Source organism: Anaerolineales bacterium, from assembly GCA_016928575.1.
Lineage (GTDB): Bacteria > Chloroflexota > Anaerolineae > Anaerolineales > RBG-16-64-43 > JAFGKK01.
This window is the reverse complement of sequence record JAFGKK010000071.1, coordinates 1-53,282: the sequence shown is the minus strand read 5'-3', so window position 1 is coordinate 53,282 and position 53,282 is coordinate 1. Positions and strand designations below refer to the sequence as shown.

Annotated in this window: 36 protein-coding genes; 5 read left to right on the top strand and 31 right to left on the bottom strand. The window is 64.4% G+C overall.

From position 1 onward, the window contains the following. The 24 genes from JW929_09815 to JW929_09700 form a co-directional block, all read right to left on the bottom strand. On the bottom strand, positions 1 to 282 hold a 282-nt coding region (locus tag JW929_09815; GenBank protein ID MBN1439694.1), incomplete at its 3' end, for a hypothetical protein. A gap of 42 nt (positions 283 to 324) precedes the next feature. After that, positions 325 to 2,940, bottom strand: a complete 2,616-nt coding sequence (locus tag JW929_09810; GenBank protein MBN1439693.1) for a DUF4157 domain-containing protein — start codon at positions 2,938 to 2,940, stop codon at positions 325 to 327. 56 nt (positions 2,941 to 2,996) lie between these two features. After that, positions 2,997 to 5,597 (bottom strand): hypothetical protein, encoded by a 2,601-nt coding sequence (locus JW929_09805; GenBank protein ID MBN1439692.1) that lies wholly within the window; start codon positions 5,595 to 5,597, stop codon positions 2,997 to 2,999. 301 nt (positions 5,598 to 5,898) lie between these two features. Further along, complete coding sequence (locus JW929_09800; GenBank protein ID MBN1439691.1) at positions 5,899 to 8,019, bottom strand: ATP-binding protein; 2,121 nt, start codon at positions 8,017 to 8,019, stop codon at positions 5,899 to 5,901. Between the two features lie 7 nt (positions 8,020 to 8,026). Then, positions 8,027 to 9,907 carry a hypothetical protein gene (locus tag JW929_09795; protein ID MBN1439690.1) on the bottom strand — a complete coding sequence of 627 codons (1,881 nt, stop codon included), beginning with the start codon at positions 9,905 to 9,907 and terminating at the stop codon, positions 8,027 to 8,029. 40 nt (positions 9,908 to 9,947) lie between these two features. Continuing rightward, positions 9,948 to 12,458: a hypothetical protein gene (locus tag JW929_09790; GenBank protein ID MBN1439689.1), complete on the bottom strand. Its 2,511-nt coding sequence runs from the start codon at positions 12,456 to 12,458 to the stop codon at positions 9,948 to 9,950. A gap of 12 nt (positions 12,459 to 12,470) precedes the next feature. Beyond that, the gene (locus JW929_09785; GenBank protein ID MBN1439688.1) at positions 12,471 to 14,300 is read right to left on the bottom strand and encodes a hypothetical protein; all 1,830 of its coding nucleotides are present in this window, start codon (positions 14,298 to 14,300) and stop codon (positions 12,471 to 12,473) included. Positions 14,301 to 14,312: 12 nt separating this feature from the next. Further along, positions 14,313 to 16,826 carry a hypothetical protein gene (locus JW929_09780; protein ID MBN1439687.1) on the bottom strand — a complete coding sequence of 838 codons (2,514 nt, stop codon included), beginning with the start codon at positions 16,824 to 16,826 and terminating at the stop codon, positions 14,313 to 14,315. A 12-nt stretch (positions 16,827 to 16,838) separates the two neighbouring features. After that, positions 16,839 to 19,043 (bottom strand): hypothetical protein, encoded by a 2,205-nt coding sequence (locus JW929_09775; protein MBN1439686.1) that lies wholly within the window; start codon positions 19,041 to 19,043, stop codon positions 16,839 to 16,841. Beyond that, complete coding sequence (locus JW929_09770; protein MBN1439685.1) at positions 19,040 to 21,025, bottom strand: putative baseplate assembly protein; 1,986 nt, start codon at positions 21,023 to 21,025, stop codon at positions 19,040 to 19,042. The genes JW929_09775 and JW929_09770 overlap by 4 nt, the downstream gene beginning before the upstream one ends. Positions 21,026 to 21,027: 2 nt before the next feature. Next, positions 21,028 to 21,432: a GPW/gp25 family protein gene (locus JW929_09765; protein ID MBN1439684.1), complete on the bottom strand. Its 405-nt coding sequence runs from the start codon at positions 21,430 to 21,432 to the stop codon at positions 21,028 to 21,030. Positions 21,433 to 21,436: 4 nt separating this feature from the next. After that, positions 21,437 to 21,709, bottom strand: coding sequence for a hypothetical protein (locus tag JW929_09760; GenBank protein ID MBN1439683.1), 273 nt, complete (start codon positions 21,707 to 21,709; stop codon positions 21,437 to 21,439). Between the two features lie 19 nt (positions 21,710 to 21,728). After that, entirely contained in the window at positions 21,729 to 22,433 is a 705-nt protein-coding gene (locus JW929_09755) for a hypothetical protein (GenBank protein ID MBN1439682.1), read from the bottom strand. A gap of 3 nt (positions 22,434 to 22,436) precedes the next feature. After that, the gene (locus JW929_09750; GenBank protein MBN1439681.1) at positions 22,437 to 23,648 is read right to left on the bottom strand and encodes a phage late control D family protein; all 1,212 of its coding nucleotides are present in this window, start codon (positions 23,646 to 23,648) and stop codon (positions 22,437 to 22,439) included. Positions 23,649 to 23,675: 27 nt separating this feature from the next. Continuing rightward, positions 23,676 to 24,371, bottom strand: a complete 696-nt coding sequence (locus tag JW929_09745; protein ID MBN1439680.1) for a LysM peptidoglycan-binding domain-containing protein — start codon at positions 24,369 to 24,371, stop codon at positions 23,676 to 23,678. A 3-nt stretch (positions 24,372 to 24,374) separates the two neighbouring features. Then, positions 24,375 to 24,581 carry a hypothetical protein gene (locus JW929_09740; protein MBN1439679.1) on the bottom strand — a complete coding sequence of 69 codons (207 nt, stop codon included), beginning with the start codon at positions 24,579 to 24,581 and terminating at the stop codon, positions 24,375 to 24,377. Further along, entirely contained in the window at positions 24,578 to 25,147 is a 570-nt protein-coding gene (locus tag JW929_09735; GenBank protein ID MBN1439678.1) for a phage tail protein, read from the bottom strand. The genes JW929_09740 and JW929_09735 overlap by 4 nt, the downstream gene beginning before the upstream one ends. 2 nt (positions 25,148 to 25,149) lie before the next feature. Then, complete coding sequence (locus JW929_09730) at positions 25,150 to 27,147, bottom strand: phage tail sheath subtilisin-like domain-containing protein (protein ID MBN1439677.1); 1,998 nt, start codon at positions 27,145 to 27,147, stop codon at positions 25,150 to 25,152. Positions 27,148 to 27,163: 16 nt separating this feature from the next. Continuing rightward, positions 27,164 to 27,607, bottom strand: a complete 444-nt coding sequence (locus JW929_09725; GenBank protein MBN1439676.1) for a phage tail protein — start codon at positions 27,605 to 27,607, stop codon at positions 27,164 to 27,166. Between the two features lie 15 nt (positions 27,608 to 27,622). Then, the gene (locus JW929_09720; GenBank protein MBN1439675.1) at positions 27,623 to 31,033 is read right to left on the bottom strand and encodes a phage tail sheath subtilisin-like domain-containing protein; all 3,411 of its coding nucleotides are present in this window, start codon (positions 31,031 to 31,033) and stop codon (positions 27,623 to 27,625) included. A 66-nt stretch (positions 31,034 to 31,099) separates the two neighbouring features. Further along, entirely contained in the window at positions 31,100 to 32,263 is a 1,164-nt protein-coding gene (locus tag JW929_09715) for a hypothetical protein (GenBank protein ID MBN1439674.1), read from the bottom strand. Position 32,264: 1 nt separating this feature from the next. Next, the gene (locus JW929_09710; GenBank protein ID MBN1439673.1) at positions 32,265 to 32,882 is read right to left on the bottom strand and encodes a DUF4255 domain-containing protein; all 618 of its coding nucleotides are present in this window, start codon (positions 32,880 to 32,882) and stop codon (positions 32,265 to 32,267) included. A gap of 94 nt (positions 32,883 to 32,976) precedes the next feature. After that, positions 32,977 to 33,186, bottom strand: coding sequence for a hypothetical protein (locus JW929_09705; protein ID MBN1439672.1), 210 nt, complete (start codon positions 33,184 to 33,186; stop codon positions 32,977 to 32,979). 257 nt (positions 33,187 to 33,443) lie between these two features. After that, a complete protein-coding gene (locus JW929_09700) occupies positions 33,444 to 34,325 on the bottom strand; it encodes a winged helix-turn-helix domain-containing protein (protein ID MBN1439671.1) in 882 nt (293 codons plus the stop codon). A 784-nt stretch (positions 34,326 to 35,109) separates the two neighbouring features. On the opposite strand from JW929_09700, the gene JW929_09695 reads away from it, so the two are divergent. The 4 genes from JW929_09695 (at position 35,110) to JW929_09680 (ending at position 41,594) form a co-directional block, all read left to right on the top strand. Then, positions 35,110 to 36,525 carry an amidohydrolase family protein gene (locus JW929_09695; GenBank protein MBN1439670.1) on the top strand — a complete coding sequence of 472 codons (1,416 nt, stop codon included), beginning with the start codon at positions 35,110 to 35,112 and terminating at the stop codon, positions 36,523 to 36,525. A 285-nt stretch (positions 36,526 to 36,810) separates the two neighbouring features. Then, complete coding sequence (locus tag JW929_09690; protein MBN1439669.1) at positions 36,811 to 38,637, top strand: ABC transporter ATP-binding protein; 1,827 nt, start codon at positions 36,811 to 36,813, stop codon at positions 38,635 to 38,637. A 435-nt stretch (positions 38,638 to 39,072) separates the two neighbouring features. After that, positions 39,073 to 40,902 (top strand): ABC transporter ATP-binding protein, encoded by a 1,830-nt coding sequence (locus JW929_09685; GenBank protein MBN1439668.1) that lies wholly within the window; start codon positions 39,073 to 39,075, stop codon positions 40,900 to 40,902. Positions 40,903 to 40,973: 71 nt separating this feature from the next. Next, entirely contained in the window at positions 40,974 to 41,594 is a 621-nt protein-coding gene (locus JW929_09680; protein ID MBN1439667.1) for a LysE family transporter, read from the top strand. Between the two features lie 531 nt (positions 41,595 to 42,125). Here the strand turns inward: JW929_09680 and JW929_09675 are convergent. Continuing rightward, on the bottom strand, positions 42,126 to 42,977 hold the full coding sequence (locus JW929_09675; GenBank protein ID MBN1439666.1) for a YitT family protein: 852 nt from the start codon (positions 42,975 to 42,977) through the stop codon (positions 42,126 to 42,128). Positions 42,978 to 43,379: 402 nt separating this feature from the next. Between JW929_09675 and JW929_09670 the strand changes: the two genes are divergently transcribed. Then, positions 43,380 to 44,423, top strand: a complete 1,044-nt coding sequence (locus JW929_09670) for a low specificity L-threonine aldolase (protein ID MBN1439665.1) — start codon at positions 43,380 to 43,382, stop codon at positions 44,421 to 44,423. Positions 44,424 to 44,921: 498 nt separating this feature from the next. On the opposite strand, the gene JW929_09665 is transcribed toward JW929_09670, so the two are convergent. The 6 genes from JW929_09665 to JW929_09640 form a co-directional block, all read right to left on the bottom strand. Beyond that, entirely contained in the window at positions 44,922 to 45,965 is a 1,044-nt protein-coding gene (locus tag JW929_09665) for an ABC transporter permease (GenBank protein ID MBN1439664.1), read from the bottom strand. A 15-nt stretch (positions 45,966 to 45,980) separates the two neighbouring features. After that, positions 45,981 to 47,048, bottom strand: a complete 1,068-nt coding sequence (locus tag JW929_09660) for an ABC transporter permease (protein MBN1439663.1) — start codon at positions 47,046 to 47,048, stop codon at positions 45,981 to 45,983. Between the two features lie 110 nt (positions 47,049 to 47,158). Then, a complete protein-coding gene (locus JW929_09655) occupies positions 47,159 to 49,123 on the bottom strand; it encodes an ABC transporter substrate-binding protein (GenBank protein ID MBN1439662.1) in 1,965 nt (654 codons plus the stop codon). A gap of 144 nt (positions 49,124 to 49,267) precedes the next feature. Next, positions 49,268 to 50,287 (bottom strand): dipeptide ABC transporter ATP-binding protein, encoded by a 1,020-nt coding sequence (locus JW929_09650; protein MBN1439661.1) that lies wholly within the window; start codon positions 50,285 to 50,287, stop codon positions 49,268 to 49,270. Between the two features lie 2 nt (positions 50,288 to 50,289). Continuing rightward, positions 50,290 to 51,279: an ABC transporter ATP-binding protein gene (locus JW929_09645; protein ID MBN1439660.1), complete on the bottom strand. Its 990-nt coding sequence runs from the start codon at positions 51,277 to 51,279 to the stop codon at positions 50,290 to 50,292. 284 nt (positions 51,280 to 51,563) lie between these two features. Then, entirely contained in the window at positions 51,564 to 53,039 is a 1,476-nt protein-coding gene (locus tag JW929_09640; GenBank protein ID MBN1439659.1) for a hypothetical protein, read from the bottom strand. Positions 53,040 to 53,282 lie beyond the last annotated feature (243 nt).

Sequence of the window (53,282 nt, the reverse complement as noted above, 5' to 3'; positions counted from 1 at the left end):
ATGGAACGAAGGACCGATACAGTTATTGCATGGAATCCCGTTCGCGAGGCATTCGGCCGCCGCCTCCGCTTCCCGCTCCTGTGGATCGTTCGGCGAGCCGATTTCCAACTTCGGCAGGATGGCCCGCTCCTGGAGGAGGCGTTGGAAGGCTTGGTTGCCGGCGGCAGACAACGATGGCGTGATCGCCTGCCGACCTTCACGGCGGACGCCGGAGTGCGTTCGAAGGATGGAGGTGGTGTTTTTAGTTTCCAGCGCCGATGATGCTTTCGCGGTTTTATGCATGGTTTGGCAGTACCCCGTATCGGCGCGATCGGGCGGGCAGTCTCACCGCGGCTCCTCCCCGGCCGGAACCGTCAGCAGCGCCCACGGCGGCTGCGGCTCCAGGTCGGCGAGCCGCCCCGTGGTGCGGCCAGTGATCTGCCCACGCAGCTGGCCGGGGTGCAGGAACCCGTACGGAAGCGCGCGTTCCTCCGCGGCTTCCCCCTCCGTAATCCGCCTCCGGCGGCGTTCGAGCGGCGTCATCCTCCGGCGCAGCTCGCGGATGTCGTCCCGGATCGAACGCAGCAGCGTCCGCCGCGACGTCTGTTGAGTGCGGAGAGCTTCGATCTTCCCGAGCAACTCCCTCCTCCGGCGGCGCAATTCGTCGCGCTCCGGGCCGCGCGGCAGGTCCTGCATCCGGCGCCAGATGCCCCCGACTTCTCGTTGGAGGCGCAATATCTCCGGAGCAAGATCCAGCGTCCCGCGGAGGGTCTCCTGCGCCTCGAGCGCCGCGCGCAGCGGGCCGAGCACGGCGTCGATCTCCGCAATCTGGCGCTCGGATTCCGCCCGCTCTTCGTCGATGCGGGCCTGTTCCTCCGCATACCGCCCCTCGAGCTCGGCATCGAAGGTGGCGCCCATATTGCGTTCAAGGATTTCGGCGTTCGTTTCCCGGGCGTGCAGCCACTGGTTGAGCCGCACCAATGTCTCGAGGTCCTCCGCGGAGTTGATCTCCTCGAGCAATTCCTGTTGGCGTTCGGTGAGGTGGTCCGCCAGCGAAAGGATGCCGGCAAGATTCTGTTCCCGGAGCCATTGGCGCAGGAGACCGGGATTCACCGGTCTCCGAAGGCGGCGCTCCATGGATCGGAGGAACCGCTGGTTGGCTTCCGTCATCTGCCGAAGCCGTCGTGCCCCGGGATCCGGGAGCACGTCCAGGAGTGTGACCGCCGGCCGGGAATCCGAGCTGACGTGGGTGATGTGGGTGATCGGATAAATATCCTTGCCCGGTGAATCCCGGTCGCTCCGTGAATACCGGTCGCTCAGGCGGGCCGTGTGCTCCCGGCCGCCGGCGCCCGGGCTGCCCTGGCTGAAACAGACCGCCACCATGTACGGGACCCCCGCTTTGGAGGTCAGGACGTTATCAGACTCCCAATGCGAAAAGATCACGCTGTGCGAACCGCCGCCCGAAGCGTTGGCGTTGTAGTACCAGAGCCAGTCCCCCGGCCGGATCTCGCCGAATCGCTCGAGGGGGAAAGCCGGTCGGCGGTGCACGATGCGGCGCGCCGTCGGATCGGCTTCGATCCGTTCCAACTCGGCCGCTTCCGCGCGGGCGTGTCCGGTGCCTTCGGGGATCGGTCCCACGCCCCCCGGCGTCTCCGTATCGGGCAGGTCCGCGGCGTAGACGGGAGGCTCCTGGAAGTTGTCCGCCCGGCCGGAACCGATCATCGCCCGGCCGAACAGGTCGAAGCCGCCCATTACGCCCGTGCTGATCGGGCCTTCCGCCGGCGTCGCGCCGGCGTAATGATGGACGATCTGCGCCCAGTGGAAACACATCCGGGCGTGCACGCGCTGGTCGAAGGAGCCCGGACGGTAGGTGCCGACGGCCAGGATGTGCGCGGAGAGCAGGATGCGCTGCTGCGCGCCGGTCGCGCCGATCTCGTCGCCGTTGAACAATCCTTCCGGGATTCGCCGCGTGACGATGAAATCCATCAGCATGTCGCGCTGGGCCGATGTGAACAGATCAAAGAGCGGGTCCGGCGGCGCGGATTCAACGCCCTCGAGGGGGATGACGATCGGGGTTTCCGCCGCCATCCCGGAGGTTCCGCCGAAGACGTGGAGCACGGAAGCGAACTCGCGCCGGAACGCGGCGCCGAATTCCTCGCGGCCGGCCGGCTCTCCCGCGGTCAAAGGCGCCATCGCGCCTTCCATCTCCCGCAACGCGCCCAGGAGGTGCTGGCGGTCGGCGCTGTTTTCCGGATGGTCCGCCAGCCAGCGCCGGATCTCGAATATTTCATCCTCGATTTCTGCGTAGGAAAGCGACGCGGGATCGACCGATGCTCTCAGCGAGCGGGGCAGGAGCGCGATTCCCGGCCGGGCGGCGCCGCCGGCCGGGACGGGCCCGCCGCCGACGTGCGGCGGACGCATCGCACGGTCCGCCGCCTGTTCCATATCGGGCGAATCGGGCGCGGGTCCCTCCTCCCCGCCGGTCCGCTGCTGGACGACATGAGCCAGTTCGTGGGCGATCAACCGCCTCCCGCCGGGCGCGTACGGCCGGTAGCGCCCCGTGCCGAAGACGATGTCGCGGCCGACGGCGTAGGCTTCCGCGTCCAGCGCCCGTGCCGAATCCTCCGCGGCGCTACCCGTGTGCACGCGCACGGCGCCGAAGTCCGTCCCGAAGCGGGCTTCCATCATGTCGCGGGTGAAGGGTTCGAGCGGCTTGCCGCCGGAAGACGGCACGGGATTCACCACAAGGTCCGGCCGGGCATCATCGCCGGGATGGCCGATCCGTAAGTTCGGATCTTTCCCCGCCGAAAGGATCATGCGTTGAGTGTCCAGGTTGCCGATCGTAGAAGGTCCAACCGAGCCGTTGCGCTTTTGCCTTCCCCTCTCTAACGCGGCGGTATGCGAACGGGAAGACCGTTTCGATTTATCGTCCGTTTTTATTTCCAGGTTTCGATCCCGCATTATGGTTTCCCATTTTCATTGTGAACCGCACTGCGCCCGTCCGCCGCCGGACGCCGCTAGCGAACGGGAATCTCGTTCCCGTTCGGATCGAGAATCCGGACCTGGAGATTCCGCGGCAAGGTGAGAGGCCCGATCGCCTCCGACGGATCGCGTCCGGAGGGCGGGGGAGAATCGACGATGATCACCACGCCCGCTTCCACATCCCGGCCTTCCCTTCCCCATCCGGTGACGATGGTTTCGATCGTCGGGGCAACTTGGTCGACCCGCCCGACGCGGACTTCCAGCGTGACGAGGTTCGGCGCGGCGCGCAATCCGGTGACCCTGCGGCCCATGCCGCTGAGCGTGGCGGCCGATGTGCTGATCGCCCGCATCGCGCTTTGCATCGCCACGGGAACGGGCGGCGCGCCTCTTTCCACCGGGCGGGTTAGGAGGCGGGCGAGATCGGAGGAAAGCGGCTGACCGGAGGCGCTTTGGATCCAGGCGACGTACGCCGCCATGTCCCGGTCGGATGCCGGCGGAGCGGACGAGGGCTGCGCGTGAGGGAGGGAAAGGCCGGCCGTCGCCGGTCCGGCGGCTCCTAACGGGAACAGGAATTCCGGCGCCCTCCCGCCGAAATACGTGAACCGTTCGCCGGAAAGGATCTGGCTCGGTGTGAGCGGCGTGCCTCCCCCGCTTCGGGAAAGCGCCAACAGCCAATCGCGGCTGGCAAGAAATCCGCGCATGCCTTCCGGCGAAGTTCTCGCCAGTGCGGAAAGCGCGACCGGATCCATCGCCGGGTGAAAAGGCGATCCGGCGCCCGCTTGCAGGTTGAGCGGCGGCCGTGCGCCGCTGAACGCGGGATTGGGACGGATCTCGACCACGAACGGGCGCAGGTCGGCGGCCATCAACACCTGCTCCCATTCCAAATAGGGGACTCCTTCCAGCGCGGCCGGAGCCGGGCTACCGGCCGGAAAGTCGACATTGGCCTCCGCCCATGCCCGAAGCGCGGGAGGCAGATGTTCGTGCGGAGCGCCAAGCGTTTCGGGCCGGGTGACGCTGAGGTCCGTCGGCCGCATCGCAGACGGCAATCGCATTCCGTACCGGTTGGCCGTCAGCTCGGGTACATCGGCCGGGTTGAGGCCGCGCGACGCCGCCACCGTCCGGTTGATGTCGATCACTCCCTCGTCGAGGGGAATTTCGATCACGACGTAATAGGGGGAGCGTTGCGCGGCGCTGAATCCCTCGGGATTGGCGACCAGCATCGTTTCGGCGTCGGCGTAGGGGTACGCCGATTGCATCGGGCTTCCGGCGGAAGCCCGGCGGTGCGTCTCGGCGATGTCGAGAGTTGTGCGCGGTTGCTCGCCTTCGAACAATCGCGGCGATTCGCGCATGACCTTTGCGACCAAATCCCTTTCGGAGGTGATAAATCGGATGACGCGGACTCGTGGTGCGCCGGCAGGGACGGTGGGGAGCCCATACCGGGTTCCCAACAGACCGCTGCCGCCGTATGCGCCGACACCCCGGAAGGATATCGCTTCGCTGGCGGCCATGCGCAGCGCCGCCCGCCACGGCGCCGGATTGCCGGCCAAGCGGAACATTTGCGCGGCACGGCTCAATCCCGCCAAGCCTTGCCCGGCGCTTATCAATCCCCGCCCCGCGAAATAAATATCGAAGCCGGTCGCGCCGAACTGCTCGCTGGCGGTGGTGTAGTATTCGTTTTCAATCCCTTCCGAGTACCGGGTAAACCAATCCGAAGCCCCGTGCGAGACCGTTTGCCAGAGCCCCTGCTCGTCGATGCTCGTCATCAGGTTGGCCAAGCCGTCTTGCGCTTCGCTGATCCGGGTTTCGGATCCGTCGAAAAGGAATTGGCCCCAGGAATCCCACAAGCCCAAGCGAAGGAATCCTAAAAACGATCCGCCGGCGCCCATTACTCCGCCGCTGAACCCCCGGGCGAGCATTTCGCCTGTCCCGATCGGCGCAGGGAGTTCAGCCTCGAGGACCTCGATGGCGCTGGTGAAATCCGTCAGATCGCTGCGCAATTGCGGCAGCATCGGCTCGTCGGCCGGCGACGCCTGGATAAACGAGTCGGCTTGCGACCGAAATCCGCGCGCTTGTCCGAGGATGCGGTTGACGACGGGGCGGGTGAAGACGCGGTCGGAGAAAACGTACCACTCCGCTTGTTCCGCGCGCACCCGGCGGGCCACCTCCCGCACCACGTTTCCGATGGCTTCCATCCCGGAGGAAAAACCGGCTGCGCGCCGGTACCAATCCGCGTCGGCGGAGTACGTTTCCCCCGGTGCGGCATACCCTTCCACCCGGTAACTGCGGCCGCCCATCAGTGCCCGCGTCCCGCGTCCGGCTTCTTCCTCCAAATCCGCGCGCGAAGAAGGCGGGAGCCCGGCTTGGGAAAATTGCGCGCGGTGTATCGCTTCGTGGATGTGGATTGCCTCGGAAATCGGATGGGGCAAAACCGAAGCGTGGAAGGTCGTAATGCCGTCCCGTGTCGTAGCCGGCGGAGTGCCAAGCAGGGAAAGGGATCTGCCCGCTCGCGATAGGCGTTGCATCGCAAAATTCCCGGCCGGAAGCAAGCCGGGGCCGTCGGCGACGGGAAGGTTTATCCTCGCCGCATCGCGGTTGTCGGCTTCCCCGCTCCGGACGATTCCAGCCTTTTTTTCCATGCGAAATTCCGATACCTGTGGCGGCGATCGTACCGCGATCCTTCCGGCGGACGGAAGGCCGGCAGGATTCATTCCGCGCTTTCCCGATATGCGCATGGGATCCGGACTTCCCTTACGCCGGCTGTTGAAGACGGTCCGGCTTTCAGCCCGGCGTTTCCCTGCGGATCTGATCCGCCCGCATCTTCCGTGCAATCCGCCGACGGGCGGGAGGAGCTTTCCCCTGCGAACGGCAGAGAAGCCGGACGTGCCGCAAATCCCACCGGATCTCCCGGAAGGCGGAGCGGGAGCGTCCGCTTGTTTTCTACTCCCGCCCGACCAGCGCGTAATGCTGCTTGAACTCGGCCGCCGTGGGCAGCTTGCCCTGCTTGAGGGTTTCGCGCGCCATCGCCCGCACCAAATGCCGCATGCGGATGACGCGCCCGTCCCGCGCGGCCAGAAACGCCGCCTCCAGGCTGACGTTGCGGATTTCCCCTCCCGCAAGCTGGAATTGCCGCGCCAGGAACGCGAAGTCGACGTCCGCCCCGAGCGGAGCCCTCTGGGGGAACATCCCGCGCCACAGCCGCTCGCGCCGGGCTTCGTCGGGCATCGGGAACTCGACGACGTAGTTCATCCGGCGGGCGAAGGCGCCGTCGATGTTGTGGCTCATATTGGAAGCCAGGATCACCACGCCGCCGTATTCCTCTATCTTCTGCAGCAGGTAGGAGATCTCGATGTTGGCGTAGCGGTCGTGCGAGTCCTTCACTTCCGAGCGCCGGCCGAACAGGGCGTCGGCCTCGTCGAAGAAGAGGATCGCGTTCCCGCTTTCGGCGGATTGGAAGATCCGGTCCAGGTTCTTCTCCGTCTCGCCGATGTACTTGCTGACGATCCCCGACAGGTCGATGCGGTAGATGTCCAGCCCCAGTTCGCGGGCGATGATCGCGGCGGTCATCGTCTTGCCCGTCCCCGAGGCGCCGGAGAACAGCGCCTTCAGACCGCGGCCGGTGATGATCCGGCGCCGGAAATCCCATTCCTCGAACACGACGCTGTAGTTGCGGATGGCGTCGGACACCTCGCGCACCCTGGCCAGCGTGGCGGCGGGCAGGACCAGGTCGTTCCAATCATGGGCCGGCTCCAGCTTGATGGCCAGACGCCCGAGCTTCCGCCCGGAGGTTTCCCGGGCGGCCTCGAGCAGAGTCTCGAGGCTCGGTCCCTCGTCCCCGCCGCCCCGCAGGAGGTGGCGCGCGGCGGCCAGCGCCGCCGCCTGCGCGATCTGGCTTGGGGAGAGCATGAAGCGGCCGGCCAGGTCGGCCAGCTCCGAATCCGGAGGCGTGAAACCGCGATTGTGCAGTTGCCCGCGCCACTGCCGGAGGCGCCCCTCGTAGGATGGGGCGGGGAAGAAAAACGGCAGCGCCGGCCGATCCCGCAGCAGATCGTGCCAATCGAGCCCGGGTGGAATTCCCAGGATCAGCGGCCTTCCGGAAGCGGCGACGGTCCGCACGAAAGCCGCACTTTCCGGCAGCGGATTCCCTTCGCGGTCGAAGAGGCTTTCCGCGTTTTGGATGTAGATTCCGCATCGGTGCAGGCGGGCTTGCAGGGCCGCCACCGGTCCGCAGCGGGTCCAGGCTGAAGATGCCGAGGGATCCAGCCATAAAATGGAAAGCCCCGCTTCAGCGCAGACCGCGCCCGCCGCGCGTCGCCTTTCCGCGCCGGTGCGCCCGATAAACACCAAGGCTGGGGCAGCCTCGGAGGAAAATAATCCGCCCGCCCGCCGCAACTCGGCGAGCATTGTCGGCGGCAATTCGGTCCCTTCCCAGCCGGCGGCGGGATTTTCGACGCGGCAGAATTCCGCCAGGAGCGGATCGAGAATGGGCTTTTCCATTAAATAAGGAGCAAGGACCGGCGCCGCGCGCAATCCCGCCGCCGGCCATGAGGATCTTTCCGCCGCGGACGGAAACGTCTGCAACAATCCGGAGGCGAACAGCACGTTGTCGGGCGTCAGCGGTCCCTCGCCGCCGGAAAGCCGCCGGACGAGGTCGACCGTCGGCCAGCGCCGGGCGACGTCGTTATTAAGGTAGGCGTAGAGCGTTTCGTACTTGCCGTCGAACTCCGGCGCCAACGCGATCAACAGGGCTTCCCGCTCGGCGGGGCCGAGTTGGAACTCGCCCGCCACCCTCCGCCAGGGGATCTGCGGGTTGGAGGTGGAATCGATCCGGCCGCGCATCTCGGCCGCCCGGAGGGTGAGCTCCTCCGCGGCGGGCCGGCCGGGATCGGCTTCGGAGCCGCGCCGGACGAGCGCGTCCACCTGTTCGTCGGAGACGTACAGCCCGCGGAACTCGTCCAGCGACAGCTGGTACGAGGCCCTCAGGCGCAGGATTTCGCGGTGGATCAGCAGGTCGAGCCTGCGCAATTCCGCTTCCAGGTGTTCGCGGGACGAGGGAAACATCGATCCATTACTCCTGCGGATACAGTTCGAACGGCCGGGCGTCCGGTCCGCGCAGCCGGTGGGACGCGCGGTTGAGTCCGGCCATCGAGAGCACCAGGTCCAGCGGCGGCCGCCCCAGCCGGACGACCCGCCGCTCCGGGAATTCCTCGAGGGATGCGGTCAGATCCAAAAAATTCCGGTGGAGGTACGGCAGGCCGGAGCGGGCGAACCCCGGCAGCCGTTGGGCGAATGCGCGCAGCGCGTTCTGGGCCGCCGGAGCGAATATCCGCGCGGCGACGCCGGATTCCGCTTCGAGAAAATCGGCGTCCTCCGCGAAGCGCTCGAAAGTAGGAGCCGCATCCCCCGCGCGGATCCGGAATCCGGGCAGCGCCTCCGCGGCGGAGCTGCGGAGTGAATCCGCGCGGCAGTGGAGCGCGGCATCCGGCGGAAGCAGCGTTTCGATCCGCGCCAGCTCCCCGCGGTCCGTTCCTCCCCGCCAGCGCCAGACGCCCGATTCCGCATCGAGCAGAACGGCTTCGCCGCCGGGAAGCGGTTCGAGCGCGAACACCCCGCCGTCCTCCGGCCAGACGGCGGCCTGCCAGCGCGCCAGCTCCGGATGCCATCCGGCTGCCGATTGCGCCGCGACCGCGGATTCCCATGCGCGGGCTTCGGCGGGAGAAAGGGCCGGCGGGATCCGGAACAGGTCGCGCAGCAGCGGATCCCGGAAGGCGGCTTCGAACCGTTCCGCTCCGAAGCAGCGGACAAGAACCAGGAAGCGGAACGCGCTTTCCGGATCCGCCGCCTGGGGCGGCGGCAGATCCGTTGCGGCGGGCAGCGGCAGCGAATCGACGTACGGCAGCAACAGGAAAGCGCCGCCGAACCGCGTGAAACGCGCGGTCGCCGGAGTTATCTGCGCGTCCTCCAGGGGCGCCGGCTGCGCTCCGACGGCGCGCCCGATCCGCCAAATCGTCTCCGGCGCTACGCCCAGCAAGGCGCGCAGCGCCCCTGCGTCGGCCGCTCCGGCCACGACGTACAGCGTGGCGAGGTCGCCCCCGGCCAGCGCCGCAAGCAGCGCCCGGGCGGACGGCCCTTCCGCCTGGAGGCGGCGCGCCAGGCGGGTGAGCGCGACAGCGGCCTGCGCCAGCGCCATCGCCGCCGCGTCCGGCCGCTCCCGCGCGGCCGCCAGATAATGAAACAGCGCCTCGGCGGGTTCGGAGAGCGCCCGCCGCGGCGGGCTCCAGGTTCGCAGGAGCAACTCCGGCGCGTCCCGGAAGTCCGTTGCGGGTCGTGCCCCGGCGGCGGGTGGAATGTCCGGCCGCGACGTCGAAGCCGGCTGCGCCGGCGCCGCGGACGCGCGGCCGCCGAACGCGAGGAGAATGCGCCGCGCATCCGCGTCGCTCAACATCGAAAGCACTTTTTCCAGATCCGCGGCCGGCATGCGGACGAGCGCGGTTCCGCCGGCCTCCGTCTCCTCCTCGATCACGCTGCGCACGGCGGCCGAGGCGGGCAGGGCGGAGAAGCCGGAGAAGGGCTCGAAGAACCATTCCCGGGCCGGCGAACCGTCCGCGCACCGGACGAAATAGCTCGCCAGGTACGCGGCGCGGTCGGCGAAGAACAGCGCCCCGGAGCCGCCGTCCGAAGTCGCCGCGGAGAACGAGCGAGCGATCCCCTCCGCCCAGCGGAGGGAAATCTCGTTGTCGTCCCACGCGGTGTTGACGGCGAGGGCGACGTCGAGGCTGCGGATGAACCAAAATCCGCCGTCCGGAGGCTCCCCGCCGCCGAAGGCGCTTGCGAGCGCCGCGGGCAGTTTTTGCCGGACGATCTCATCCAGGCGTGACCGCAGCCGTTCCGGTTCGGGATCGTCCCGGCTGACGATGTAACGGGAGTTGCAGGATCCGATGGTCAGCATGGGTCGCCTTTCGCCGCAGGCTTTACGGACCGCTCGCGGCCTAGCGGTCCGGCGTTTTCTTCAGGCGCTGGATTTCCTCCCTGAGCTCCTCGATCTGCCGGCCCTGGTTTTGAACGAGGGCGGCGAGCGCCGCGCTTGGCGCGGTCGGAAGCCCGACGGCGACCAGCACACGGCGGATCTCCCCCGTTTTGGAGTTCTCCCAGGCCTGGCCGACGATCTGGCCGGCCTGCTGCGGGGTGAGTTTATCGGCGGGGACGGCTATTCCGATTCCGTCGTCCGCACCCGAGGGGACGATGCAATCCCCCGCCCGCACGGGACCGCACACTTTTACGTACACCTGACCGAGGAAAGCGACCTTCTCGAAGGTGCGCGGGTCGCCCGGCCGGGGCGAGTTGGCCAATACGACCGGATGGGCGCTGACGACGCCGACGTGGTGGGCTCCGGACGTGCGGCGGATCACCTTGCCGTCGACGACGCCGATCACGTCGCCGGGTTCGAAGGCCTCCGTTTCGTCCGCACGCGGGAGGCTTTCGGCGTAATCGGCCGCGTGGCTGGAAAAATAAATCGAACTGTGCGGGTACGGGCCGTAGGGCGGATCGCAATCGATTCCCCCGAGGGCTGTGCCTCCGTCGAAGCAGGTGAGGAAATTGTTGTTGATCCCGGGATTGACCACTCCGACTTTCAGAGCCAGCACGTCCGCGTTGTTGTCCGTGGCGGTGTTCTCGATCAGCGCCACGTGCGAAGTCTCGTCCGATTCCGCGCCCGACACGCTCTTGGTTACATGCAGCTTGCATTGCGGCGTATTGGTGCCCACGCCCACGCCGCCCTCGCTCCCGCCGGGGTTCAGGGTGATCGGGTTCGTTCCGCTGCGGATGTAGAGCGGGTGGGTGTCCGTCCACAGGTCCACCGCCGATCCGTCGGCGCGCAGGTCGAGCCGCTTCGTCCCGCCGGAGTCTCCCAGGCGGATCCGGCCGCCGACGACGTGAAGCTGCTGTTCGGGAGTCGTTGTCCCCACCCCGACCTTTCCGTCCTTCTTGATAGTCATTTTGGTGCTGTTGGAGCCGGCGCGCAGCTGCAGGTCGTGGTCGGTCATGGCGGAGACGATACCGCCAGCCGAATCGGCGCCCAGCAGCACCTCCTCGCCGCCTCCGTCCGCTTTGACGTTGAGATAGGTTCCCGCGCCGCCCTGCAGGGTCAGCAGGCGGTTGGGCGAGCCGGTGCCGATGCCCACCTTCCCGTCGGATTTAATCGTTACCTTCGTGCTGTTCCCGCCGGCGCGCAGCTGCAGGTCGTGGTCGGTCATGGCGGAGACGATGCCGCCGGCCGAATCCGCGCCCAGCAGCACTTCCTCGCTGCCGCCGTCGGCCTTGATGTTGAGATACGTCCCCGTATCGCCCTGCAGGGTCACAAGCCGGTTCGGCGCCGTCGTACCGACTCCCACCTTGCCGTCGGACACGACCGTGACCTTGGGCGCGAGGGTGTATTCGTCCGGATCCTTGCTGGTGTCGATCGTCAGCGGTCCGATGGACAGCCGGTTGTCGGTTTGGGTGTCGGGGCCGATCCCCACCCCCAGGGTGCGGCCGCCGGCGGCGGTCGTTCCGTCGCCGGCGCGCTGGACGCGCAGCGCCGTGCCCTTGTCGGTGCCGTCGGCGTGACGGAAGTTGAGCGCTCCCCCGGCGATGTTGACGTCGCCCTCCACGCGGGTGGAGCCTTCCACGTCGACCAGCTCGTCGTCGGTGACCGTGTATTTGCTGGCAGCCGGGTCCGCGGTGCGGTCACGCAGGCGGATCGCGCCGCCGGCGGCCTCGATGTTCTCCGCCACCACACCGATGTGCCGCCGGAACCGCCGCCCCTTTGCCTTGTCGTTGTCCGAAAGGGCGACAAACTGGCCCGCGCCGCTTGCCGCCGGCAGCCAACGCACGTAGCCGAGCGGAACGAACCAAAAAACGGCGTCGCCGTTTTGCGGAAAGACCTGCTGGGGGATGGATTCGTCGTAAACCGCCGGAGCTCTGCTGTCGAACAATTGCAGCGCCTTCATCGCGTCGCCGCTTTTCCCGTCCACCGTCACCGGGTCGTGGTCCTCCGAATGGGCCAGCTTGCAGCCGATGTCGACCAGGAACGATTCCTGGATCCGGCAGTAGGTGTCTTCCGCGTCGCACGGTTCGAAACCGGGGGGCGGTTTTTGGGTTTTGGTTTCGTGGTAGCGCAGCCAGACTTCCGTCAGCCGGCCTTTGCCCGGCGCGTCCAAGACCGGATCGTATTTGATCGAATCGAAAAGCGCCTCCGGTATCTTGTACGGCTCGAGGACGACGATCGGCCGCCCGAAGCCGTCCCAGGCGTATCCCGGATCGATAACCATGCTCACCTTGGAGGCCATGCCGATGGCGGGCACCTCGCGCAGTCCGAGGCCGATGGCGATGCCCCAGGTATGCGCCCCGAGCGCGTGGCGGGCCGCCTGCAGGCGGGAATATTCCAGCGCATCGGACAGGTCCTCGGATCCCAGGTACTGGCCCGGGTAGAACCGCGGTCGTTGCGTCTGCTCGATGGTCATCGCGATCCTCCATCACCCTTGCCGCGTCTGCCGTTTGGGCAATGAGTCGATTCTCCGCTGCTGCTCGGCGACGGTTTTCTTTAGGGTTTCCACCTGTGCCCGGAGCTCCTTAAGTTCGGCGGAGGAGATGCCGGGGGCGGGTTTTTCCCCGGCGGCTTGCTGGTCCTTCGCCGCTTGCGCCTCGGCGGTTTGGACTTTTAAAATCCGGTCGAGGTTGGAAATGTCGGCCGGCCGGTCGGGCGTGAAGGCGTCGGCCAGCGGGACGGCGATCCGGTTCGCCAGAAGCGTGGCCAACGGGTTGCGCCGTTCCTCGGGCGAGAGGTACGGCAACCCCTGTTCGTTCACCATTCCCATCGCGTCCAGGATCAGGTTTTGAAGGTCGAATTCCGCCGAGCGCCCGGCCCAGGCCTGGGCGAAAACCTGGGCGGTCTCTTTGGCGGTTTTTTGATTCCCGTTTTTCTTCTTCGCAGCGCCTTCCGGGGAGGATGTCGGCTGCGCAGAGGAGAAATTAGCCGAGTAGTTGACCGCAGCGGCCGCATTTACCGGTACGCCCGCGGCGGAGGTGCGCTGCTCCCGGGGGATTTTGAGCGAAACGCAGCACAGCGACGATAACATCTTCTGCAGCGTTTCCTCAATCGGCGCCCACGACAACCAGTAGGAGAGCGCCGGAACCGTAAGCGCAATCCGCCGGGTGCTGAAGTTGCACACGCTCAGGATGCGACACCCGCTCCGCTGGATTTTCACCGCCGCCAACGGCACGCAGTTATCGGCCGGCGGATCCGGGCAAGGTGGCAACAGCGTGTTGCACAGGCAATATCGCAAATAGGCAACGAGGATTTCCAGCAGTTGGTAATAAACCTCGATCAAGACGTCGCCGAACTGCTGATCGGTCATCGACGCGCTCCGGCGCGGAATGGCGATCGCGGCCAGTTTTTCGTCCAATTGGCAGTCGTAGGAACTGCGCGTGGAGAAGAAGTCGCGCATGGATTCCAGTAACTCGCACAAATACCGGCGAGATTGTTCCAGGTCGTTTTTGTTTTGCGGGGGGTCCGGAAGGATGCTGTAGACTTCCCGGAGGCAGGCGTTGAAACGGCTGACCATCTCCCCTTGGAGCCGTTTCCGCGAATCCGAGGTCTGCGCCGGGGTCGCCTTCGACACCGAAAACCGGAATCCCTCGCACAAAACGGACGGTTCGCACTGAGCCGGGACGTGGCGAGAGGAAGACGTCGGCGCGGCGGCGGGCACCTCGTAGCAGATGCACTCGCAGTCGGTGGAGCCGCCGCAGGAGCATTTCGAGCAGCAGGCCGCCCCGGAGGAGGCCTGCAAGGCGGTGATCCCCCGCGAGGGCTTTTCGTCGTAGCAGATCGAGAGGATCCACGTCTCTTCCGCGTCCTCGCATCCGCGTTCCGCCGCGGTGAGGGTGTTGCCGTAGCAGTCGACGGTGGACGTTCGCCGGCACTGGGTGATCAGGTCGCAGACCGGGACGGTGACGTCGGCGCAAACGGTGATGTCGTCGCCGCACGGGCTGAGCGCGTAGCCTTTGCGGACGGTCACCTGATCCTGGCACGGGTCGCACACTGCCTCCAGGCCGCATACCACCCCCCACCCGTGCAGATAGCGGTTGTGCAGGCGGTTCTTGGCGACGATGTAGCGGTCCAGCCGGGTGAGGTCGTCGGCGCTGAGCAGCTGTCCGTCAAAGAAGCGCGGCCGGCATAGGCATTCGATCCCGCCGCAGGTTGGACAGACGGAGCTTTGCTTGGGGAGGGACGGAGCCGCCGGGGAATACCGGGTGGTGCTGACGGAGTAGGTGTCGGGACAGGTTCGGCAATCGGATGTGGGCATCGGATCCCTCCTCTATGGGGTTTTGTTGTGGACCCAGAACCAGCTTTCAAAGGCGCCCCCCTGGGAGCCGTACGGGTTCCCCGCCGGGCGGTCGCCGGTGGGAAGCTGCGCGCGGCAGAACTCTGCGTCGACGGCCTTGCCGCTCCCGTCGACCACAAACTCGCCCAGCAGGCGGACGAATAATTCAGAACCGATGTCGAGCTGCTGTTTCAGAAAATCGTCTTGAAGGAAGACGAAGGCGACCCCCGGAGCCGAGGGTGGCGTCGGGGTTTCAGAGGCTGAGATGATCACTCCGGAAGCGTTGACGGCGAAGTCGACCGGGACGATCAATCCCGTAAATTGAATCCGCTGGACTTTTTGAAAGTCGTGAACGGTCTGAAAGACCTGAAAGACATGTCGGTAGTTGATCTCGTGCGGGACTTTTCCGGGATTGGCCGTATACCCAACCACAACATCCCGGGTAAAGCCGATCACCAAACCCGGCTTATTCGTCTTTCGGCCGTTGATGGTGAAGTCCACCGTAACCAACGGATTGGTTCCCTCGTCGTGTCTCCAACTAAGGGCTTGGATGCGGGTCAAATTCTCTTCCAGGCCGGCCCCGTCCTCGCCGTCCGCGCCGGGAACGCCCGGAATGCCCGGAATGCCCTGGATTCCCGCCGCGCCGGAATCGCCCTTGTCGCCTTTCTCACCCTGATCGCCTTTGGGTCCTTGCTCGCCCGGCGGACCCTGGGTTCCCGCGCCGCCTGCGCAACCCTGTTCCAGCAGACATTCCGCCATTTCGGCAAGGACCGAGACGCTGGGCAGAATCCGCCGCCCGGTCCGGTTGTCGATCCGCGCGGTCCGGGCGGCTTGGTCCGCAAGCGGGTCGGCGGGCGGATCGGTTTGGTCCTCGATTTTATATCCGGCGGAGTAATTCTCGACCGTTGCCAGCACGACGCAGTTGGGCGAATCGCAGCCGGGACAGCCGTCCAATCCCGTCCACAGGAGGTCGGCGCAGTCCGTTTCGCTGATTCCAATCACGCCGACGCCCCCTGCGCCGGAGGCGGATGGATCGTCGTCGTAGGGTATGAACGCGCGGCCGCCGTCCGGGGAGAGCGCGATGCCGCTGCTGCCGCCGCCGACCTCGAAAGCCGCGCCGGAAGGCCGGGCTTGCTTCTGCAGAATGGCGTACACATTCACCGCCTGCAGGTAGCTTTTTTTGCCGCTGGATTCAAGGACGTAAGCCCATTTCCCGCCGGGCGAGACGGCGAGGTCCACGGGGGCGTGCTCCAATCCGACCGGCGATCCGACCGCAGTCTTCCCCTGCGGGTCGACAAGATAAAGACTTTTTTTCGAGTTGCTGGCCACCGCCAGCAGGTCGCTGGCGGTGCTGGCGACCAGCGCCAGCCCCGTCGGCGTCGTTCCCGCGGGAAGGACGGCCAGGGAATCGGCTTCCTTCTTGTTTTTCACGTCGATGACGAGCACCTTGTCGCCGGCCGGATCGGCGGTGTAGGCGAACTTCCCGTCCGAGCCGAACGCCAGCCCCTGCACATCCTTGGCGCTGAGCTTGATCGTCGCGGCCGTCGCTCCGCTCTTGAGCGGATCCTCCGGGAGCACCAGCATCGTTCCGGCTGAGCCGAGCAGCGCGAACAGGCGGCCGTCCGATCCGGGCGCCACCGCTAGGCGCAGGTCGGTCCCGTCGCTGTCCTTGAGGTCGAAGGAGGCGGGTTTCTTGGAAAGCTTGGCGGTATCCCAAACGTGTATCTGCGCCTCGGCGCCGGCTTTGACCGGTTTGGCCGCGACGAAGACCAGGTCGCCTTTGTTCGAAACCGCGACCGCCGTGGGGACGCCGGGCACCGCGGCCGTCTCCAGCACCTTAAAAGTCCGCGCATCCAATTCGTAGACGGCTTTCTGGTCGGCCGAGATTGCATACAGCCTGCCGCTCGCGGCATGCAGCGCTGCGCCGGCGGCGTGGGGCGGATTGACCGCGGCGATCCACGTGAACTTTGGCGCGCGGACGTCGGCTCCGTCGCTCCCGGCCTCCGAGACGACCGCGTCCACCTCGAAGGAGGAGAGGATCCGGTTGGGGGCGCAACGCGCGTCGTCGCATCCGCATTCGTCGTATAGGACCGGGACTTCCTCGGTCGGGCATTCCTTGTAATGCACGCATACCTGCAGCCGGCGGAGTCCGGTATCCTTGCTTTTCAACAGATCGGCGATCGCCGGAAGCTTCTCCAACTCGACCGTGGCCGCCTCCGTCACCAGGATCTCGTTCCCGCAGCAGTCGATTGCCGTGCCGGGCTCGATTACCACAAAGCGATCCCGGCAGGCGGGATTTTCGTGCGCGCGGACCTTCAACCCGCAAACCGTCCCCCAGCCGTGCAGGCGCACGTTGTGATGGCGCATCTTCTCGCTGTGGAATCGAGTCTCGTCGGAGAAATCCCTTGCGGTCATCAGCTTGCCGGTGAAGAAATGATTCCGCAGGAAGGGGTCGAAGGTGCAGGCCGGGCACGCCTCCGCTGGTTGGATCTTTTGTTCCGTGGCCATAGGCGGCTCTCCTTAATCCAGAAGGGTGGTCGTTCCGATGCGCGGGCCGCGGCCCAGCTCGAACTCCGGGCCGCCTTGCCGCGCGGGCGGTGCGCCGAGGATCGCATCTTTTCCGAGCGCATTTTCTGCCAGGGTTACCCCCGGTTCGATCCGGGCAATGGCCGAATCGAATCCGATCGTCGCCTGAATCCCCACGCGGAAGCGCGGGTGGACGTAGTTTACCGAGCATTTGGTGTGCGCCGGGCTGTTCTGCTTGAGCAGGGTTTCGAGTGTCTTGCGCGCCTGTTCGCTCCGCCCGCAGACGGCCGGAACGAACACCGTGTAGGCATGGGCGTAGGCCAGGAACGGATCGCGGAACGGGTCGGGAGTCGTAACCAGCCTGGTCCGGTCGGCCTGCGCATTCTCGTTCAATTGCGAACGGTTGACGATCCGCTTGCCCCACAACTCTGCCTGCTCGCTGAGACGCCCCCGACCAAGGAACAGCCAGCGGCGGACGCGGAAGTGCTCCAGAATCAACGGCGGCGGCTGCCAACCTCCGGCGTCGTACGGGGGCGGCGCGCAATTCGGGTCCGGAGGGGTGCAGCGGACTTTGGGCCGCCCGTCGCGGCAAACGCCGCGGCAGGATTCCATGCCGAGGTAGAACGCCAGCACGCGCCACATTCCCGTGAGCGTGCCGCGCAGACGGAACAGACTGCCGGCGCGTTTCAGGAACAGCCGCCGTTTGCGTTCCGGCCAGCGCCGGTCGAGTGCCACGCCGATCCAGGTCCCCAGCCAGGTGAGGAAATCGAGTCGGTCCTTTTCCGCGGATTCGGCCGGCGCCGAGAGCGGGTCGAAATACCGCCCCAGCGCATCGATTCGGTATTCCAGCCCGCGCAGGGTCGTTTCGTACAGGCTCAGGAAGCGGTCGGTGAAATCCGCGCTGACCGGCTCGGCGCCGAACACCGCCGGAAGGTGACGTCGCAGGCCAAGGCGGGGGAATTCGATCTCGACGGCGGATACGGAAGGGGTTGCATGGCCACTTCCGCGCAGTTCCAACTTGAGCCACAGGAAGCGGCCTGCGCCGCTCCGGACAAGCCCGTCCCACGAGCCGTTCTCCATGGAGTAGGCCCACGGACCGGCGTTCCACCGGTTCGTCTCCAGGCTGGATACATCCGAATCGCTCAGTTCGATCTCGGCGGTGAATGTGTTGACGCGGATCCGGCATCCGGCGGGGACGACCCCGTGGAGGATCACGCGATGCCATGGGCAGCGGTACAACCGGCTGTCGAGCGCCCGGCTGACGTAGACACCTTGGCTTTGGAATCGTGCAGCCGGCGCTTCCCCAGGATCGGTCACCGGCTTCCCGTGTAGATCGAACAGACGGCATGCGACCGCGTCCGGTTCGGTCTCCTCGCCCGGCGGACAAAGCGCTTCGAGGTGGAGCCGCCCGTGGGAATCCACCGGAAACGGCAAAGCCGGGAAGGAGGAAATGAGCGCTTCCGGTGACTCCGCGACGACTTCCATCTTGCCCTGCGCGTCTACGCTGTACACGACGACCGGTGGTCCCTCGACGCAGGCGAACAATCGGTCACGGCAATCCATCGCCAGGTGCGTAACCGACCCGAACCCGGAAAGAAAATCCCGCCAAACCCCGGCCGGGTCGAAGCGGTGGATCAATCCGTTGGCGGTGTCGGTAACATGCGCCATCCCGCGCCCGTCGAAGGCGATGTCGTAGGGTGCGAAGTCGTTGGTCAGGTTGGCCGAAGCGGGGGGCGCCAAATGTCCGCGCAGGGCGAAGCCCCGCAGGGAGAACACGCTAAGCCGATGGTTCCCGGTGTCGCAGATGTACAGATTCCCGGAACAGATGCCGATCCCGTGCGGATCCGACAGCTGACGCGGTCCTCCCCCCCTTCCGCCGAAGCATGGGACCGCTGCAAAGCGGCAGTCGCATGGATCGAACCGATTCAGCGTAGGACCGTCCGGGTCGAGCAGGAAGAGGCTGCCGTCGGGCCCGAGGGCGGCGTTGGTCGGCAGCGTCAACCCGCCGAGACTCCCTCCCGGTTCGTCAAACGAGCGTCGAAGGTCGGGAAGCACCGCGAGACACAGGCTCCCGTCCGGTAAAGGCCCGACGCCGTCCAGTGCAGCGGCCCGCCATCCGGCGCGTGCGTTCAGCAGCAACGAGGTCGGATCGTGCGGCGGGCGGTGGCGGACGGGCAGGAACGGACCGGTGGAGTTCATGGGCAGGCGCCGATCGTTTCATCGCTGTAGCTCACCCGGATCTTGTGCTCGCCGGAGTAGAGCAGCGCCCCGGTATTGATCGGGACGTTCTGGTATTCCTCGGCCGTGACCCGGTCGAGGGAGATTTTCATGTTTTGAATGCTTTCCACCCCTTTCACCGAAAAGATCCGAGCCATCAGACGCGAATAGGAAATCGTTCCGCCGAAGGGCCACCCCAATCCGTCTTCGCCGCCTTTAAGGGCGTGGAAGTAGCTCTCGAGGCTGTTCCCGACCGCCGATTTCACGTCGCCCAAGTCGGCGCTGTCGGCGACGACGACCTCGGCGGATACTTCCACCTTTTGGTAGGCCGGTTTGGCCACATAGAGCTCGGTGGTCAGCAACCGCCGCTCCTCCAGGTAGGCACAGACGGTGCGCAACGTGCCCTCGCTCGGGGTGGGGGTTTCGCAGTCGCTGTCGGGGACGACGATCACGGTCACCACGCCGGGGATGTCCGTGCCGGGGAAGTCCGGATGAAACAGGGGCAGGGCGCAGGCGCGCCTGATTTCCGCGGCCCGCATCGCGAAATATTCGAAGTCCTCCGCCGTCACGGCGCGGCAGCGGCTTTTAACGAACGCCGGCGCGCGCTTCTTGGCCTCGGCGAGGGTTTCTTCGTCCCGGCCGCCCGAGGCGGCGACCAGGTTGGCGACGGCGCCATCGTCCACGCCTTCCACCGCGCTGACGAGGGTCTTGACCGCGCCGGCCGCGGCGTTGCCGCGTGAGCCCCCGCCCACGCGGTATTCGCGGGCGACGACGTTGGCCGACGCGTTGGCTGCGTTCTTCACCGGGATGCTGCCGGTGAAGCCGTCGCCGAAGCGCACTTTCCCGCCGGTCCGGTCGAGGACGAAGTGGCGGTCGGTCGGCGACGATCCGAAGAAATCCTCCACCTCCGTCCAAGCCTGGAATCCGTCGCCTTCGTCCACCTCCAGTTGCAGCGTGCCCTTCAGGACCGGGGTCCGGGAGAGGGCCAGGACCTGGTCGCGTTCCCCCGTGCTGCCGCCGAGAACTTCGTCGGTGAGCGTCTCGGCTTGAACGGCGGCGACGGTGTTGGTCCGCACGGCCAGGAGTTGCGGGGCGCGTTCGTATTGGTTTTTCGCAAGCCGGGCCTGGATCCAATATAGTTTTTCGGTCTCTTCGCCGAGTGCGGTCTTCTGCAGCGAGCCCTTGGCCGGGGTCTTCAGGTGGACGTGGCCGGAGCGTGTGAACGCCCGCGTGTCGTCCTTGAGCAGATCCAGCTTCGCCCAATAGGTCCCGTCCCAATATTCCCAGCAGACCGTCGCAGAGGCGTACGCCGCGGAGGCGGCGGGTCCGCAGGCGTACGCGGTCCCCGGCTTGCCCGATTCCTTGCTCCAGAAGGCGAGGTCGAGCCGGGTCTTGGCGGGAAAATCGTCCGCGGACGAGAACCCGAGGAGCAGCGCGGCGTTTTCGGCCGCCGATTTTCCGAACGGCGCGAATCCGTCGGCCGCCTCCGCGTTGGCGTCGGTGATATCCGTGTAGGAATAGCCGTCGAATAATTGAAGCGAAGCCAGCCGCATGGTCAGCGCGGTCAGGGCGGATTCGGTCTCAAAGATCAGCGGCGCTTCGCCGTTCGCGGCCTGGGCCGACACCTGGGTGCGGGCTGGGACGGTCGTATAGGGATCCGCGTAGTCCTCCTTGACCGGGAAGGTGATCTCGACCGCGGCCGGTTCGGCGGGGTTCAGCTCGATCCCGAGGAGCTGCAGGAATTTGAAATAATTCAGCTCGGGGACGAGGTTCATCCGGTAGATCAGCATCTCCGACATCCAGGCGAACACCTGGGTCAGGGCGATCCCCGGGTCGTTGTCGTTGAGGTCCGTCCAGCCCGGATTCCACTCGGGCGTGTAGCGCGCGATCCGGGTGCGCACTTCGGCCATGATATCTTCGAAGGACCGGTCGTCGAGCTTGGGGACGTAGTCGGCCAGCGGCATGGTTATCCACCTTCCCCGATGTAAAACGGGTAGACCAGGTTGCCCACGGCGTTGTTGGCGCGGATCCGGTAGCTGACGCGGATCAGGAGCAGGTTCGGGCTTTCGGGCGCGGTCTCGGCGGCGACTTCGAGCACGTCGATGCGCGGCTCGCCCGACACCAGCGCTTCGCGCACGTGCTTCTGCACCGCCGCCACGGTCCCCGGATTGTCGGGGGCGAACACCAGGTCGTGGATCCCGCAACCGAAACCGGGAAGCATCACCCGCTCGCCGCGGCTTGTGCTCAGGATGAGGTAGATCGATTCCTCGATCCGCTGCTCGAATTTGGCCTGGGCGATCTTCCCGTCGGGAGTCACCTGCAGCGGGAATTTCCAGCCGATGCCGAGGAATTCGCGTCCGGTGGCGGTCATGGTTTCATGCTTCCGGTATATTCAGTTCCAGCGCCGTCACCGTGTCGGCGGCGCTCGAATCCAGCGTGACGGTCTTGACGATCTCGTCCTCGTGGGCCTTCAGGTAATTGAGGATTCCGTTGGCGATCGCGGCCCAGAGGAGCTTGCGGTCGTCGGCTCCGGCGGACGGCAGCGCGGTCCCCTTCACCGCCTGCCATTCCTTGTCCATCGCCTGTTCCATCGCCTCGGCCAGGCTGCCGGAGAAATCGTTTGTGGTGCCGCCTTTGAGCGCGGACATGCCGATCGCTCCTTCCCGTTTACTTGGTCGTCACGAACATGGAATTGTTGGTCACCGGGTAGTCGACCAATCCATTCGCCAGGAGTTCGCTGGGGGTTGTGGGGATCACTCCCAGCACCAGGTGGGTGTGGTTCTTGAGCAGCTGAACCATCACGTTGAGGTACGCCAGCAGCAGGTCTCCGTAGACGAGCGCGTGCGAGGCTCCGCCCCCGAGGGAAACGCTCGGCGCGTCCACCGTCACTTGGGAGGCGGCCCGGACGGTCACGGTTCCGCTCGCCTCGATCACCACCTGGTTGGCGCCGGCGGAATCGCTGACGGTCACCGCTCCGCCGCCGTCGTCGAGAATTACGGTATGCCCGGCGCTGGTTTCGAGGACGACCCGCTGCGAACCGTCGGCGTCCTCGAAGCGGAGCGTGTTGCCGCCGGGCGTCAGGATCACTCGGTTGCGCCGGTCCGATTCCGGCGGGGCTGCGCCGCCGTTCCACAGGAACCCGAGGACGTAGGGGCTGTCGAAATCCCCGTTGTGGAACGCCACCAGCGCCTCGTCGCCCTCCTCGGGCAGGAAGTACATCCCGCGGCTCCCGCCGGATAGGCCGTGCGCGATCGGGGCCCAGTTGCTGCGGTAAGATTCCGGCAGGTGCGGGAATTCCAGCCGAACCCGCGAATTCGGTTCGTCGATCTCGCGCACGAAGCCGGTCACCACTCCCGGTATGGGCGGTCGCATGGCCTATCCCGCTCCTCCGCCCGGATCCTCCCGGCGGATCTTAAAACCCGTCCGGTACCCCGAATCGTTGATCGTGTGCGTGGTTTCGGTGACGAAGTACATCCCGCTGAACCGCGAGCCGACCCCCTCGATCTTCACCTGCATCCCCGCCCGCAGATCCGGCAGTCCGACCGTGGTCCCGCTGGCGGTGACGAACTCCTTGAAACGCTCGAGCAGGATCGCCAGCGCGCGGTCGTGGGCGGCGGTTTCCGACGGCACCGCCTCGTTGACCACCTGCTCCTCGCGCGGCTCGCTCGCCTCGAGGATCGGCAGCAGGTCGCGGTTGATCGTGATCCCCGCGTCCCGCAGCGTGACCGTCTCGCGGATCCGCCGGCCGGTGGCGCGGTTCATTCCGCGGATGGTCACCGATTTCACCTGGTTGGCCGCGTTGAGCGTCGGCTTGAAATCCATGAGGGTGACGCCCCACTTAAGGATGTAGGTTACGTCCCGCAGCGCCTGGGGCGTATTGCTCGTGGAGGGGCCAAAGTAGAGCCGCGACTGGTTCGGGCCGACGTACACGACGTATCCCTGGCGGCGCGCCAGGCTGAAGAGGAAGTCGATGTCGTACTGGTTCCGCTGCGAAATGTATTCGATCGGGTGTTCGCGGCCCAGGGCGGCCTGGTCGACGTCGATCGGGATCGGGAAGCGCCGGTCGTGCGTCTCCGGATCGTTCTTCTGTGAGATTTCGCGGGCGATCTGGCTGGGCTTAATGTCGCGGAAGGTGTCGGAATACTGCTTCCGGCGCAGCGAGTGGAGGACGTTCAATCCGCGCCCGCTGAGGGTCGAAGCCGCCCCTCCGGAGAAAGCCGGCTCGAGCGTCGTGCAATGGCCCGTAATCATCGTCGTCAGATTGTCCCGGTAGCCCATCTTGACCTCGAAGGTCTTGTTCGACGGCTCGAACATGCGGTGCAGCGGCGCGTAATGCGGATCGTGCTCGTTCAGCGTGGCGGCGGTCTCGGCGCCGACGAATTTGAAGGTCCGGGCGGCGGAGTCCCAGTTGTTGATCGTCAGATCGAACCCGTCGATCTCCCGGAGCGTGTCGCGGTACGATACGCTCACCACGTCCCGCACTACGTTGCCGCGCAGGCCGAGTCCCGGCGCGAGCACTTTGAATTGCGGGACCCGGAAGTCGCCGAAGGCGGCGGATTCACTGGAGACATACACGGGTTCGGGCATCGGCGGTCCGTTTTCCCTCCGGCGCGCTCAATCCAGCGGTGGAACGGCGAGGAAGATCCCCGGTGTCAGCCGGCGGGGATCTTCGATGCGGTTGGCGTCGGCGATGTTCCGCCACAACCCCGGCCGGCGGTAGTGCCGGGCCGAGATGGAGCCGAGGGTTTCGCCGCTCTGGACCACGTGGCTCTGGGTCCGGTCCGGGGATTGCAGGTTCAATTGCCGGATCTGGTCGTCAAGAGTCTTGTACTCCCGGAGGACGAGGGTCAGCGTGGCCCGCAGCGGCACGCCCTCCGGGCTGAACAGGGTGAATTTCTGGCGGATGCTCTCGATCACCCCGGTGAAGTCCGGACGGTTCTGGTTGCCCGTCCACCCGGAGAGCCCGCTGCCGGCGATTCTCTGGTTCCACAGGAAAGAAATCAGCGGCGGAGCATGGTCCTCGGGCTTGATCTTCACCAGCGAGTAGAAGGAGTCGGTGAGCGTGGTGACGCTGGTGGCGCCCGCGCCCATCCCGTGTTCGGTGGTGTCGAAGAACAATTCGAGGGTCAGCCGTTCGTCCTGCCCGCGGATGAACTGCAGCAGCGGCGAATCCAGGCCGGGGATGTTTATCTCGGAATTCTGGACGCCTTTTTCCAGGGAATATTCGGTCGGGTTGCACTGGAATTCGATGAATTCCATGTTCCCGTCGCTGAAGGTGGCGACCAGCGTTCCGAGTTGGAGCTGCTCCACGGGCTACCCTCCCTCCTGGTCCAGTTCGTAGGCCACGCCCGGCGTCACCCGCCGTTCGGAGTCGATCCGCCGCCGCCGGTCCATCCGCTCCTCGACCGATTCCAGGACGGCGCGGACGATCTGTTCCATGACCGCGGGCGAGAGCACGCCGGCTCCGTCCACGGTCCGAACCGTGCTCTGCACGCTGCCGATATAGGCGTCGCTGGTCATCCGTACCTCAATCCGAGGGAAATCGCGGCCATCGCCGCCGCGGTTCCCGCGCTGATCCCCGGCACCTGGTAGACGCCCTCGTGGGCGATCTCGATGCTCTCGACCGCGACGGTGTTCTGCGCCGCGTTGAGCGTCGGCCCGGTGTACCTGACGGGCAGGCCGCGCGAGAAATACCAGATGTTGGTGGGCAGGTGCAGGTCGTTGAACAGAACGATCAGCCCGTCGCGGCGCTTGCCCTTGCCCTGGGTGAAGGCGTAGTGCCAATCCCACAATGTGGGCCAAGCGCCGACCCCGCGCTTGAGGGTGATGTTGCCCCAGGTCACCCGGGTGGGGAATTTAAGCGTCTCTCCGTTGCGGCCGCCTTCCTTGTACTCCTCCGGTTGCATCGCCATCTCCAGCCCGCTGCACTCGCTGAACCCTCCCACGGCCACATCGAGCACGGCGGACAGAGCGATCGTGAGCGCGAGGCTCCCGCCGCTGGTCGTATCCAGCAGGCTGATCAGAAAATTGTGGGTGAAGGGCGGATCCGCGCGGAACCCGATGCCCACGCTTCCGAGAAGGCCCATGGCTACGGTCCCTTTCCGGTCACTTCGGTGATCTCGAACGCGTTTTCGATCCGGCCCACGCGCAGGACGACGAACTCGAACGGCTGGGCCGGGGCTACGCCGACCAAGGCCAACAGCCGGCCATTGTCGCGTCCCTCGGGCGGGTTGATCTCCTCGTCGCATTTGACGAAGAACGCCGCCTCGGCGGTTTTCCCGGCCAGAGCGCACTGCCGCCACAGCGAGTAGAGGAAGCCGATCAGCGCGAGGGTGATCTTGGTCCGCGTGGTGAAATCGTTCGGCTCGAAGACCGCCCATTGGGTCGAGTGGTCGATCGCCTTCTCGATCATGATCAGCAGGCGGCGGACGTTGACGAACCGCCAATCGGGGTCGCTGCTGACGGTGCGGGCTCCGTAAATGCGGATCCCGCGGCTGCCAAGGGTGCGGAGGGCGTTGATCCCCAGCGGGTTGAGCAGCCCTTGGACGGCGTCGTCCGTCTCCGCGGTCAACGCCTGCACCCACCGCAGCGGCGCGTTGGCCGGCGCCTTGTGGACCCCGACGGCGTAATCCGTTCCGGCGTATTGGCCGGCGACATGGCCGCTGGGGGGAATATCGCGCGTCGGCGCGCCGCTTCCCCGCAGCGGGTCGACCACCTTCAACCACGGGTAATACAGCGCCGCGTACTTCGAATCGAACCGCCGGCGCCAGTTCTGCACCGCGGCCACCCCGAGCGCGTCCGGCCGGCTGGCCGCATAGGGCGGGTCGAGGACTGCGATCCGGTTGCGCAGGCGTTCGCATTGCAGAACCATCGCCGATTGGACTTGAAATATCCCTTCGTCTCCGAATGCCGGCGGAAGCTCCTTTCCTGCCGCGGATCGCGCAATTCCGGGTCGCGGCGGAGGGGTCGGCAGGCACGGATCGGGAAGGCAGGCGGGCGGGGGGGCGGTCTCCGGCTCGGATTCGGCGCGGATGTGGATGTCGGGCAGGGCGAGGATCGCCACCTCGTCCACCTCCTCCAACGCCCGCAATCCCCGCTTCCTTCGCAGGTGCTCCTCATCGGTTTCGCCGGGGAGGAAGTCGTCCCCGATAAAATCCCGGATCGAAAGCAAATTCAATCCGTCGCAGCCGCCCGCCATCGGGATCCACTTCCCCAATCCGGATGGACCCAGCGGCCGGACTTCCCCCAGGCCGATGTCCTCTGCCGGCCGCAAGTCTGCGGCGACGACCGGCTCCGGCGCCGAAGGCATGACCTGAACCGCGTCGCCGGGCTGCGGGACGCGCACGTTGCGGAGAATCAACGGACCGTAACGCGGATGCTGCGGGACGAGCGTCACCCCCGGGTAGACCTTCGACAACCGCCCGCCTTCCGCGACCTGAACGGTGTAATCCACGCTCTCGATGAGGATCGGGCGGTCGGGATTGAAGCCGGAGAGCAGTCCGTCGTAGACCGTCCGCGACTCCGGATCCGCGCGGCACCAGATCAGCCGGTTTTCGATCGGGTCGACGTCGGCCAACACCTTATAAACGGTCGTCGCCCCCTGCGTCAGACGGACGTGGCTGAAGCGGGCAAAACCGCAGACGGTGCGAACCGCGCTGTACTCGGGGCGGCTTCCGGCGGGGATCGAGACCGTCTGGGCCGTGCGGGTTTCCGCGATCCGGACTGCCAGGGCGTTTCCCCACGCCCCGGGGCTGTAGGCGCTCAAGCGCCAAACCGGCTCTCCCGAGCCGTCCTGCCAGACCGCGCCCGCCGGCGCCGCGCCGTCGGCCGAGGCCACCCGAACCACCCAGCAGCGCCTGCCGCCGTTCTCGAAAAAACCGCGGACGGCGTACGCCAGGTATCCCGACCCGCTGAATCCCCCGAAGTAGCTGAGGAACTGGCGGAAGGATTGCACCGGCACGGGCGTGTCGAGCGGGCCGCGCGGCGCGATCCCGACGAATCCCGCGATATCGGTGCGCACCGCCGTGATTCCGGGGCCGGCATCCACGCGTTCATAGTACACGCCGGGGGTCAGATACTCGGGCATGGATCGCTCCCGCCGTTCAGGCAAGCTCCATGCTGATGCCTTCGTGAACCAGGTCCATCGACTCGATGGCGACGTCGTTGCCGCTGGCTTTGAGGCTCGGCCCCTCGATTTTGTTGATCCACGCGTCGGTGATGTTCCAGCGCAGCACGTCCTTGTGGGCTTCGTCCATGAGGACGATCGTCCCGCTGCGCCGGTCCGGGATCCCGTTGAGGATGTTGGTGTACCACTTCCACAGCTCGTCGCTCTTGGCATAGCCGCGCTTGAGGGTGATGTTCGAAAACTTGCGCAGCCCCATCAGCTTCCGGACGGTGTTGCGGGCGTCGGTGCCTTCGCGGTAATCGACCGAGTCGCCGTCGGCGGTCAGGCCGCTGGCCTCGCTGAAGGAAGCCACGTTCAGCCCGTCGATTTCCACGCGGAAGTTGAATGCGCGATACGGATCGGTACGCGTTCCGGTAGCCATGATGTTCCTCCTGGATTAATCCTCGGCGTGGGCGGTCCACAGGCCGATGCGGATGATCACGTATTCGGCCGGTTTGACCGGGGCGACCCCGATCAAACAGATCAGCCGCCCGCTGTCGATGTCGGTTTGGGTCATGGTGGTGCGGTCGCATTTGACGAAGTAGGCTTCCTCGGGCTTGGTGCCCTCGAGCGCTCCGTTGCGCCACACCAAGGTGAGGAAGTTGGAAATCGAGCGGCGCACGCGCGCCCACAGCGGTTCGGCGTTCGGTTCGAAGACCACCCACTGCAGCCCGCGTTCGATCGAGGCTTCGATGAAGATCAGCAGCCGGCGCACGTTGACGTATTTCCAATCCGAATCGCTGGTGATGACGCGCCCGCCGTAGACCCGGATCCCGCGGTTGTTGGGGCGGAAGTCGCGGATGACGTTGATATTGACCGGGTAGGGGTTGAGGATGTCCTGCTGTTCCTTGTTGATCAGCCGCTGCAGGCCGGTGATCCCGCGCACCACCTCGTTGGCGGGCGCCTTGTGCACGCCGCGCTCGATGTCGGTGCGGGCGTAGATGCCCAGCAGATGCCCGCTGGGTGGAATCGTGTAGTTGCCGACTTTGGCCAGGTTGGTCGGATAAGGATCCGGGATCACCAGCCAGGGGTAATAGATCGCGGCGTACTTCGTGTCGAATTGCTGCCGCAGGTCCTGGACGTCGGTCAGGGTGTCCTTGGGGGGCTGCGGACCGTCGAGCACGGCGAATCGGTAGCGGGCCTGCTCGCAGTGGTTGATCAACGCGTTTTGGATCTTCATCGAGGTCCGGCCGGGGATGGCGACGATGCTGATCTCCTCGATGTTGCGCAGGGCATGCAACCCCGTCCGGTTTTCCGGGACGGTGCTGTCGGCGCCGATGTAATCGTCGTCGACCAGCGTGCCGATCGAATCGAATCCCTCGTAGAGGGCGTGGCGCGCGGGGCGCTCGCTTCCGCTGGGCAGGATGTCGACCAGCGCTTCGGGGCCCACGCGCACGCTTTCCAGCGCCGTGGTCTTGGCCGGATCCGCCAGGTCCTGCGCGGTGTCATGAACCCGGATATACGCCGATTCGCCCTCCGTACGGCGGTCCGAGAGGCGCAGGGCTCCGTCGATGTCGCCGATCACCTTGTGGATATACCGGCTGTGCCGGGAATCCATCGAAAGGTAACGATAGGTTTCGGAGTCGATCACGGTGTCGTTGCGGGAGGGGACCGCCGCGTCGGGCTGGCGCAGCAGGCGCACGGTCAAGGCAAACTCCCGCGAGCGCACCTTCAGGTAGCTGCCCGAGGGCAACGCGGCGAAGGCCGCCTGTTGCGTGGCGTCCAGCCCGGCCCCGGCCAGGGTGATGTCGCCGTTGGCGCGGTTAATCGCCTCCACTTTTAAGAATCCGCCGGTGACGGCTTTGGTCGTGGGATGCGTGACTTCCAGGACAGTGCCCGGTTCAATCCCCGAATACGAGCTCAGGCGGATGCGGGTCGGCGGTCCGAATTGGGTCAGGTTGGTCTGCGCCGCCTGTCCGGGGGATTCGTCCTCAACCGAGATGCGCAGGCGGTTGCCCCAGGCGCCGGCGTCAAGGGCCTGCACGTTGAAAAGGGGTTTCCGGCCGACCACGCAGGATCCGGCCGGATGGCTGTACAGCACCGCCTCGTTTATTTCAACCGTATCCGGCGTGGGCGCGGAGACGGCGGAGATCTGGTGGTAGAACGCCTCGCCCGACGCTGTTGTCAATCGGAGGAAGTCGTTTGCGGCGAACCCCGAATTTCTTGTGACCAAGAGGGAAAGGCCGTCCTCCGGAACTTCCAGTGCGTTGATCGTGGCATCCGTCCCGGAGACCGCTTCGGGTTCCTTAGCCCGCACCACCTCGCTCCCCAGGGCGTAGCTGTTGGCCACCGGAGGAGCAACGACCAGATTTCCTGCGTCGGGGGCGACGGGATTCGAAGGCCGGCCGGGGGCTGCTTTCACGGTGAGGTATTCGCTGTGGGCGGCGTCGCTGATGCGGATAAGGTCTCCAACGGCCAAGCCGAGACGGTTGTCGAGGGCCAACACGTCCGCCCCGGCGGCGGCGGCGGCGGTTAAATTTTTCGACTTCGGAATCACTTCCTCTCCGTCGTCGTGGGCTTGGCCGGTGGCGGCGGTTAGCTGGACTGAGTTGGAGCTTGACGTGACTTTTTTGATGACCCGCGTTTCCTGGTGCGTCGTTCCCGCCCCGAGGATCAGGCTTTGGCCCACGGCGAGGCCGGAAACGTCGTCGAGGACGATCTCGCTCACTCCCGCCAAATAATTCGCCGGATCGTCGACCGCCCGGGTATCCACCCCAAGCGTGACCTCTTCGACGATGCTTCCGGCCGGGTATTCCTCGTAAGCGCCGCCGGCCAGCGTGAGCAAGGACAGGGCTCCGATCGTGCGGGCTTCGTATTTGCTGGAATCCGCCGGATCGACGATGAGGATATTTCCCGCCGTAAAACCTGCGTTGCTCTGGGCAAACAACAGCCGGTCCCCGGCCAGGCAGGGGGTGGCGAGAGTCGAAGCGGCCATCCCGGCCGTTGTGATCGCCACCGCGTCGACCGTATCGCCATCGGCGTAGGACATGCTCAGAGGGCTGTCGAGCGTGATCGCGGCCGTGGATTCCGTCGTGCTGACCTGGGTGACTGTCGGAGCGGAGGCGATAAACCGGTATTCTTTCGCGTTGCCCCCGGAAATCTCAAGCAGGTCGTCAGCCGCCAGCAAGCCGATGTTGGCGGTGGTTCCCTTGACAAGAATCTCCTTCGAGCCGCCGGCCGCGTCGCCTTCCAGAGCCAACACCGTACCGGAAACCACGCTCGCTTCGATCACGGAACTTCCCGCGTCATGCGATTTTAATAATGGAAAACCCGGAGCCAACAGGGTTTGATCAAACGCAGGCGCGGCGTTTGCCTTCCGATATTCCGATCGGCTGCCGTCGCCGATCCGGATCCAGTCGCCCGAGGAGATGGCTGAGCCGTCCAGGACGATCAACTTTGGCAGGTTGGCGGAAGTTCCGGTCAATTCGGCGGCGCCCCGCAGGAGGACGGTGTCCGCCGAGGCGGAGCCGCCGCGGTCGAACAAGTGGGAGGAGGCTTTTCGCGCCCCCACCGTGTCCAGGACGCGGGTGACGAAGACCCGTTTTCCACCGTTGTCGAAGAATCCCTGCACGGCGTGCGGAAGGTAGCAGTGGCGGTCGCTGATGCTGTTGGCGAAGTCGAGGATGCTCAGGCGTTCCCCGAACCAGCGGTTGTATTCGCCCACGCTGGTGATCAAAATCGGAACATTCACCGGCCCGCGTTCGGTCACCCCGACCATCCCGGAGGTGCTGGTGCTGACGCCCTCGATCGGTTTGGTGCCGGTGTCCACCTCTTCGACGTACACTCCGGGAGCTAGATATTCAGGCATGGTCTTCCTCCTCAGGCAATGGGTCTCCAGGAAATCGCCCGGTCCTGGATGATGGACGGATTGGGCTTAACCGATGACAAGATCCACGACGTTTTCACAGAGCTGATAATCCGGACTGACGACGGTCTTCACCGCCGGGTGAACGCCGTCGTCGGCTTCCAGCTCGACCCAGGCGACCCGCGAAAGCGGCGGCAGGCGGAAATAACCGGCGGCGCCGCTGACGGTTGCGTACGGACGGAAGCGGTGGAATTCCGCGGCGCCGCCCCCGCTCAGACGGATATGTCCGGCCGTCGATAGGCCGTTCACTCCACCCAGAAAAACGACCGCATCCCCCGGGATCGCCGCATCGGAAAGGTTGTTGGCGGGTCCCGCCGATACCGCGCTGACGCGCCGGACAACGGTGCTCTTCCGATGCGCGTACGCCGCGGGATGCTCCAACGTGATTACCGCCTCCTGTTCGGGTGTGCTCCCGCCTTCGACGGAAAGGATCGCAAGGTGCTCCGACCGGTCGGCGGCCTGCGCATCGAGCAGCAGGATTTCTCCGGGAGTCAAATTCAACCGGTTGGTCAGGCGGAGGATCCGGCTGCCCGCCGAACAGGACTGCGTCATGGATTTTTCGTCGCCGACAACCGGCGTGAGGGTGACCCGTTCCGCGGCCGCCGCCGCGGCCGGGCGCTCCGCATAAACCGGCGGATCCAGATGGACCAGGAGGGGAGGACCGGCGGGAACGACGGCATCGGCCGGGGGCGGTGTGCGCCAAATTCCGGTGACCCGCACCGTCGCGCCTGCGGCGGGAGTCGCGGCGCCGGCGCCGTTTACCACCGTGCGGCCTCCCAGCATTACCGGGAGGCGGTGCAGGTGAAGATCGGGCGGGATGTGCGGCGTGAATTCGGCCGGGAACCCCGGTTGGGCGGGGAGGATCTCGGTCCACGTCCGTTTGACGTACCCCGGTACGCGGACGGTCATCTCCACCGCGTAGTTGGTCGTCTGCAAGTCGGGGAACGCATTCCGCGGGATTCCGACGAGCCCCAGGGTCCCGTCGGCCGCGGTCCGCGGCGTCAGGCGCGGATAGGTGGTGGCAAGCCCCGCCGACGTCTGCGGAGGCCTTCCGGTAAGCTCATCCACAACCCGGAAGCCGATCACCGCCCAGAACCGGTCGACGGAGGCCGGGGCATCGTCAGGGGAAACCGTCAACGGTTGGTTCTCTACGACTATCTCGAATCGGTCCATTTCAGATCCGCATCACCAGGCCGTAATCCGGCGCGGCCTCTTCCACCATGCGCGCGCTGAGCGGCTCATGGTCAGAGTCGATCATGACCACGCCGACTTGATACGAAAGCGAAAGCTGGTAGGAACGGTCCAGGGCTTGGAACACGCGCGCGGCTTCGTCCGTCGGGATCGTCTCCAGCCGGATGTTTAATGCCAGCTCCGTGCCGCTGAAATCGTCCTTCAGGTGGACCCCGGAAAGGATCGGATGGTCGTGGAATACCTGCAGGATCTTTCCGAGGATGATCTGCTCGGTTTCCGGGCTGGTGCGGTTGTTTCGAAGGGCGACGATCGGTGTCGCCAAGTATTGGAGGGAAAGCGGCAGCGGACGGCGGCGGAGCTGAGTCCGGCTGATTCTTTCCGGCGGATCGTTCAGCCGTTCGCCGTCCTTGGCAACCCGGTAAAGCCAAAGGGAAACCCCCTGCTCGCGGTTGGCGGTCATCTCCTGCGGAGAATTCAGCGAGATGACCATCGATCCGCCGGCGGAGGGATCGAAAAGCAGCCGCAAACCGGCATCCGCCTCGAAGTGGGTTTTCAGCAAGGCGGAAAGGGTGAAGCTGGTGGCGCGCAACGCGGTGTACATGGGAAGCGATCCGGCGCAATTTCCGGGATGGCTGTCCGCCTTCCGGCGGGCTTGCCGGGTTTAGAAATTGTCGGTCGGTGTTCTTCCTTTCATTTCATTTCGTCCATAGTTTTTCCCGAAGCCGTTGATCGGGGCGGAGCAGTTGGATGATCAGGCCCGGGATTTCGTTGAGTTCGCGGAAAAACCGCCGCTCGCCGCTGGTGACGTGTTGGATCTGGCCTTTCCATTCGCCTGGTTGATCGGGATTGGGATTAGGCTCAACCATGATCCGAATGATGAATGCGTAACTTACGGAATCGAACACGGGCTATCCGATGAGGAACGATTCGGCGTCTCCGCTGTAAATTCGCGATTTCGCCGCCGGAAACGGGCGAATTAATCCGCTGGTTCTTTCATAGCATGGGATTCTGTCGGGAGCATCACGGGGCGGTCACTTGTTGCTCACCGCACGGGAAATCTCGGCGGGGAGGCCGCGCGTTGGACGGAAATCCGGGGGCGGGCGGGGAACAGCCGGCGGTTAACCCTGACGGCGCGGGACGGTGGAATCCGGAGTTTGGTCGGCTATTGAGGGTTTGTTCTGCTGAATTGCCGGAGGACTAGCTCGAGGGTTTTCTGGGCTCTGGTGACGTTCTCCATTGCGGATTGCAGATTCGCCACCGCCAATTTCAATTCACCGGACGGCGTTTGGGAATCCGGCAGGAGTAATTCCCCCGTTTCGGCGATCTCGCGGATCAGCGCCTGGGTTTCCGGCATGGGAGGAATGGCAAGCTCGGTCTGCAAGGCTTCTTGGCAAGTGTGATACTGCCGGATGGCCAGCGAGCGCTGGCCCCTCCGCATGTACAATCGCATCAGTTGCCGGTGCACATCCTCGCGCAGGGAATCGATTTCAAGTATCTTCCTGCCATATTCAAGCGCTTTGGTGAAATCTTCGGATTGGGAAAAGAACCGCATCAGGAAGTACAGGCAATCGAGATAACAACAGCGGAGGCGTTCACGTTCACGCAAAGCCCAATCATTGTAATAGCCTTCCAGCAGATCCCCCTGATAGAGCTGGGACGCCTTTTCCAGGATTAGAATATCCTCCCTTTGGACGTTTCCCAAGGGAAGGGCAAGGATCTTCGCCGCCTCGCGTTCAAAAATCTCCACGTCCAGCCAGAAGTTGCTCTTCACATTGAAACCAAGTTCCCCCGTCGGCATGGAGATCAGGTAAGTCCCGGGAGATACGCCGCGCGGTTCCAAGAAACGTCGCAAGCGCCAAATGGTCGTATTCAGACAATTGCGTGCCCGTTTCTGCGAGAAATCCTCCCAGAACAGGTTGGCAAGCGAATCGCGGGTGTGAATGCGGGTGCGGTAAACCAAGAGGTACGCCAGCAGGCAGCGGGTGGTATGGGTGAGCGTATTCTGCCCACGGGCATCATCATTCTGAATGGAGTATCTACCCAATAAGGCTATCCGAAGCAATTTGTCCCCCATGATCGAATGCGAGAGGTAAAAATGGGGTTGATCGGATTGTAAACCGGATCGATTGTGGGATGCTCCCGTGAGGCGGTCTGGTCCTATACTATCATACAAACGGATTCCGATTCAAGCTCATCTTCATCTGAGAAAGGGAAAAAACGGGAAAAGGCCGGAATGTTTTGTGATAAAGTCAGCGGCAATTTGCCATTCCAGAGCTTATAGCTGGATTTTCCTCGCCAAGACAGATTTTGTCCTTTTTTCCCCCGAATTGCTTAATTAATTGTGATTAATTTCGCAATTTTCTATCTCCTAAGCGTCCCCTGCGTCTCATCCGCCCGTCACTGTCGATCGCTTCGCTTGTGACGGGCGATCCGGGATGAATTCTCCAAGCCCGTCTCTTCAGTTGAATGGCTTCGGATAAAATCGTATCTTCAATCGCTGTTTTGGGCTGGAAAGCCGGCCCCGGCGCAATTTCGGAAAAGGTGCCCGAACCTGTCCCGGAGCGCGTGTCCCGAGCAAAGCAAGGAAAAAACGGGAGGACGGATGAGCGGGAGAAAAGGGGGCATCGGCGCTGTGTTTGAGAATCCGCCACGGCCTTTCTGGCCGTGGCTTTCTTTTATGCAGGCCGCCAAGCCTGCCGTTCCATCACAGTTGCGGCGGTCAAGGATCGGGATACAATCATCTCAGCCGCTGTTGAAAACCCATTCCGCTCATTCTTCTGGGAGAGACGGAGGCGGCCATCATCCCCATCATCGACGTCCACGAGCACGTGTTCCGCGGCCGGGACATCCCCCTCAAGGGCTATCTGCTTTCGCGGTCCTATCCGGAATGGTGGGTCCGGCTGGCGGCGCCGCTGATCTTCACCGTCATCGAGAACGCCGTCCGCGGGGAGAGCCGCGGCTTCCTGGTCGATCTCGTAAAGCGCCTGGTCTTCGCCTACACCGGCGCCGGATACCGGCGCTGGGCGGATATTCTCTCCCTGGAGGATATGGGGGATGTCGCCCGGCGATTGATCGACACCTTCCAAAAGGACCGGATCGGCCTGTATGTGCCGTTGATGATCGATTATGAATATTGGTTCAAGCCTTCCAAGAACCATCCCATCGTCGACCAGATCGACTCGATGTACCGGGATGTCATTCTGCCGAACCAAGGGCGGGTGCATCCGTTCGCCCCGTTCGACCCGGCGCGCGAACTGGCGTACCGGGCGAAGCTTCCGCCGCCCGGAGTGCCGGACGGCGGCCCGCCGGAAAAATACAGCTCGCTGGAGTTGGCCAAGGAAGCCGTCCGCAACAAAGGCTTTGTTGGCGTGAAGGTCTACAACACCCTCGGCTACCGGCCGATCGGGAACGCGGCCGTGGATGCGCACCGTCGGAGCATTTTCCGCCGGAACGGCCTTGCGCGCTGCGAGCGCTTCACCGGCGAGGAATTCGACGAAGTCATGGCGGAATTGTATCGATTCTGCCGCCGCGAGGAGGTCCCGATTACGGGCCACTGCGTCTACAGCGGGGTCGAGGCTTATCCCGGCGCCAGTTATGATTTCGGCGCCCCGGCCCATTGGCGCGCGATGCTGGAGCGGTATCCCGGACTGCACGTCAACCTGGCGCACTTCGGATGGAACAGGCCGGAAGAATATTTCGCCGCCCGCCGCAGGCCTCTCTTCCGGCGGAGTGTGCGGGCCTTTCAGCGGCGGATGGCGGGAGCCCCGGGGCCGGCGTCGGATTCGGCCGGCGGGGAGCAGGGCGCGGATTGGGTCCGCGAGATCGCCGGGATGCTCCCCCGATTCCCCGGTTTGTATGCGGATGTAGCCCATCACATGGTCATGGAGGATGCCGACATTCCCAAGTTCCGGGAAGCCTACGCGGCGATGTGCCGCGATTTCCCCGGAGTGATCCAGAAGAGACTCCTGTTCGGAATCGATTGGCATGTGGTCACACGGGTAGACCGGTATGCCGAGTTCCTGGAGAGGTATCGGCGGGTGCTGGAGGAAGGATCGGTCTTCCGCCCGCCGGAGATGAAGGATTTCCTCGGCGGAAACGCGCTCCGCTTCCTGGGCCTGCTGCCCCCCTCGCGGAAAGAAAATTCCCGCTGGTCGAAGAATTGGAGGCGGCTGAAATCCTTCTACCGCAAGAACCGCATCCGCCCGCCGAAATGGTTCCGGGATGCGTCGCTGATGAAGGAATGAAGATCCCCCGGGGGAACGCCTGCCCTCCGCTTGACCGATTTGGGCGGTCGTGGTAAATTCTGTCCATTCCAACGGAAAGGCGCATCTTATGGATATCATTATTCTTGCGACGGTGAAAAGGATGGCGGTTGGCGGTGATGCCAAGTCGCCTTGTCGTATTGCGCCTGTAGATCGGTAACTCCCCCCCCAACATCGAGCCACGGGCGCAGTGCAAAGCCCGTGGTTTTTTATTTAGCCACGGTGTCGGAAAAAAGCCGTGGTTTTATTTTTTGCAATGAGGGTGAAATGGCTGAAAAACAGGAAGAAAAGACGGGCACTATCGCCGAACGGCTGGCGATCCTGTGGGAGTATTCCGCGGGATTTCGGCTCCGCTATCTGTTTGCAGTAGGTGCGCAAATAGGTTCGAGCGCGACGAAGGCGGGCACGTTCTTCCTCCTCGGAATCCTGGTGGATGGGACCCTCGGGGAGTCGGCGTTCGCCCGCCTGCTGCCGCTGTTGGCGGCCGGGATTATCGCTTTGGCGCTGGGCGAAGGTCTGTTTTCTTTCGGCAGCGGGCGCCTGACGGCCGGGGTTTCCGAGGGCGTCGTCCGGCGTCTGCGCAACTTGCTCTACGACCACATCCAGCATCTTCCGTTTTGCTATCACGACCGGATGGCCACCGGCGAGTTGATCCAGCGCAGCACGTCCGACGTGGACGCGGTGCGCCGGTTCTTCGCGGATCAGGCGATCGGAGTGGCGCGGATTGGGATGCTGTTTCTGGTCAACCTGGCCGCCCTGCTGTTCCTCCATGCGAGGCTGGCGCTCCTTTCGATCGTCGTGGTGCCGTTCATCGTCGCCGTGTCGGTCTTCTTCTTCCGCCGCGTGGCCAAGGTGTACGACGAATACCAGGACCAGGACGCGGTCCTTTCCACCATGCTGCAGGAGAACCTGGCCGGCGTGCGGGTGGTGCGGGCCTTCGCCCAGCAGGATTTTGAATCGGCGAAATTCGAGAAGGAGAACACCGAGAAGTACCGCCGCGGGCGGGCGCTCCTGTTGCTGCACGCCCTTTTCTGGCCCTCGACCGACATCCTGTGCGCCTCGCAGATCCTGATCGGATACGTGCTCGGGGCGGTGATGGCGATCGGGGGGGAGATCACCGTCGGGCAGTACATCTCCTACACCGGGATGGTGGTCTATCTGATCTGGCCGATGCGCGATCTCGGCCGCTTGGTCGTCCACGCCTCCAACGGCCTCGTTTCGGCCTACCGGACAAAGGAGATCCTCCGCGAAAGCCGCGAAGACCTCGATACCGGGACCGTCGCTCCTTCGGCGCCCTTGCGCGGGGAGGTCGAATTCCGCGGAGTGGGTTTCGAGTACCGCGGGGAGGAGAGCATCCTGCGCGACATCAGCTTCCGCTGTGATCCCGGCCGGGCGGTCGCGCTGCTCGGGCCGACCGGATCCGGAAAGACTTCGCTGGTGAACCTCCTGCCGCGCTTCCACGAATACACGTCCGGGAGCATTCTCCTCGACGGCGTGGAACTGCGCGAGTACCCGAAACGCTGCCTGCGCCGGCAGATCGGCATCGTCGAGCAGGAACCGTTCCTCTTCTCGCGCACGATCCGGGAAAACATCGTCTACGGCGTGGAGCGCGAGGTCCCGGACGACGAAGTGACGGAGGCGGCGCAGGCGGCCGCCATCCACGAGGTGATCCTCGGCCTGCCCGACGGCTACCGGACCCTGGTCGGCGAGAAGGGCGTCACGCTCTCGGGCGGGCAGCGCCAGCGGATCGCGATCGCCCGTGCGCTGCTCAAGGATCCGCGCCTGCTGATCCTGGATGATTCGACCTCGTCGGTGGACACGGAGACGGAGGCTGAGATCCGCAAGGCGCTTGAACGGCTGATGCGGGGCCGGACGACCTTCATCATCGCCCACCGCGTGCAAAGCGTCATGCGCGCCGATCTGATCCTCGTCTTGGAGAAGGGGCGGATCATCCAATCCGGCACTCACGACTCGCTGATGGCGGAAGAAGGCTTCTATCGGCGGATCTTCCGGCTGCAGTCGCGGATCGAGGAGGAAGTGGAGGGCGAGCTGGAGGCGGAGGCGGGCGGGGTAGGCGGAGCGGTGGTTTCCTAGTCCGCTCGTCGTCCCGGCGCCTGCCCCTGTGAAGCAGGCTGCCATCCAATTAATGGATGGCAGCCGGAATGCGGAACAGGGGTGATCCAAGCCAGGATCCGGGAACGGGCGGGATGTTTTCAGAGGCGCATGCTCTGGATCCCCGATTCAAGCGCGCGGGATGACAGCCGCGGTCAAGTTCGCCATGCCCGAGGGCTTTAATAGGGCATCCGGAAACCGTTGGAGTCTTTTCTTGGACGCATGCCCTGGATCCCCGATGCGAACTCTCGGGGATGACAGCAATCATCAAGTTCGCTATGCCCGCGTGGAAAAAGCCGCCCCCCGAGCGCTACCAACGGGAGCAGTAATCTGGGCAACGGAAAACCCGGAGCATGCCTGACGGACGCCTGCCAAGAACACGCGGGGGTGACGGATCTTTTTTTTGGAGAATTGCGTATGGCCATCGATCAATGGGAAGAAGAAGAATTCGACGAATCCTGGGATACCGGCACCCTGCGCCGGATGCTGGAACTCGCCGCCCGCCACAAGGCGTGGTTGTGGGGTTTTGTCGGCACTGTCGCCTTGGTGGCGCTTTCGGATTCGTACTTCAACTATCTGAAGAAGCTGGTGATCGACGAAGCAATCATCCCCGGCGAACCCCGGGCGCTGATCCGGATCGGCGGGCTGTTCCTCCTGCTCTCCCTTGCCCAGGCGGCCATGGTCTTCACGTTCATCTACCTGGCCGGCTTGCTCGGCGAGCGGATCCAATACGACCTGCGCCGCAGCATGTTCGCCAAGCTTCAGGAGCTTTCCTTCAGCTACTTCGACCGGACCCCCGTCGGCTGGATCATGTCGCGGGTCACCTCGGATCCTTCCAAGGTGGCGGACCTCGTGACCTGGGGCCTGCTCGATTCCACCTGGGCGGTGATGAGCATCGTCTCCTCGGTGGGTTTCATGCTCTACCTGAAGTGGGATCTCGGGATCCTGGTCTTCCTGACGATCCCGGTGCTGGTAATGGCCGGGGCGCTGTTCAAACAGCGCATCATCCGCCAGTTCCGCAAAGTGCGCCGGGTGAACTCGAAGATCACCGCCGCCTTCAACGAGACAATCACCGGGGTGCGGGTGATCAAGGCCCTCGGGCGCGAACAGCGCAACCTGCGCGAATTCCGGGTTCGGACCGACGAAATGTACGCCGCCGGATTCCGCGCGGCGTGGCTCTCGGCCCTGTTCCTGCCGGTGGTGCAGGGGATCGGCGCCTTGGCGCTGGCGGCGGTGGCTTGGTTCGGCGGGGCGCAGGTCCTTGGAGGCACGGTCTCGATCGGTACGATCCAAGCCTTCATCGGATACGTCACCTTCATGCTTTGGCCGGTGCAGGACCTGGCGCGCGTGTTTTCCGAGATGCAGCACGCCATCGCCTCCGCCGAGCGCTCCTTTTCGCTGGTGGATTCGCGGCCCGAGATCGTCGACCGCCCCGGCGCCGTCGCAGCCGAATCCTTGCGCGGGGCGGTGGAATTCGACCGCGTATCCTTCTGGTACAAGGAAGGCGAGCCGGTGCTGGAGGATTTCTCCCTGCGGGTGGGCGAGAACACTTCGATCGCGCTCGTCGGTCCGACCGGCGGGGGCAAGACGACCATCGCCAGCCTGCTGTGCCGGTTCTACGAGCCGCGCCGCGGCGTGATCCGCATCGCCGGGCGGGATTACACCACGCTGACCCAGAAAGCGATCCAATCCCGGATCGGCGTCGTTCTGCAGACTCCGCACCTCTTTTCCGGGACCGTCCGCGAAAACATCCGCTACGGACGCCTGGACGCGACCGACACTGAAATCGCCGAGGCGGGGCGCGTCGCCGGGGCCGACGAGTTCATCCGGACGCTCGAGAAGGGCTACGATACCGAGGTCGGCCAGGGCGGCAACCGGCTCTCCACCGGGCAGAAGCAGCTGATCAGCCTGGCCCGGGCGGTGCTGGTCCAGCCCGATATCCTGATCATGGACGAGGCCACCAGCTCGGTCGACACGGTCACCGAGGCGCTGATCCAGCGCGGGATGGAGAGCCTCATGCACGGCCGAATCTCGTTCGTCATTGCCCACCGGCTATCCACCATCCGCCGCGCCGACCGGATCGTCGTCGTCGAGAGCGGGCGGATCTGCGAGCAGGGCACCCACGCCGAATTGCTCCGCCTGCGCGGGAGGTATCACCGGCTGTACACCCAGCAGTTCCGGATGGAGCGGCTGCGCGAGATCGACCTGGGCACCGCCCGCGGGCTGCTGGACGCGGGGCAACCCTAAGGGTTCCCAAGGGTTGCCGCCAACCCTTGGGAACCCTTAGGGTTGCCAAGGGTTCGGGTACAATTGCGCCCATGCCGTTTGTCGCGTTTCTTTCGGGGGCCATGGTCATTTCGCTTTCCGGAGTCATGGCCCCCGGCCCGGTCACCGCGGTTACGATCGGAAAAGGGGGCCGGTCCCCCCACGCCGGCGCCTGGATCGCCGTAGGGCATGGGATCGTCGAAATTCCCCTCATGATCCTGCTCGCGCTGGGGATCGGCCGGTTCCTGGCCGACCCCGCCGTGAAGATCGTTTTCGGCGCGCTCGGCGGCCTCTTTTTGCTGTACATGGCGGTTGGATTGCTGCGCCAGGCCGGGCGGGCGGCGGTCGCCCCGGCGGCGTTCGCCGGAACCCCGCTCGCCGCTGGGATCCTGCTCAGCCTGGGCAACCCCTATTTCTTCCTCTGGTGGGCGACGGTCGGCACGGCGCTGATCCTGCAATCCTGGGAGTTCGGGCTGGCGGGCTTTATCGGCCTCTGCGTGGGACACTGGCTGTGCGATTTTTTTTGGGGATATTTCCTCTCGGCGCTGTCCTTCGCCGGCGGCAAGTTCTTCGGCAACCGCTTCCAGCGCGCGGTCTTCGCTGTCTGCGGCGTGGGTTTGCTTTTCTTCGGCGGACGCTTCCTCTATGACGCGGTCGCTTCGCTTCTTGCTTGACTTCGGGATTTTTCACCGCAAAGACGCCAAGAACGCAAAGAATTCCTCAGGATAAAAAAAACGAGACGGCTCAGCCGGTGGTCGTCATCCCGGCGCCCGCCCTCGGCGTGTTCTGCGCCGGGGGTGTTTTTTTCCGGTATCGATCGAATGAGAAAAAAACGCTGGATCCCGGCTTCGAGCATCCCCGCTTTGCGCGTGCAGGCGCCGGGATGACGAACAAAACCAATATCACAGCAAGGTTTTCTAACAGGGTGTTGAAAAAGCCCGTAAAGGGTGTCATTGCGAGCGACCGCAGGGAGCGAAGCGATCTCCTTCGCTGGAAAAAGAGGGAGATTGCTTCGCCCGCCCCGGCGCGGGGTGGGCCGGGGGCGTTTCGCTCCCCCGGTCTCGCCGCGGCGAAGCCGGGGCGGGGCTCGCAATGACATCGCTAGGCTTTTTCAACACACTGCTAATGGTTTTTCCACGAGAATAGATAGCCCAAGCAGATACATAAAAAACTCTACGTCCTTCGCGTCTTCGCGGTGAAGAGGTTTACCCCGAAAGCGGCTTGAATCCCTCGCCCAGTGCCTCGTGCGCCTGGCCGATCACCACGAACGCCCCCGGATCCGCCTCGTGGATGATTTCCTTGAGCGGGTTGACCTCCGAGCGGCTGACGACACAGAAGAGAATCGGCCGTTCCTCTCCGGAATACAAACCCATTCCCTGCCACGTCGTCACGCCGCGGCTCAGGTCACGCATGATCTTCTCACCCACCTCTTGCGGCCGGTCTGTGATGATGGTGGCGGCGCGCACTACGCCAAAGCCTTCCGAAGCCAGCTCCGCCGCCAGGCCGCAGACGTACAACCCCACCACCGCGTACAGCGCCAAAGTCCAGCCGAAGGCCAGCCCTGAACCGATCACCACCAGCGTGTCGGTGAGCAGGTAACTTTCGCTGAGGGGGATGCCGCGCCATTTGCCCAGCAGCCGGGCGAGGATGTCGGTCCCGCCGGTGGTCCCCTTGGCGCGGAAGACAAGTCCCAGCCCGCCGCCGAGCAGCGCGCCGCCGAACAGCGCGTTGAGGAAGGAATCGTCGGTGAGGTTCCTGGGGAGGAACAATCCCAGCACGTCGATCAGGACGGCGTACACGCCCACGGCCAGGAACGTGCGGAGCAGGAAGCGGCGTCCGCCCAGGAAGCGCCAGCCGAGCAGGAACAGCGGGATGTTGAAGAGGATGATCATCACGCCGATCGGCCAGCCGCTGTAGCGGTTGACGATCTGCGCGATCCCGCTGACCCCGCCCGCGGCCAACCGGCCGGGGATCAGGAACAGGTCCAACCCGACGGCTTGGATCGCCGAGCCGAGGATGATCATTATGATGTCCCTCAGGGTGGCCCAGGATTTCATGGCTTCATCTCCGATTCGTCGATTTCCAAAAAGCGATTGTACTCGGATTGACCAACCGGGGCATGGGGGAGCGGACGCGCGGCCAAGCGGGGTGGGCGAATCCGGCCGCAGATCATGGACCGCAGACCATGGACTATAGACCACGGACCATGGACCATAGACCATGGACTATGGACCATAGACGATGGCCGATTATCACTCGTGCGTTCTAATTGGCTTCCAAAGGAAAAATGAAAAAAACATCACACAATGTGCCGAACGCGCTCCTAGGCGCACGGAGAAACCAGGAGGAAAGACGGCCATGGTCCGCCGTCCATCGTCCGTGGTCTGAGACATCGCGATAGTATTCCGCGCATGATGTACAATAATCCTATGGGGGAAGACCGTTCGCAGGAGAATCCCATGGCTCACCGCAACCATTTCGCTTCCGACAACTGTTCCGGAATCTGCCCGGAGGCGCTGCAAACCCTATTGGAAGCCAACCAAGGCTATGAAATATCCTACGGCGAGGACCCCTGGACGGAGGAGGTTTGCGAAGAACTGCGGCGGATTTTCGAGACGGACTGTGAAGTTTTTTTCGTGTACAACGGCACCGCCGCCAACTCGCTGGCGCTGTCCGCCTCCTGCCAGTCCTATCACAGCATCATCTGCGCGGATACCGCCCATGTGGAAACCGACGAATGCGGCGCGCCCGAATTCTTCACCAACGGCGCCAAACTGCTGACAGGCAAGCACGTCCAAGGCAAGCTGCAGCCCGAAAGCATCGAGCGGATCTTCCACGGCGGGCGCGGAATCCACTTCCCCAAACCGCAGGCGGTCAGCGTCACCCAGTCCACCGAACTCGGCACTTCCTACCGGCCGGCGGAGCTGCGGGAAATCAGCCGGGTCGCCATGAAGAACAACCTTCACATCCATATGGACGGGGCGCGTTTCGCCAACGCCCTGGCGTTCCTCGGACTGACGCCCAAGGAAATCAGCTGGCAGTGCGGGGTGGACGTGCTGTGCCTGGGCGGAACGAAGAACGGCCTGGCGGTCGGGGAGATCGTGATGTTCTTCAACAAACCGTTGGCGGAAGATTTCGCCTACCGCTGCAAACAGTCCGGCCAGCTGGCCTCGAAGATGCGTTTTCTGGCCGCGCCGTGGAAGGGGCTGCTGCGGGATGGAATCTGGCTTAAGCATGCGGCCCACGCCAACCGATGCGCGGCGCTTCTCGCCGCACAACTCCGCGACCTGCCGGAGTTGGAAATCCAGATGCCGGTCGAAGCCAACGCGGTCTTTGTGAGGATGCCGCTGGCGTTGATCCGCAACCTGCACGATCAGGGATGGCATTTCTACAACTTCATCGGCGAGGATGGCGTGCGGCTGATGTGCTCGTGGAACACGCGGGAGGAAGATATCCGCGAGTTTGTGGGGGAGGTGAAGAAGAACTTGGCTAAGACATCCTAGCCGTCGGCCCCTCGATTATCCCTCACCTTTGCCGAAAGGCCATCGGCGTTCCCCTCTCCCAGCATAGGCTGGGAGAGGGGTTTGGGGTGAGGGGGGAAAAGCCGAAAAGGATGGACCATACAGTATCCTGGGTGTCGGCTGAAAACACCCTCACTCGCGAAATCTTCGCATTGGAAGATCGCCAATGCTCATCGCTCGGGGGGCAGCCCGTCCCGGCTCCGCCGTGCGGGCCGGGGGCGCGGGCATGACAATCTTGTCCGTCATCCCCGCGCCTGCCCCCGCGGGATATCCCGGAACCGGAGAAGTCCGGTGCCGGGATGGACATGAAGTGGGGGTGATCTCAGCGGGGATCCAGTGGCTTGATCGGTGATGTCCACAGCGGACGCTGAGAGCCGCTGGATGCCCGCGAAAGACACCCAGGCATGACGAACTTCTTTCCGTTTCCGAAAATCAAAAAAGGCCCGGCATGATGCCGGGCCTTTGTCCTGTCCGAAGGATTCACCGTCTTACTTGCCCGCGCATCTTCGGATCCATAATGTCGCGCAGCGCATCGCCGACCAGATTCCACCCCAGGACAAAGAGAATCAGGGTGATGCCCGGGTAGACGATGATGTACCAGTACTTCGTGAACACCGAAATGTAGTTTCGCGCGAACGAAATCACCTGGCCCCAATCCGCGTACCCGACCTCCGTCCCGATGCCGAGGAACGACAACGCCGCGAAGGAGATTACCAGACTCCCGATGTCCATCGACGCCAGGACGAGCGTGGGATAGATCGCATTGGGGACGATGTGCTTGAACAGGATCCGCAGGTCGCTCACGCCCACCACCCGCGCGGCCATGATGTAATCCCGCTCGCGGATCGAAAGGATGTCGCCGCGGATCAGGCGCGCGTAGCTCATCCACCCGAAGGTGATGATCGCGATCGTCGGTGGCCAGATCCCCTTTCCCAGAATGGGGGTGAGCACCGCCGAGAGGGTGAGCGCGGCGAAAATGAACGGGAAGGCCATGAAGACCTCGGTGATGCGCATCAGCACTTCGTCGAGCCAGCCGCCGTAAAAGGCGGAGACGGATCCGATAATGATCCCGATCAGCAGAGTCACGCCCTCGATGATCACCCCGACGATGATCGCCGTCCGCGTCCCCCACACCAGGCCGTAAAAAATATCCCATCCGCCGCTGGACGTGCCGAGGATGTGGACCCACTCGTCAGAGCCGGTCAGCGGCTTGTACCAGAAGGGCAGTTCCGGCGGCCGGCGCAGCCATTTGTCGCCCGGCGGAAACGGGACGGCGTTGTATCCGTCGCGCGGGATCATGAACGGATCGGCGTTCTCCACCGGCGGGATGATCACCGGCGCGAAAAGCGCCACCAGAACAAAGAACAGGATCAGGCAGATGCCGATCACCGACAGCGGGTTGGTCAGCACACCGCGGAAGATGCGGTAAAACTCCGGCCCGAGAAACCGCTCCAGCCGCCCGATTTCCCTCAGCGGGATGGCTTCTTCCGAAAGAGTCATCATCGATGCGCGTGCGTTCTTCATGGAGAAGGCGACCTTTCAGCTCAGCCGGATCCGCGGATCGAGCATGGCGTAGAGGATGTCGACGACCAGGTTGGACAGGATCAATATCAGGCCGGTGACCATCGTGAAGGCGAGCACGGTCACCACGTCGAAGCTCCCGGCGGCGTTGGCGGCGGCCGAGCCCATGCCGGGGTAGTTGAAGATCGTCTCGGTGATCACCACGCCACCGAGCAGGTAGGCGACGGTGATCCCGCTGTAGGTGGCCACCGGAATCAGCGCATTCGGGCGGGCGTGTTTGTTGATCACGTCCTTCTCGGTCGCGCCCTTGGCGCGCGCCGTGGTGACGTATTCCTGGCGCAGGGTTTCCAGCATCGAGGAGCGGGTGATGCGCAGAAAGGCCGCCCAGGAAGTGTAGGAGAGGGTGATGATCGGAAGGACCAAGTGGCGGATGGCGTCCCACCAAATGTCCAACCGGCCGTTGAGGATCGCGTCCACGGTGATCAGGCTGGTGTATTGCCTGTAGTCCGGGGAGAGGATCACCATTTTCACCGAATCCGAAATCCTTTCCACCGGAAACCAGCGCAGTTGGGCGTAGAAAATCATCATCAGCAGGATCCCCAGGACGAACACGGGAAAGGAGTATCCGACGATGCTGAACACCCGCGCCAGTTGGTCGATCCATTGGTTGTGCCGGACCGCCGCCTGCACTCCGAGCCACACTCCGACGAGGATGATCGGGAGAAACGCGTACAACGTCAGTTCCAGGGTGGCCGGAAAACGCGCTTGCAACAGCTCGACGACCGGGCGGCTGAACGAGCGCGAGAAGCCGAACTCGCCGCGCAGGATCCCGCCGACCACCTCCCCCTCGTTGTCCGGATCCGGCCGGCCGACCAGCCAGTGCCAGTATTGCATGTAGATCGGATCGTTGAGGCCGTACTTGGTGATGATCCCCTGCATCACGGCCTCGTTCTTGGGGATATCCCGGATGTACAGCGCGGAGCGCGCCGACGGGCCGAGGATCCACAGCATGAGGAAGATCAGAATCGTCATCCCGACCAGGGTGATCGGCATGATCAGCAGTCGGCGGATGATGTAATTGATCACGGGCAATTCCTCTGTCTTTTCGTTTCCGGCGGGACGTTCCCCTCCCGTCCACGGGACGGGAGGGGAACGTTTTGGTCCAGCGGAAGCAGGCTCCCGCTAGCCAGAACGGGTTAACTCTTCCACAACACGTAGTAGTAGTTGTAGGAATACAGCGAGTTGGTGTAGTACCCGTTCACCCAGCGCTGCATGTAGCGGCGTGCGCCGGTTTGCGCCAGGATGACCGCCGGCGCGTTTTCAAAGTACAGCTTGTTGAAGTCCTTGTAGATCGCGGTCCGCTTGGCCGGATCGGTTTCCGTGGCGCCCTGTTCCACCAGCGGCCGGAACTGATCCAGCAGTTCCTGCGGCAGACCCTGCTTGCCGCCGAAAGCCCCCGCGGTGTAGGTGAAGGTCCAGTTGTGCGGATCGGGGATGTCTTCGATCCAGCCGATGATGAAGAACGGCAGCTTCTTGGTCTGGTAGGCTTCCAGATAGTTCGGCCATTCCAGGCTCTGGGATTCCACCTTGAACTTCGGGTTGACGGCGCTGATGTTGTCGCGGAAGATCTGGGCCACCGCTTGGCGCGAGGTGTTGCCGGCGTTGTAGCCGACGATCAGCCGGAAACCGGTATCCCACAGGCTCTTTCCGTCCTCGGATTTCCAGGTTGAGGCTTTGAACTCCGCCTCGCACATGGCCGGGTCGTAGGTGTAGTGGTCGCCGTCCGGATCGTCGCCGAGCTCGCCGAGCAGCATCACGTTGTTGGCCTGAACGCCCTCGCCCTGGGCCACGTCGCGGATGTAGATGTCCCAGTCGAAGCAGTAGTTGAAGGCCTTGCGGATGTGGATGTCGGAGAAGAAGTCCGGCGGAACGCCGTTGCCGTCGATCTTGCCGGAGCCGATGAAGTCGTTGCCGCCTTCGGTGTTGATCTTGAAGTTGAAAAAGGCGTCGGTCCGGTTGGAGACGTCCTGGTTGACGTAGCGGACGAGCGGCTTGGCGGCGTCGTCGATCGTGCACACTCCGGCCTGGTCGCAGGTGGCGCCCACTTCTTCATCCATCACCGGCCAGTCCTGCGCGCTCCCGGCCTGGATCATGTCGGCATCGCCGGCCAGCATTGCCGCAAAGCGGGTGCTGAATTCCTCGACGAATTTGATGATCACGGTCTTGAGCTTGGGGGCGCCGGTCGGAGCGCCTTCCCAGAGCGGCTTGGAAACCCAGTAATCCTCGTTCGATTCGAGGATCACTTCGGTATCGCCCCATTCCTTCAGCTTGTAAGGGCCGGTTCCGTTGGCTCCCTTGCCGAGCTGCTTCTGGTTCACCTCTTCGGAGGTCGGGGCGTAGTAGTTCTGCCAGGTGCCGCAGTCGCCGTCCCACCCGCCGTTGGCGGCCACCCAGTCCTGTTCCTGAATGCTGCCCCAGAAGCCGGCGAAGGTGATCACGAACGGACCCCAGGGCTGGGCCAGGTGGAAGGTGACGGTGTTGGCCGCGTTGTCGGCGACGATCTTGGATTTCACCGTCTCGCACAGGCCCGCCAGCGCCGCGGGGTCCTCCGCCTTGAGCGCTTCGCGGTTGTCGATCAATCCCTTCGACTCGTCGGGATCCAGCTGGTCGACGATGTCGTTCCAGACCGTGCTGCCCATCAGCGGCTCAATGAACAACCACTGTGGGGAGATCGATCCGGCCGAGAGCACGCCGCGCTGGAAGCTGAAGGCCACGTCATCGGCCGTCATTTCACTGCCGCTGTGGAACTTTACGCCCTTGCGCAGCTTGAAGGTGACGGTCAGCCCGTCGGCCGAGACGCCGCCGTTTTCCTTGGTCGGCACTTCTGTGGCCAGCATCGGGACCAGTTCGGTCTTCACGTCCCGCTTGTAGGTGACCAGCGTGTCGTAGACGTTCTGGAGAATTTCGCCGCTCGCGGTGTCGTAGGCCAGCGTCGGATCGAGGGTGTCCGGGCCGCCGGCGATCTCCTGGATCACGAAGGTCGTCGGGTCTTTGGACTTGAAGCCCGCGGAAAAGTCCGCGGCTTTTGGTCCGCAGGCGGACAGAACCAGGAGCGCGACGATTGCGGTCGTGAAGGTTGTCGCCAAGGTTCGCTTTCGCATGTTCTTTCCTCCTTAGGGAATGTTCGGAAAGACTACGAGCTTGCACGGACGCAATTGCCAGAATTGGATGCTTTCCGCCACCTCCTTTCCTAAGCGTCCCGCCTCTCCCTGCGATTCTTGCGGTTCTCTTCTCCCGTGGTGCGCTTAGCCCTGCTTCATGAATCGTTCCGCGAAGTGGCACGCCACCCAGTGCCCGGCGTGCGCTTCGCGCCACTCCGGCTCCTCTTCCACGCACCGGGTTTCCGCGTACATGCAGCGGGTGTGAAAGACGCATCCGGCGGGCGGATTGGCCGGGCTGGGGACGTCGCCGGCGAGGATGATCCGCTGGCGTTGCTCTTCAAGCACCGGATCGGGGATTGGGATGGCCGAGAGCAGCGCCTGGGTGTAGGGGTGCAGCGGATCGACGTACACCTCCTCGCGGTCGGCCAGCTCCATCAGCCTGCCCAGATACATCACCGCCACGCGGTTGGAGATGTGGCGGACCATGCTCAGGTCGTGGGCGATGAACAGGTAGGTCAGCCCCATCTTCTTCTGGATGTCTTCCAGCAGGTTGACCACCTGGGCCTGGATCGAGACGTCGAGGGCCGAGATCGGCTCGTCGCACACGATAAAGGAGGGATCCAGCGCCAGCGCCCGGGCGATCCCCACCCTTTGCCGCTGGCCGCCGGAGAATTCGTGCGGGTAGCGTCCGGCGTACAGCGGATTGAGCCCCACCACCTGCAAGAGGTACGCGACCCGGTCGTTTTTTTCCTTGCCGCGGCAGGTATTGTGGACTTCCAGCGGTTCGCTGACGATCTCGCCGATCGTCATCCGCGGGTTTAGCGAGGCGTAGGGGTCCTGGAAAATCATCTGCATCTTGCGCCGCCGCCCCCGCAACGCCTGGCCGCGCAGTTGGATCAGGTCTTCGCCGTCTAATTCCACGCTTCCGGCGGTCGGCCGGTACAGTTGGAGGATCGCCCTTCCGGTGGTGGATTTGCCGCAGCCGCTTTCCCCCACCAGCCCGAGGGTTTCCCCGCGGATGATGTCGAAGGAGATCCCGTCGACGGCTTTGATCGATCCCACCTGGCGCTGGAACACGCCGCGCAGGATGGGGAAATGCATCTTGAGGCCGCGGACCCGCAGCAGGACGTCGGAGGATCGGGGGGCTTCGGCGTTGGTGGGCATGCTCATCCTCGCGGCTTCCCGGCATCGATGTTCCACCAGCAGGCCGCCGTGTGCCCGTCGTTGACCGATTCGAGCGGCGGATTCTCCGCTTTGCATCGGTCGAAGGCGTACGGACAGCGCGGCACGAACGGGCATCCCACCGGAGGCTGGCACATGTCCGGCGGAAGGCCCTTGATGTTGGTCAGCCTCACCGTCTGCTGTTCGTCCAGGCGCGGGAGCGATCCCAGCAGGCCGCGCGTGTAAGGGTGCTGGGGGTTGGCGTAGAGTTCCTTGACCGTGGCGTGCTCGACGATGAACCCGGCGTACATCACCGCCACGCGGTGGGCGATCCCCGCAATCACCCCCAAATCGTGGGTGATCCAGATGATCGCCATCCGGTATTCGTCGCGGAGCTTTTTCACCAATTCGACGAACTGGGCCTGGATGGTCACGTCGAGCGCAGTGGTGGGCTCGTCGGCGATCAGCAGGTCCGGGTTGCACGCCAAGGCCATCGCGATCATCACCCGCTGGCGCATCCCCCCGGAAAATTGGTGCGGGTAATCCGCCAGCCGCTTTTCGGGGCAGGGAATGCCGACCTGGTTCAGGAGTTCCACCACCCGGGTCCGGGCGTCGGTGAACGACATCTTCTTGTGGATGAAAAGCGGTTCGGCGACCTGCTTCTCGATGGTGATCACCGGATTGAGCGAGGTCATCGGGTCCTGGAAGACCATCCCGATCTGCGATCCGCGGACGCGGCGGATCTCCTCCGGCGCCATGCGCAGCAGGTCCTGCCCGCGGAACATCGCCTTTCCGGATTCGATCCGGCCCGGCGGCATGGGGATCAGCCGCAGGAGGGAGTGCACGGAAACGCTTTTCCCGCAGCCGCTTTCGCCGACCACGCCCAGCGTCTCGCTCTCATCCACGTGGAAACTCACGCCGTTGACGGCGTGCACCGTTTCCGTTTCGGTATAGAATTTTGTCACCAGGTCTTTTACCGCGAGGACTTCGGGCATGGATTCCTATCCGCCAGTCTGAGGATCGGGTGGGGTGGTGTTGCCGAAAACGATCATATGTAGGGATTTTAGCATAATGTTGTTCTTTTTGAGTTATCGCAAGCAGCCCAAAAGGGCCATCTTTGTCCGCCGTCTTTCCAACTCGCACCCGCCAATTCTACAGCCTCTTTGCGGATTCTGCCGGCCGCCCGGACACCGCCTTTGGGAGGGTTCGGTCGATGCCAAACCGGGCCGTGCGTTCCAGCGGGCTGCCCCTGCCTCCCGGAAGACGATGCGTGGGCGGTTTACCCCTCCACCCAGACCGCTTGGCTGCTGTTCCAACCGATCCTCCCCGTCAACCTGGGCAAGAAATCCGGGGCCGCCGCGGAGTAGAGGTCGCCGTTTTCCAGCGCGATCAGCAGTGTGTCGCCGGAGACGGCGTCCCAGATCAGCAGACTCACGTTTGCCGCAAGGATCTCCCGCCAATCTGCTCCGGCGGGTTTGACCGCCACCCGGCCGCGGCGGTCCGCGACGACTTCCCACGCCTGATGGCCTGCGGCGGAAACCGCCGGATGGTAGGAGGCTCCCGCCGCCGGCGGATCGTAGCGGCTCTCCCCATCGGCGGAAAAGAGGGCGGCCGGATAGGCGTAGAAAACCCCGCTTTCGGCGAGCCAGAAGACTTCCAAGGTTTGTTCCTCCATCAGCCGGATAGGCTCCGGCCGGTCGGGCGGAAGCAGGTACGTCCCGGGGGAAATCCCGCACTCGCAGTCCGGGCCGACGGAAACCATGGCGGTCCGGTTTCCGGGGGACCAGGCGGGTCGGGCGTGCAGGCATCCTTCCAGGACCGGCGCCGCCTCGCCGGTGACCAGATCCACCGCCCGCAAATCGCGGGCGATGCATTCTGTGTCGCTGTCGTACACCAGGTAATGGGTCCCGTCCCGCCAGCCGACGAAGTTGAGGTGGGTGCCCAGCGGCGCCGGCTGGGGGATCATTTCGCCGTCGGATAGGCGCACCGCCCAGAAGCCCTGCATCGGGTCGAAGGTCACGTACGTTTGGCCGTACGGCGGAAGCCAATTGACCCCGAAGAAGAGCAGGTAATCCCCGTCCGGAGACCAGATCGGATGGATTGCCTGGGAAGGATCCTCCGCATGGCGCCGGGATTCCTCCCGCTCGCGGTCATAGGTAAAGAGGTCCGTCGTAGGCCCCAGGATCGCATTGACGTACGCCAAGACCCCGCCTTGTCCGGGCCGCCAAGCCAGGTTCGGGAATTCGGTGATCGCGTAGTAGGCGAACGCCTTTAGGGACAGAGAATCGAGTGCCAAGTCCAGGCGGGTGATATCGAGCAGGCGGGCGACGGTCGTCGTACTTCCTCCGGGGATATCCACCAGGAGCAGGTCGATGCCCGTCTTCCCGATCGCCGCCACGGCCAGGCTGTCGCCGCCGGGCGCAACCGCGTCATGCAAATCCTGGTTGCATTTGCCGGTTCCATATTCGGACATCCGGGTGGGAAAGCCGCCGTCGGGGTTGGCGATCCAAATCCCTTGGCCGCTGTCGAAGAGAACGTGCGGCCCGGAGGCATTCAAACCGGCGGGCGCAGGGGTTTCGGCGGGAGTTGTCGGGATCGGTGTATTCTTTGCGATCTGGGAGGGGGAGGCCTCGGTCGCGGGCGGAGGGGTCGGGCTGGATCCGGAGGCGGCTGGTGAGGCGGATGGATTGCTTCCGCAAGCGGCAAGGAACAGCGGCAGGAGGAAGGAAGCGAAAAGGATCCGGGGATTGAGCATTTTTCCGGGAGACCCGATCCATTCGGCCCGATGCGGAGCGATTATACCCCCGGCTGGAAATCCCCCCGATCGCCGCTTGGATAGTCATTCCGAAGAGACCTCAGAATAATTGCAGGGGATAAGCTCGGCCACAAAAAGCGCAAAAACCAAAAGAAAGATTGCATTTTCCGGCCTAATCCGGCCGCCCGTTTCGGAGTTATCCGGCCGGTGATTCCGGAGTTATCCGGCCACCCATTCCGGAGT

What these genes read in the sequence shown, in the direction of transcription:
- JW929_09810 (MBN1439693.1), bottom strand. Translation starts at nt 2,940, where the DNA reads ATGCGGGATCGAAACCTGGAAATAAAAACGGACGATAAATCGAAACGG.
- JW929_09805 (MBN1439692.1), bottom strand. Translation starts at nt 5,597, where the DNA reads ATGGAAAAAAAGGCTGGAATCGTCCGGAGCGGGGAAGCCGACAACCGC.
- JW929_09800 (MBN1439691.1), bottom strand. Translation starts at nt 8,019, where the DNA reads ATGTTTCCCTCGTCCCGCGAACACCTGGAAGCGGAATTGCGCAGGCTC.
- JW929_09795 (MBN1439690.1), bottom strand. Translation starts at nt 9,907, where the DNA reads ATGCTGACCATCGGATCCTGCAACTCCCGTTACATCGTCAGCCGGGAC.
- JW929_09790 (MBN1439689.1), bottom strand. Translation starts at nt 12,458, where the DNA reads ATGACCATCGAGCAGACGCAACGACCGCGGTTCTACCCGGGCCAGTAC.
- JW929_09785 (MBN1439688.1), bottom strand. Translation starts at nt 14,300, where the DNA reads ATGCCCACATCCGATTGCCGAACCTGTCCCGACACCTACTCCGTCAGC.
- JW929_09780 (MBN1439687.1), bottom strand. Translation starts at nt 16,826, where the DNA reads ATGGCCACGGAACAAAAGATCCAACCAGCGGAGGCGTGCCCGGCCTGC.
- JW929_09775 (MBN1439686.1), bottom strand. Translation starts at nt 19,043, where the DNA reads ATGAACTCCACCGGTCCGTTCCTGCCCGTCCGCCACCGCCCGCCGCAC.
- JW929_09770 (MBN1439685.1), bottom strand. Translation starts at nt 21,025, where the DNA reads ATGCCGCTGGCCGACTACGTCCCCAAGCTCGACGACCGGTCCTTCGAA.
- JW929_09765 (MBN1439684.1), bottom strand. Translation starts at nt 21,432, where the DNA reads ATGACCGCCACCGGACGCGAATTCCTCGGCATCGGCTGGAAATTCCCG.
- JW929_09760 (MBN1439683.1), bottom strand. Translation starts at nt 21,709, where the DNA reads ATGTCCGCGCTCAAAGGCGGCACCACAAACGATTTCTCCGGCAGCCTG.
- JW929_09755 (MBN1439682.1), bottom strand. Translation starts at nt 22,433, where the DNA reads ATGCGACCGCCCATACCGGGAGTGGTGACCGGCTTCGTGCGCGAGATC.
- JW929_09750 (MBN1439681.1), bottom strand. Translation starts at nt 23,648, where the DNA reads ATGCCCGAACCCGTGTATGTCTCCAGTGAATCCGCCGCCTTCGGCGAC.
- JW929_09740 (MBN1439679.1), bottom strand. Translation starts at nt 24,581, where the DNA reads ATGACCAGCGACGCCTATATCGGCAGCGTGCAGAGCACGGTTCGGACC.
- JW929_09735 (MBN1439678.1), bottom strand. Translation starts at nt 25,147, where the DNA reads ATGGGCCTTCTCGGAAGCGTGGGCATCGGGTTCCGCGCGGATCCGCCC.
- JW929_09730 (MBN1439677.1), bottom strand. Translation starts at nt 27,147, where the DNA reads ATGCCCGAGTATCTGACCCCCGGCGTGTACTATGAACGCGTGGATGCC.
- JW929_09725 (MBN1439676.1), bottom strand. Translation starts at nt 27,607, where the DNA reads ATGGCTACCGGAACGCGTACCGATCCGTATCGCGCATTCAACTTCCGC.
- JW929_09720 (MBN1439675.1), bottom strand. Translation starts at nt 31,033, where the DNA reads ATGCCTGAATATCTAGCTCCCGGAGTGTACGTCGAAGAGGTGGACACC.
- JW929_09715 (MBN1439674.1), bottom strand. Translation starts at nt 32,263, where the DNA reads ATGGACCGATTCGAGATAGTCGTAGAGAACCAACCGTTGACGGTTTCC.
- JW929_09710 (MBN1439673.1), bottom strand. Translation starts at nt 32,882, where the DNA reads ATGTACACCGCGTTGCGCGCCACCAGCTTCACCCTTTCCGCCTTGCTG.
- JW929_09690 (MBN1439669.1), top strand. Translation starts at nt 36,811, where the DNA reads ATGGCTGAAAAACAGGAAGAAAAGACGGGCACTATCGCCGAACGGCTG.
- JW929_09685 (MBN1439668.1), top strand. Translation starts at nt 39,073, where the DNA reads ATGGCCATCGATCAATGGGAAGAAGAAGAATTCGACGAATCCTGGGAT.
- JW929_09680 (MBN1439667.1), top strand. Translation starts at nt 40,974, where the DNA reads ATGCCGTTTGTCGCGTTTCTTTCGGGGGCCATGGTCATTTCGCTTTCC.
- JW929_09675 (MBN1439666.1), bottom strand. Translation starts at nt 42,977, where the DNA reads ATGAAATCCTGGGCCACCCTGAGGGACATCATAATGATCATCCTCGGC.
- JW929_09670 (MBN1439665.1), top strand. Translation starts at nt 43,380, where the DNA reads ATGGCTCACCGCAACCATTTCGCTTCCGACAACTGTTCCGGAATCTGC.
- JW929_09665 (MBN1439664.1), bottom strand. Translation starts at nt 45,965, where the DNA reads ATGAAGAACGCACGCGCATCGATGATGACTCTTTCGGAAGAAGCCATC.
- JW929_09655 (MBN1439662.1), bottom strand. Translation starts at nt 49,123, where the DNA reads ATGCGAAAGCGAACCTTGGCGACAACCTTCACGACCGCAATCGTCGCG.
- JW929_09650 (MBN1439661.1), bottom strand. Translation starts at nt 50,287, where the DNA reads ATGCCCACCAACGCCGAAGCCCCCCGATCCTCCGACGTCCTGCTGCGG.
- JW929_09645 (MBN1439660.1), bottom strand. Translation starts at nt 51,279, where the DNA reads ATGCCCGAAGTCCTCGCGGTAAAAGACCTGGTGACAAAATTCTATACC.
- JW929_09640 (MBN1439659.1), bottom strand. Translation starts at nt 53,039, where the DNA reads ATGCTCAATCCCCGGATCCTTTTCGCTTCCTTCCTCCTGCCGCTGTTC.